Origin of the sequence: Saccharothrix carnea (assembly GCF_003014735.1) — a bacterium.
Taxonomy (GTDB): domain Bacteria; phylum Actinomycetota; class Actinomycetes; order Mycobacteriales; family Pseudonocardiaceae; genus Actinosynnema; species Actinosynnema carneum.
The window spans coordinates 745260-802930 of sequence record NZ_PYAX01000002.1 but is presented as its reverse complement, the minus strand read 5'-3'; the positions used below and the strand labels follow the sequence as shown (position 1 = coordinate 802930).

Here is a 57671-nt window from a genome sequence, read left to right as displayed (position 1 = left end):
CCGAGTGACGCCGGCCTCCGCCGACCTCTACCCAAGGATCGAGATCAATGAAGTTCCTGTTCGTCTCCGAGGGCGGGGCCGGTTCCATCCTGCCGATCGTGCCGTTGGCGCAAGCCGTGCGAAGCGCGGGGCACGAGGTGTTCGCCGCCGCCTACGCAGAGGCGTTACCGCTGCTGCTGGAGGCCGGCTTACCGGCCGTCGCCGCGCCGCGGAAGGCACCGAGGGACTACCGCGTGCTGCGCGACGGCAAGCTCGCTCCGCTGCCCGAGGACCTGGAAGAACGGGCCGCGGTCCTCGGAGCACTCGGTGCGCGCATCGCCGCCGACACCTACCACGACCTCGTCGGGCTGGTGCGCGGGTGGCGCCCGGACGTGATCGTCGGCGGCCCGCTGGCCGTCGCCGCGTCGTTGCTCTCGGCGGAGTTCGGCATCCCGCTCGCCACCGTGGAGTTCGGCATGGCCGAACCGCGCAACCGCCAGGACGCCACGTTCGAGGAGTTGCGCAGGCTCGGTTTCGCCCACCTGCCCACACCGGCGTGCGGCCTGGTCCTGTGCCCGGAGAGCGTCCGACCACCGGGTTCGGCGGTCGGCGAACCGATGCGCTACGTGTCCTACGCGCCGGCGAAGCCGGTCGAACCCTGGATGTACACCAAAGAGGACCTGCCGAGGGTGTGGATCTCGGCGGGCAGCAGGGTCAGCGCGGACCACGCGCTCGACGACCTGACCGCGATGATCCACGCGGCGGCGGACCTGGACGTCGAGCTGCTCATCGCCACCCCCGACCACATCGCCGCGCAGCTCGGCCCGCTGCCGCCCAAGGCCAGGGCGGGCTGGATGCCGTTCGACGTGCTGGCGCCGACCTGCGACCTGGCGATCCACCACGGCGGCGGCAGCACGATGCTGGGGTGCGCCGCCGCGGGCGTGCCACAGGTGATCATCCCGCACACGCCGGAGTTCGCGACCTACTACCAGCCCTTGGCGGACTACGGCGCGGCCAAGCTGGTCCCGGCCGACGAGGACACGCCGACCCGGGTGCGTGCCGTGTGCGCGGAAGTGCTCACCGGGCCGACCTACCGACTCGCCGCTGTCCGGTTGCGCGCGGAGATCGCCGCGCTGCCGGGTCCGCCGGCCGTGGTGAGCAGGCTGGAGAGCATCGCCGCCACCGGCGCGCGGTCAGCTTGATCTCCAGCCAACTAGAGGTAATACGGTTCGTGCCGGCGCGGTCACGGATGGTCGAGTCGTCCGGCCGTCGAACGAGAGGACACCCATGTCGAGTCAACCCATCCGCTTGGCCGTGATCATCGGCAGCACCAGGACGGGGCGCTTCGCGCCGACCGTGGCCCGGTGGTTCGTCGGTCAGGCGGAACAGCGGGAGGACGTGATCGTCGACGTCATCGACCTCGCCGAGATCGGGTTGCCCGAACCGCTCGGCGCCGAACCGGGCCCCGAGGGCGCGGCGGTGCGGTCGAGGCTCGCCGAGGCCGAGGCGTTCGTCGTCGTGACGCCGGAGTACAACCACAGCTACCCGGCCGCCATCAAGGTCGCCATCGACTGGCACTACGACGAGTGGGTGGCCAAGCCGGTCGCGTTCGTGTCCTACGGCGGCCGGGCCGGCGGCCTGCGCGCGGTCGAGCACCTGCGGCAGGTCTTCGCCGAGGTGCACGCCGTGCCGATCCGCGACACGGTGAGCTTCCACGGCGCCCGCGACAGCTTCGACGACCACGGCGAGCCGAAAGAGGCCGCCGAGTACGCGGCGGCGGCCAAGACGCTGCTCGACCAGCTCGTCTGGTGGGCGCTGTGCCTGACCGAGGCCAAGGCGAAGCGTCCGTACCAGCTCTGACGACCCCCTGACGGCCGGGCGCACCGCGGTGTGCCCGGCCGTCGTCGCGGGGCGGGCGCAGGGGCGCCGCCGTCCGGTCCGGGGCTACCGGAGCAGGTGTCGGTGCAGCTCCTGCGTCTCCGGCGCGGGCTCGATGCCCAGCTCGTCGTGCAGCGTGCCGCGCAGGCGCCGGTACACCCGCAGCGCGTCGCTGCGCCGCCCGCTGCGGTCCAGCACGCGCATGTGCTGCTGGTGGAACCACTCGTCGAGCGGGTAGACCGCGGTCAGCGACCACAGCTCGCCGACCAGTTCGCGGTGCAGGCCCAGTTCCATCTCGGACTCGATCGCCAGCTGGAGCGTGGTGCGCCGCTGCTCGTGCAGCTCGACCACGTGCGCGGAGAGCTGGGTGCCCAGCTTGACGTTCGCCAGGGGGTTCTCGGTCCACAGCTTCAGCGCGGCACGCAGGCTGGCCGATGCCTGCGAGTACTCCCGCCGGCCGAAGTGGGAGCGTCCCTCGGCGCGCAGGTCCTGGAAGACCTGCAGGTCGAGTTGCCGCGGCTGGACCCGCAGCGCGTAGCCCGGCGCGCGGGTGACGAGCACGTCGTCACCGCCCGCGGCGATCCGCTCCCGCTCGAACAGCCTGCGCAGCTGGTAGACGTAGGTCTGGATGGTGGTGAGCGCGCTGCGCGGTGGCTTCCTGCCCCAGAGTTCCTCGATCAGCGACTCGGTCCGCACCGTGCGGTTGGCCCGCACCAGCAGCAGGGCCAGTACTTGGAGCACCTTGGGCGCCTTGGGCGCGCAATCGCGGTGGCCGGTCCGGATCTGGAGCGTGCCGAGGGTCGAGAACGTGATCAGTGGCGGCACCGGGGGAGTGGCTGCGACCGACCCGGGGTGACCCGCTATTTCGTCCGGTAACTCGCGGTGCCGCTCGAGCGCTGTCGGGTGGGTGTTCATGACTTGCCGTCCCCCTGTGATACCCGAGTGGCCGGAAAGAGCATCCGCTCGACGTGTTTATTTCCCACTAACTACGTCTGATTATTGTTCGACAGTATCAGGGCGCTACAGGGCGGGCAAGGAAGCACGATTTCGGGCGTAGCGGCTCGCTCGTTCGGGCCAAAGGTGGACACGCACAGTGAGATATTCCACGTAAGGGGTGCTAGTACCACCTGCGTGTCGTGAATGTGACGGATCGCGTCGGGAGCTGGTTTGTCCTGACGGCGGTACAAGGCCGAAATGCCGGACTCCCCGCCGCCGCAGGTGCCGGCCTGGGGCGAACGGGGAGTCCGGGATCGCGGTACTAGATGCGGCAGGTGTCCAGGGAGCTGACCAGGATGGCGCGGGCGCCGACGCGCCACAGCTCGTCCATGATGAACGGCGCGTCGTCGCGCGGCACGAGCGAGCGGACCGCCACCCAGCCCTCACGGGCCAGCGGCGAGACGGTCGGCGACTCGATGCCGGGCACGAGCTTGAAGGCCTCCTCCTGCGCCTCGACCGGGCAGTCGAAGTCGAGGATCACGTAGCGGCGGGCGATCAGCACGCCCTGCAACCTGCGGTGCAGGATCTCGACCGCGCGCACCGCGTCCGGCGCGTCGGCGACGGTGTCGCCCTGGATCAGCACGGCCTCGGACTTGAGGATCGGCGAGCCGAACGTCTCCAGGCCCGAGGTCTTCAGCGTGATGCCGGTTTCCACCACGTCGGCGATCGCGTCGGCCACACCCAGCTCCACGGCGGTCTCCACCGCGCCGTCGAGCCGCACGAGGTGCGCCTTGATGCCCAGGTCGGACAGGTGGTGCTCGACCAGGTTCGGGTAGCTGGTCGCGATCCGCCTGCCCTCCAGGCCCGCGGCGTCGTGGATGCCGCCCGGCTTGGACGCGAAGTAGAACGACGCCCGGCCGAAGCCGAGCGGCAGGATTTCCTTCGCCGACACGGTGGAATCGAGCAGCAGATCACGACCGGTGATGCCGACGTCCAACGACCCCTCGCCCACGTACACCGCGATGTCGCGGGGACGCAGGAAAAAGAACTGCACATCATTTGCCGGGTCCGCCACGATCAGCTCACGGCCGGACCTGTTCACCCGGTAGCCCGCTTCGGCCAGCATTTGGGCCGCGGGAGCACTCAACGAGCCCTTGTTGGGCAGGGCGAAGCGAAGAGGAGCCATGGGGCGGAGTCTCCCACACCGGGCGACCCCTTCCCGTTCCGGGTATGCCCAGGCAGTGGCCATGATTTGCGTGATCGCCGGTGACGGGCTCGCGTCGCGCGCAAGGGGCGGACCGTGTGTCGCCGGCCACGACACCTCCCGCACGCGGAACAGCCGCACCCGGACCAGTGCCGGGTGCGGCTGTTCCGCGTGGGGTCGACTACCCGATTCCGCCTGGTCGCGGCGGATCCGGAGCGGTCCGGGTCAGCAGCGGTTGTTCTCACCCTCCGGGTAGGGGGTGTAGATGTTCTGGACGATCGGGTTGGCGCCGATGAAGTGGGTTCCCGGCCCGAGGCACCACAGTTCACCGCGGTTCTGGAAGATCACCGTGAGCTTCTGGTTGTAGGTGAAGCAGTTCCGGTAGTAGTACCGAATGGTGGCGAAGGGAGGCGGGGTGGCCTGTTTGCTCACGCCACAGGGAGCCTCCGCCAGGATGCCCGGTGCGGGGCTTTGCGGGGCGGCCACCTGATGAGGGGTCGCCGTATCGGCGGCCATGGCCGCCGGGGTCAACGTCAGCATGGCCGCGACGGCGAAAATGCCCGCCGCGAGAGAAGCTAGTCTGCGCATACGGATTGACTCGTTTCTGAAGTTTCGTGCTCGAATCGCACATCGGGGCTCGATGGTGATGGGCCGTGCCCCTCGGAATAGTGACGCTACTGGGCCGCGCGGATTTGCGTCAATCAATTGCCGGGCGCTTCGAACTCGCTGGAAACGCGATCGAGGAATGATCCAGGGCGGCTCGAGCGGCCGTCCAGCGGGAGTGGGATCAGGCGTGGTCGCGGTGGGCCAGGTCGTCCAGCCGGGCGAACGCGGAGTCCACCGCGCCGGGCAGCAAGGCCGGCTCGCCGTTCGCCAGCGCGTTGCCGGCCGCGTAACACGCCAGCGCCAACTGGGGCGCGAGCACGGCCACCTCGGGGGACGCTCCCCGGTCGAGCAGGGTGGTGCGGAAGACGTCGCAGAGCCCGGCGAACTTCCGCCCCGAACGGTCCCGCAGCTCGGGGTTCTCGCGCAGCAACTGCTCGTGCCGGCGGTAGTGCTCGCCGTCCACCGTGAGCTCGCGGCACAGCTCCACCGCGATCGCGCGCAGCTGCGCCACCGCACCCGCCAGGTCCGTGACCGGCGGCGACGCCCGGAACCGCGTGGTCGCCTTCTCGACGATCGCCTGCTCGTCGGAGAACACGACCTCCTGCTTGTCGCCGAAGTAGCGGAAGAACGTCGTCCGGCCCACCTCGGCCCGCTCGGCGATGTCGGTGACCGTTACCGCGGCGAACCCGCGCTCGGCGAACAGCTCGAACGCCGCCGTCACGATCTGTTCCCGCGCACGCTGCTGCTTGCGCTCGCGCAGCGGCAGCGGTTCCGACGTCGGCATGGCCTCAGCATAGCGGCCCGGTACGAAGTCCGGTACGGTACTGAGTACCAGTTAGCACCACGTACCGAACGACCGGCACAACGGACCAGGAGCCACCATGGGCACGACTTCGATGACCGGCGCCAGCCGGGGCCTCGGCCGCGAGGCCGCCGAGCACCTCCTGCGCCACCACCCGGACCAGCACCTGCTCGTGTTCAACCGCAGGCCCGGCCTGGCCGCCGAACTGGCCGCGAGCACCGGCAACGACAACGTCTCGGAAGTGCTCTGCGACCTGGCGTCGTTCGCCGACATCCGCCGTGCCGCGGCCGAGGTCGACCGGCCGCTCGACGGGTTCCTGGGCAACGCGGGCCTGCAGATGGCCACCACGGACAAGCACACCGCCGATGGCGTCGAGATGACCTTCGGCGTGAACGTCCTCGCCTACCACCTGCTGCTGAACCTGCTCCGCCCGCGCTTCACCAACCCGGCGCGCGTCATCATCGTCGGCAGCGACGTGCACGACAGCGCGCACAACAGCATGGGCCTGATCCCGCCGCCCCGCTGGACCGACCCGCGCGAGCTGGCCAGGCCACGCGAGGGCGGCGGCCGGGAGGGCAGGCGGGCGTACGCGACCAGCAAGCTCGGCGTGGTCTACCTCGTCCACGCGCTCCGCCGCCGGCTGCCCGAGGGCGTGGACGTCTACTCCTACAACCCCGGCCTGGTGCCGGACACGGAGCTGTCGCGCGACGCGGGCCGGTTCGGGCGGGCCGCGTTCCGCACGATCGGCAAGGCCCTGGTCACCCTGCCGATCGCGACCACGGCGGACCGGGCGGGCCGACTGCTGGCGGAGACGATGACGGGACCCCGCCCCGGCGAGAGCGGTTCCTACATCAGCCGGGGCGAGGTGATCCCTTCGTCGTCCGAGTCCTATGACGAGCGGCGCGAGGAGGAGCTGTGGGCCGTCGCCGACGAGCTGTGCGGACTCACCGCGGACGGCACTACCCGCACGCCACGCCGTTCAGCGTGAACCCGCCGGCGCGTTCCAGGTGGCGCGCCAGTTCGACACCTGCCCGGAGCCGGTGTCGGTGATGGTCGCCTCCGCGGTGAACCCGCTGTTCGTCCCACCGGACGCGCTGAACCCGAACGAGGCGGGCTGACGGCGACCGCCGGCCCGGCCACCAACCCGGCGACGGCCGGCCCCAGGGCGGCCAGTCGGGGAACTCGTGGATGCATCGACGAACAACTCCTTTGTTGTACGTGTCGCGCGGCCTATGCTTCTGGGAGCGCTCCCAGAACGCACTGGGACGAGGCTGGTGCCCGGGCCAACGACGGTGAAGGGACAAAACGACGTGAGGTTGTTGCTGCTCGTCTCGCTGATAGCCCTGGCGCTCGCGCCACCGGCCGCCGCCTCCGCCCCGCCGACCGCCTCGTCCTCGGCGGAGTGGATCGAGGCCGAGGGCGGCGTGCTGTCCGGCACCGCGGTCGAGGCGACCGTCGAGGGCTTCTCCGGCACCGGCTACGTCACCGGCTTCGACGAGGCCGCCGACAGCGTCACGATCACCATCCCGGACAGCCCCGGCGGCCTGCACGACCTCACCGTCCGCTACGCCACCCCGTACGGCCCCAAGCAGACCGCCGTCGCCCTCAACGGCACCCCCATCGGCGAGGTCGCCCTGGCCGAGAGCGCCACCTTCACCGAGGCCACCGGCGCGAAGCTCGTCCTGGCCGAGGGCGACAACACGCTCACCTTCACCACCGCCTGGGGCTGGTACCTGATCGACGCGATCAAGGTGGCACCCAGCGCGCCTCCCGCGCCCGGCGTGCACGAAGCCGAGGACGGCGTGCTCGACGGCACCGTGGTCGAGTCCAGCGTCGCCGGCTTCTCCGGCCGCGGCTACGTCGGCGGGTTCGACCAGGCCGCCGACAGCGTCACGATCACCATCCCGAACAGCCCCGGCGGCCTGCACGACCTCGCCATCTTCTACGCCACCCCGTACGGCGCGAAGACCGCGTCACTCGCGCTCAACGGCAGCGGACTGGGCGACGTCTCGTTCCCCGAGCACCCGACCTTCACCACCATCCCCGCGGGCAAGGTCCTCCTCCGCCCAGGCGACAACACGGTCACCATCACCAACAACTGGGGCTGGTACCTGATCGACGCCATCAAGGTGACACCCAGCGCGCCGCGCGGCCCGCACCAGGTCACCGGCGCGCTCACCGACCCGGCCGCCACCGCCGAGGCCAAGGGCCTCATGCGCTACCTGGCCGAGAACTACGGCCACACGATCCTCTCCGGCCAGCAGGACCAGGCGAGCATCGACTGGGTCGAGCGGAACATCGGCAAGGCACCCGCCATCGGCGGCTACGACCTCATGGACTACTCGCCCAGCCGGGTCGAACGCGGCACCGTCGGCCGGGACGTCGACCACGCCCTGGCCTACGACACCCGCGGCGGCATCGTCACCCTGGCCTGGCACTGGAACGCGCCGTCCGGCCTGATCGACCAGCCGGGCAAGGAGTGGTGGCGCGGCTTCTACACCGACGCCACCACCTTCGACCTGGCCGCCGCGCTGGCCGACCCGACCTCGACCGACTACAAGCTGCTGATCCGCGACATGGACGCCATCGCGGTCCAGCTCAAGCGGCTCGCCGACGCCAAGGTCCCGGTGCTCTGGCGACCGCTGCACGAGGCCGAGGGCGGCTGGTTCTGGTGGGGCGCCAAGGGCGCGGAGCCCGCCAAGCAGCTCTACCGCCTCCTGCACGACCGCCTGGTCGACCACCACGAGCTGCACAACCTGATCTGGGTGTGGAACTCGATCTCACCCGACTGGTACCCCGGCGACGACGTGGTCGACGTCGTCAGCATGGACTCCTACCCGCCCCAGGGCGACCACGGCCCGGTGATCGGCCCCTACGAGCGCCTGGTCGAGCTGGGCGGCGACCGGAAGCTGGTCGCGCTCGGCGAGGTCGGCTCCATCCCGGACCCCGACCTGGTCCGCGCCTACGAGGCCCGCTGGTCCTGGTTCGTCACCTGGTCCGGCTCGTTCATCCAGGACGGCGTGGTCAACCCGCGCGACTTCGTCCACCGCGTCTACGACCACGCCGACGTCGTCACGCTCGACGAACTGCCCGACTTCAAGAAGACCCCGGGCGACTGCACCGCGACCCTGCGCGTGGTGGCGCAGTGGGGCACCGGGTACCACGTCGAGATCACCCTGCGGCACCAGGAGAACTCGCCGTCCGCGGGCTGGCAGGTGACGTGGCCGTTCACCAACGGGCACGTCCGGCACGCCTGGGGCGCGACCATCACCACCGACGGCACCACCGCGACGGCGAAGAACGTCGCGTGGAACGCGGCCGTCAAGCCGGGGGAGAGCACCACCTTCGGCTACCTCGCCAGCGGCTCCCCGACAGCGCCTGCGTTGACTTGCGCTATCGGGTGATCACGTCCGGTGGACCGGCGGGAGCGTAGAGGGGACCGGACGCGGTGTCCGCACCCACTTCCCGCCACCACCGGGCTTGTTCCGGGGTCGTGACGCCGGCGGCGGTCAAGCCGACGCCGGCGTCACGCACCACCTCCAGCACACCGGCCAACGCCCGCGCCACCGCCGAACCCGGCCGCGCCGCGGGCGACTGGACCACCCGCACCGCCCGCACCGGCACGCCGTCGAGCAGGCGCACCAGGTCGTCCGGCGCGGCGGTGAAGTTTTCCACCTCGATCCCGACCCCGTCCTCGGCCAGGTAGCCGAGGTTGTCGGCGGCCTCGCCGCGCTCGCCGCACAACGCCCGCACCGGCGTGCCCAACCGCAGCGACGACGCGGGCACCCCGCTGTCGGACAACGCCTCGCGCACCACGCCGTGCAGGTCCGGGTCGGCGGCCTGGCCGGCCGTCAACGCCCACCGCACCGGCAGGGCGCGGTCCGACTCCCGCCGCCACGACCCGGCCTGCTCGCACGCCACCCGCAGCGCCCACGTGCCCAGCGGCACGATCAGCCCGGTGTCCTCGGCCAGCGCCAGGCACTGCTCGTGCGGCAGCGCGCCCAACGTCGGGTGATCCCACCGCAGCACCGCCTCGGCGGACTCCACCGTGCCGTCCGCCAGCCGCACCACCGGCCGGTACAGCACCCGCAGCTCGCCGTTCTCCCACGCGCCGGGCATCGTGGCGGCCAGGCTGAACGTGCGCCGGTCCCGGCCGTCCTGCGCGCGGTCGGCCAGCTCCCACTGCCTGCGCCCGTGGCCCTTGGCACGCCGCAACGCCAGGTCCGCCGAGTCGAGCAGCTCCGCGGGCGCCGAGTCGCGCGGCGGCCGGTGCACCACGCCGATCGTCGCCGACACCGCCACCCGCTCGCCGCCGGCGTGGAACGGCGCGGACAGCAGGTCGTTGATCCGCCGGACCATCGTCACCACGTCGGGAGTGGTGCGCGTGTTCTCCACCAGGATCGCGAACTCGTCGTGCCCGAACCGGGCCACCATCGCGTTCTCCTCGGCCACCACCGCCGCCAGCCGTCCGGCGACGATCTTGAGCACGTGGTCGCCGACCTCGCGGCCGAGTCCGCCGGTGATCCGGGAGAAGCCGTCGAGGTCCAGGTGGAACACGCTCACGCCGGTGCCCGGGTCGGCCGTGCGCAGCGCCTGTTCCAGCCTGCTGGTGAAGTACTGGCGGTTGGGCAGCCTGGTCAGCACGTCGTGCAGCGCCTGGTGGTTGAGCTGGCCCTGCAGCAGGTTCACGTCGGTCGCGTCCTCGGCGAGCACGATCACCCGGGCGGCTCCTTCGAGCCGGCGCCGCGGCGACAGCGTGAGCACCACCCAGGCCGGCTCACCGTCACCGCGCAGCAGTTGGCGCGGCTGGGTGGTCGACGCCGTGCCGCCGTCCGCCGACTCGGCGAAGTCGGCCCGCAACGCGGCCCGCTCGTCCGGGTGCACCAGGTCGAACAGCGACATCCCGGCCAGCTCGGCGGGCGTGCGGTCCACGATCCTGGCCAGCGCGCCGTTGGCCCGGACCAGCCTGCCGTCCGGGTCGGCGGTCGCGATGCCGGTGGACAGGTGGTGCTCCAGCAGCTCGAACCGGCTCTCGCTGTACTGGAGCTCGACCTGGGCCTCGCGCATCGCCTTGTACAGCGAGCGGCCGAGCTGCTCCTGCTGGGCCAGGACCGACGCGCGGATCCGGTCGACGTAGCGGGCGGCCAGCGAGGCGATCACGTCGACCACGCGTTCCCGCACCTTGTCCGGCGGTGCCAGGGCGGGCATGCCGAGCAGGCCCTTGCTCACGACCTCCACCGAGACCTGGAGCGCGTCGGCCGTGGTGCAGTTGAGGTCGACCAGTGCGTCACCGACCTCGCGTCCCGCGCGCCGGCCGAGCGACTCGGTCGCCACGCCCGCGCACAGCCGTTCGACCAGCCCGAGCAGCTGCCGCTCCAGCTCGGCGTTGGTGAGCGGGACGAACGTGCGGGAGCTGAGCAGGTAGGCCCACTTCCGGGCCAGCTTCGCGCGGGCTCGCAGCCCGTCCGCGTCCCGAGGCAGTGGAGCGGTCATCATCGGCTCCCGTGCTCACGACCGGTCAGGTGATCGTGCTCGCGCCCCACGCCCGCCCAGACCCGGGTGTCCTCCTCGGCCCGGTCCGCGACGTCGCCCGCGCCACCGAGCAGGTAGTCGCAGGTCCTGGCCACGCTCGGCACGGTGGTGTCGATGGCGTCGGGTACCCAGTCCAGGTCGCTCATGGCGCGCTCCGGGGCTTTCGGGAATCGGTGAGGGCCGCTCGGATCAGGACATCCAACCCCTCGGGTGTCGCCCGCACCAGCAGGTGTGACAACTTGACTCGAATGCGTGATGACGGCGCACCAAGTGCTCACCACCGATCAGCACCGATGGCGATTTCCACCGCGGACAACGGTGGATGATCCAGCCCGCGTTCCACCGCCGTCCGCTCACCGGTACCGGAGACCATGACCGCGCCGGCCGCCGGACTGGCGAGTTCCCGGCGGAATGGACAAGTCCTGGTGGTGGACCGGGTGATGGTGAACGCGCGGGACTACCGCTCGGCGGTCTCCTGGGCGCCGAGGGACGTGCACCACCGCCACGTCACCGGACCGGCACCTCCGCCCACACCGCCTTGCGGTCCTCGTAGTGGTCGAACCCCCAGCGCACGGACAGCCGGTTGACCAGCAGCAGCCCGTTGCCCGCGGCCGGGTCGTCCGGTCTGCCCAGCACGGGCAGCAGGCTCGGGCTGCGGTCCTCCACCTCGACCCGCACGACGTGCCGCTCGTCCACCCTCAGCAACCGCACCCGCCACGGCCCTTCGGCGTGCCGACGCGCGTTGCCCACCAGCTCGGCCGCGATCAGCGCCAGGTCGGCCACGCGTCGTTCGTCCATCTCGTAGGCGACCTGCCGCACCCACCCGGCGACGCCGTCGGGTGTTCGGACATCGCCCAGCGCCAGGTCGAGCCCGTCGTCAGGCAGGTCCACCATGTTCACGGCACGCTCCTTCGGCACCCTGTTGGCTCAAGGCGCACGCACGAGGTAACCGTTCGGGAGACGCGCCAAACCACGAACCCGTCACATTTCCCACGACCCGGCTCGACGTTCGGTAGCGAACCGGCCGCGCGTCGTGAGCGCGGTCGGTAGGCCGGCCCGACGAGTGGCCCAACCGGTCGCGAACACGAGGCGCGATCTTCACCGCTGTTAGGCTCGGTCCGTGGTGAAGGAGATCGACCTCCGGCTGGACGACGGTCGTACGCTGCACGCGTACGACACCGGCACGGGAGACCTGGCCGTCCTCTGGCACCACGGCACGCCGAACATCGGCGCACCGCCCGCGCCGCTCTTCGACGCCGCCCGGCGGCTCGGCCTGCGCTGGGTGTCCTACGACCGCCCCGGCTACGGCGGGTCCACGCCGCTGCCCGACCGGACCGTCGCGTCCGCCGCCGCCTGCGCCGCCGCCGTCGCCGACGAGTTGGGCATCGACCGGTTCGCGGTGTTCGGGCACTCCGGCGGCGGGCCGCACGCCCTGGCTTGTGGCGCGTTGACGCCGCAACGGGTGCTCGGGGTGGTCAGCGTGGCCGGGCTCGCGCCGCGCGACGCGGACGGGCTCGACTGGTTCGCGGGCATGGCGGCGTCCGGGGTGGCGTCGTTGCGCGCGGCCGAGGCCGGGCGGGCGGTGAAGGAGCGGTTCGAGGCGTCGGGCGTGGTGTACGACCCGGAGTTCACCGAGGCGGACCTCGCCGCGCTGCACGGTGACTGGTCGTGGTTCGACGAGGTCGTCGGCCCGGCGGTGCAGGCGGGACCGGCCGCGTTGATCGACGACGACCTCGCCTACGTCACCCCGTGGGGCTTCGACCCCGCCGACGTGACCGCGCCGGTCCTCCTGCTGCACGGCGGGCGTGACCGGGTGGTGCCCAGCTCGCACGCCGAGTGGCTGGCGCGCCGGTGCCCCACCGCGGAGCTGCGGCTGTCGCCGGACGACGGGCACATCTCGATCGTCACGTCCGCTCCGTCGGCGCTGGACTGGCTGCGCGAGCGGGCGTAGCCGCGACCGGCGCGAGTTCGCCCGCCAGCTCCAGCGCGGCCCGTGCCGGGTCGTGGGCGAAGCGGCTCGGGAACGCGTCGCGCACCCGCCAGCCCGCTCCGCGCAGGGCACGCCACCGGGCCAGGTGCGCCGCGGTGCCGTCCGGGTGCGGCCGGGTGTCCAGGGCGACGGCCGACTCGCGTCCACCCACCACCAGGTCGACCCGCCACTGGCCGACCGGGTAGCCGGTGCGCGGCGCCAGGCCGAGCGCGGTCAGCTCCGCCGCGAGCCTCGCGGTCCACTCGTCGGACGGCGCGGCGCCCTCGGTCTCGGTCGGCGGCACCGCCGCGTGCCGCAGGTACTCGCCGATCAGCCCGACCGGTTCCGTGGCGGACGTGATCACGTGCACCAGCCGCCGCGCGCGCGTCGTCAGCACGGCCAGCAGGTTGGGGTCGTTGGCGAACCGCCAGGCGGCGGGCCGGTCGGCGTCGGTCAGCGCCACGCTGATCACGACCTCGTCGAACTCCGAGCCCTGCACGCCGTGCACGGTGCCGACGCGCACCCCACCCGTGGTGATCTCCTCCAGGCTCAGCCGGTCGAGCAGGGCCTTCTCCAACGCGTCGGCCTGCGCCCGGAACGGTGTCACCACGCCGATCGACCGGACACCGGCGGCGATGCGGCGGCGCAGGTGCGCGAGCACCGCGTCCACCTCGACCGCGTTGACGCCCTTGTCGTCACGCACGCCCTCGACGTGCTCGACGTCGATGCAGTCCACGTCCGCGATCGAGGGGTGCGTGGTGAGCAGCGCGATCCGGCCCTCGTAGAACCGGGTCGCGGCGAACCCGATCAGGTGCGGCGCACAGCGGTGGTGCTCGGTCAGCCAGTGCACACCGGACGCCGCCGCGCCCGCGTCGAACAGGCTGACCTTCGGCACGTCCAGCCGGTCGGCCGACGACACCGTGCCCTCCGCGGTCAACGCCTCGCGCACGGCCTGATCGCCGACGAACGACACGTGCCGCAGTTGGCGCGGGTCGCCGCCGATCACCGCCCGCCTCCCGCGCAGCAGCGCGGGCGCCGCCAACGGCTGGTCCACGTGGCTCGCCTCGTCGATCACGACCAGGTCGAAGATGCCCGGCACGGCGGGCAGGATGTCCTCCACGTCGGCCAGCGTGCCCACCCACAGCGGCAGGGCCTGCGCCAAGTGCTCGGCCGAGACGTCAGCCAACGCCCGCCGCCGCGCCGCCCGGCCCGACCGCAGCGCCGTCGCCAGCGCCGCCACCGCCCGTCGCGGCCCGGCGCCACGACGGCTCACCGCCAGGGTGGCCAGCCACGCGGCGGTCGCGGTGTGGCCGCGCGCGTCCTCCTCGGCCAGCAACCCGCGCAACGCGTCCAGCGACGTGCCGCCGTTCGCGGCGACCCGGACCTGCGCGGCCGACTGCTCGGCGGCCCGCACCGCCGCCTCCAGGTCCGCCACGTCCACGTCGTCCGCCGCACCCGCCAACCGCCGCGCCGACCGCAACGCCCACCGCGTCCGCAGACCGCCGAGCAGCCCGTGACGCGGGAGCAGCAGCCCGTGCAGCCGCTCGAAGTCCACGTCCGCGCCGAACGCGCGCGGCGCGACCGAACGGTGGGCAGGCATCAGCGCCTCGAACCGCACCGCCGCTTCGACCAGCTCCTCGTCCCGCAACGCCGCGGCGACGGCGCGTTCGACCCGCGCCACCGCCGCGACCGCGTTCGTCCGGGTGCGGTCGAGGCGCTCCAGCTCGCCCTTCGCGGTGGTGGCGGCGAGCCCGGTGCCCAGTTCCCGCGCCATCTCCTGCCGCAGCTCGGAGTCGCCGAACAGCACGGGGATCGGTCCGCCCGCCCGCCGCAACGCCTCACCGAGCACGTCGGCGGCGTTGCGGGTCCGGCTGGCCAGCAGCACCGAACGGCCCGCCGCCACCGCGTCCAGCGCGATCGCGGCCAACGTGTGCGTCTTGCCGCTGCCCGGCGGTCCGCCGATCACGGTCACCGGCGCGGTGCGGGCCGCCAGTACCGCCGCCCGCTGGCTCGGGCTCAGCGGCAGCGCCCCGTGCGCCACGCCGTCCTGGTCCGGCACCGGGTCGTGCTCGGCCGACGAGTACAGCCCGGCCAGCGCGGTGTCCTCCACACCGGCGCGGCGGGCCCACGCGTACAGGGCGGCGCCGCGTTCGGTGCTGACCACCGGCTCACCGGCGTGCAGCCCGCAGCCCGCCACGACGACCAGCTCGTCACCGCCGATCAACCGGCGAGGGTCGCGGTCGGGCCCGAGCACCGGCACGTCGGCGAACCCGCTCGCCGCCAACGCCGCCGTGATCCACTCGGGGTCCCTGGTCAGCCGCGTCTCCAGCTCCGCCGCCTCGGACCAGTCGGCCAGCAGGGGGAACACGCCCACGTCACCGGCGACCTGGAACACGTACCCGCGCCGACCCGCCGGCTGCAGCCGGACCGGCCGTGACACCAGCGGCAGGCACACCCGCCTGCGCTGGCCGCCGATCGTGGCAGGTCCGCACAGGAACGCCCAGCCGAGCCGCAGCAGCCGGTCTTCCTGGTGCAACGCGTCGAACGACGCCAGCCGGTCGACCGTCGCCCGCTGGTCCGGCCGCGCGGTCCACGGCGTCGGCGGCTCGGCGGGCGGGTCCTGGTCGCGGGTGAGGGCCTGCCACGCGGACTCGTCCGCGCCCAACCACACCAGCCCGGCCGTTCTCGTCAGGTCGAGCTGCACCCGCTGCGGCTGCTCGGACGCGCTGAGCCGGGCCAGCGTGCGCAGCACTGCGGGAACGGTCACGGGGAAATCCTGCCACCCGGGTCCGACAGCGCGGCGCCGGCGCGGTGGAGACCGTTCAGCCCGGGCTGAGCCGCGGCGTGCCGGCGCGTCCGGTGGGGAGGAGCCGGCGACGTCAGGGGCGGCCGTAGAGGGCCGGGTAGCCGGAACCGGTGAAGTGGTCGGCGAACGGGCGGATCGCGGTGGCGAGCCGGATCAGCGCGCCGTCGCGTTCCAGCGCCTGCTGGATCACCGGCTGGTGGCCGGGGTGCGCGCCGAGCACGACGATCACCTCGGCGACGTGCTCGGCTTTCACCGCGTCACCGATCGGCGCGAGGCATTCGCGCACGGCCAACGCGTCGGTGCGGGCGATCCGGCGGCCCAGGCCCGCCATCCGGGCGGGATCGGCGGCCAGCGCCGCGGTGAACCCGGGTACCGCGACCTCGTCCCTGGCCAGGTCGCCGAAATCGGCGAGCATCGACAACGACAACATCTCGTAGGCGGTCCGGATCCGTTCGGCCCCGATCGACTGGCCGTCCACGCGGAACGCCCGGACCAGCCGCTCGGCCACCGCCACCACGTCCCGCCGCCGCACGATGCCATCGGCGTTGGAGTCGAACAACCGCAGTCGGCGCGCGAATCTCCCGACGAGGTCACCGTCCGCCATGACGAACCTCATTGCGATCCATGTCGCCCCCTGCCGCCGATGTTATCGGTCGCGGACCGCCGGATCACTCCCCGAAGGGATGACGCCCGCCGGTCGCGGCACCGGACAGCGCGCAGTCGTACGGCACCCTCACCGAACAGGCTCGACAACCGACCTTCCAGCCCGCAGGGCGGCACGCACCTCCGCGAGCACCGGCGAGTCACCACCGCGTCGGTCGAGTTCGGCCAACGCCTCGTGGTGCGCGCGGTCCAGGGCGTCCGCGGCCGGGACGGTGATGTCGGGTGCCACGCCGACCAGCTCCCAGTTCGTGCCGGACACCGGGTTCACCGCCCGCGCGGTCGGGATGGTCGCCTCCAGGTGCGGGTGCACGGTGAACCCGCGCCGGGGGTGCGCACCGCCGCCGGTCCGCTCGCCGACGACCGTGGCGCGGCCCAGCTGCTGCAGGTCGTACGCCAGCTCCTCGGCGCCGGAGAACGTCGTGCCGCTGGTCAGCACGTACACCGGTTTCGCGCCGCCGAACCGCCTGCCCGGCACGTGGCTCTGGCTCCAGAACTGCCGGGACACCTCGCCCGCCCGGTCGTACATGGTGTTCAGGTGGGTCGGCTCGTCGAGCAGGTGGCTGCACACCAGCGCCACGGTCTCCGGGTCGCCGCCGGTGTTGGCGCGCAGGTCGATGATCAACGCGTCGCCGCGCGAGGCCAGCGTGAACGCGGCGGTGATGCCCTCGGCCGCCCACTCGACCGGGAACAGCGACGGCGCCAGCTCCAAGTGCACCACCCCGCCCGCCAACCTGCGCAGGTGCGGCACACCACCCAGCGACAGCTCGAACGAGCGGGCCACCTGCTGCATCACCGCGGAATCGTCGCCGTCGGGCACCTGGTCGGAGTGGAACTTCAGCCTTAGGTGCCGGTCGCCGTTCACCGACTGGAGGTCCGCGGTGACCAGGGCGCCCAGCTCCTCCGGCGTCGTCACCCCGTACGCGCCGGCGGCCAGCCGTGCGGCGAGCAACGCGTCCAGCTCCCGGGCGACGTCGGGGAAGACGTAGTGCTCGGCCAGCAGCTCACGGGTCCGGTCGATGATCGCGGCGGTGTCCATGCCGCGTAGTAGACCAGCGGCGTTGCGAAAGCGTCAAGAGACATAGACACTTAGCGGGTGGACGAGATCCTGGAGGTCGGGTCGCCGGAGCAGTACAAGGCGTTGGCGCACCCGCTGCGCCAACGCCTGCTGTTCGCGCTCGGCCGCGAGCCCGCGACGACCAGCCAACTGGCCGTGGCCCTCGGCGCGCAGAAGGGCAACGTCGGCCACCACCTGAAGGTGCTGCGCGAGGCCGGCCTGGTCCGCGTCACGCGGACGCGCCGGGTGCGCGGCGGCACGGAGCAGTACTACGAGCGCACGTTCCGCCGCCTCTCGGTGCCCGGCCCCGCGGCCGGGCACACCGGGGCGTTGTTCGGCGCGGTCGCCGAGGAGCTGCGGCGGGCACCCGGTGAACCGGTGCTGGTGTCGCGCCACCTCCGGCTCACCGAAGCGGCCGCGCGGAAGCTGGGGGAGACGTTGCGGCAGCTGGTGGACGAGGCCGAGGACGCGGGCGGTGACGAAGCCGTGCACGGCGTCCTGGTGGCCCTGTACCGGCAGTCCTGACCCCGGCACACTGGAGACCGGCGGCGCTTCCCCCGTTGCCCGACACCAGGGGGGAGAAGCATGACCAGGTACCGGGCGGCACTCGCCGCCGCCGCACGAGGCTGGCCCGTGCTGCCGCTGCGCCCGCACACCAAGCTGCCCGCCGTGCGCGGCTGGGACGACGAGGCGACCCTGGACCGCGACCGGCTCCGGCACTGGTGGTCGCGCCGCGCCTACAACGTCGGCATCTCCTGCGGTCCGGCCGGGTTGCTGGTGGTCGACCTCGACGTGCCGCACGGCCGCGAGGCGTTCGCCCGCCGCGCCTGGCAGCACGGCGAGGAGGACCCGCGCGACACCTACACGGTGGCGACGCCCAGCGGGGGAGAGCACCGCTACTTCCAGGCGCCGGACGTGCCGCTGGGCAACACCGTGGGCAGGATCGCGCCGCACGTCGACACCCGGGGCGTCGGCGGGTACGTGGTCGCCGCCGGTTCCGCGGTCGGCCACCACCGGTACCGGGTGGTGCGGGACGCGCCGGTCGCGCCCGCGCCCGAGTGGCTGGTCGCCGTGCTGACCCCGCCACCACCGGAGCACCCGCCCATCCCGACCCAGCGGCCCTCGCCGCGCCGGGTCGACGCCTACCGCGCCGCCGTGGTCGAAGGCGAGGCGGAACGGGTCCGCGAAGCCCGGCCGGGCGGACGCGCGCACATCGTGTTCACCGCCGCGTGCCGGCTCGGCGAGCTGGTCGGCGCGGGCTGGCTGGACGAGACCACCGCGATGGCGGTGCTGCTGGCCGCCGCCGCGCACCACAACGGCATCGAGGGCTGGACCGAGAAGGAGGCGCTGCACCACGTCGAGAACGGCCTCGCGCTGGGCCGCCGCCGTCCCCGCGTGCTGCGTTAGGCCCTCAGGCGTCCGGCACGTCCACCCCGTCCCGGTCGGCCCACTCCAGCAACGGCTCCAGCGAGAACACCGCGTCGTCGATCCCGGCGTGCAGGTCGCCCAGCTCCGCGAACCGGGCGGGCACCGTGGCGATGGTGAAGTCACGCGGGTCCAGCGAGTCGATCTCGTCCCACCGCACCGGCGTGGACACGGTCGCCTCCGGCACGCCCCGCACCGAGTACGCACTGGCGATCGTGTGGTCGCGCGCGTTCTGGTTGTAGTCGACGAACAGGCTGCGCGGGTCGCGATCCCGCCGCCACCACGCCGTGGTCACGTCGTCGGGCGCGCGCCGCTCCACCTCGCGGGCGAACGCCAGCGCCGCCCGCCGCACGTCGGCGAAACCCCACTCCGGCTCGATCCGAACGTAGATGTGCAGCCCCGACCCGCCCGAGGTCTTCGGCCAGCCCACCGCGCCCAGTTCGTCCAGCACCTCGTGCGCCACGTGCGCGACCCGCCGCACCCGGTCGAACGGGCAGTCGGGCATCGGGTCGAGGTCGATGCGCCACTCGTCGGGCTTCTCCGTGTCGGCGCTGCGCGAGTTCCACGGGTGGAACTCCACCGTCGACATCTGCACCGCCCACACCACGTCCGCCACGTCGGTCACGCACAGCTCGTCGGCGTGCCGGTTGTACCGGGGGAAGTGCACCCGCACGGTCCGCACCCACGGCGGCGCGCCGGCGGGCAGCCGCTTCTGGTGCACCTTCTCCCCGGTCACCCCGGACGGGAAGCGGTGCATCATGCACGGACGCTCCCGCAGCGCCCGCACGATCCCGTCGCCGACCGACAGGTAGTAGTTGGCGAGGTCGAGCTTGGTCTCCCCGCGCGCGGGGAAGTAGACGCGATCCGGGTTCGAGATCCGCACCACGCGGTCCCCGACCTCCAGCTCCACCGAAGGCACCTTTCCGGCCATGCGGGAAACCTAACCCGGATCGCGTCGATCAGCGCGTCACCAGCCTCCTCTCGCGGTTCGTGGCGGCGATCGCGGTGGCCGCGACGGCGACGGCGGCGCCCACGAGGGGGACGGCCGGGGCGTCGACCGCTCCGCCGAGCACACCGGCGGCCGCGATGCCCGTGTAGATCGCGGACGCGTTCAGGGCGAGCAGGAGGTTCGCCCGGTCCGGGTCCAGCGCGACCAGGGCCGCGAACAGGGGCGGGTTGAACGCCCAGAACAACGCGCCCCACGCGGCCATCACGACGAACGCCGTCGCACCGGTGAGCATCGTCGGCAGCACCACGAGCACCGCCGCGCACCCGCCCAGCGCCACCAGCAGCGGTGTGCGCGGCCCGTGGCGGTCCGCGGCCACGCCGCCGATCGCGTTGCCCAGCACACCGCCGACGCCGTAGGCGAGCAGGTGACCGCTGTCGGGCGGGTGGCCGGTGATCGGGCCGAGGTAGCCGTAGACGCTGAACGTGCCCAGGCACGCCAGCAGCGACACGGCCAGCAGCCGTTGCACGGGCGGGTCGGCCAGCGGCGCGAGCCGTTGCCGGACCCCGACCGGCGGTCCCGGTCGCACCGGCGGCACGGCGGACCGCACCACCAGCGCCGCGATCACGCACAGCACCGCCACCAGCACGAACGCCGCCCGGTAGCCGTGCCGGTCGGCGACGAACCGCCCGGCGGGCACGCCCAGCAGGGTGGCCGCGGTCAGGCCCGCCGTGACCACCGCCATCGCCTTGGCCTTGTGCCCCGGGTTGAGCTGGGCGGCGACCGCCGTGGCCGCCGGGGTGGCCAGCGCCGCGCCGAACGCGGTGAGCACGCGGGCGACCAGCAGCAGGTCGAACGTCGGTGCGAGCGCCGCGCCGACGTTGCCCAGCGCGGCGACCAGCAGGGCGACGACCAGCAGGGCCCGTCGTTCGAACCGCGCGGTGAGCATCGCCAGCACGGGCGAGCCGACCGCGTAGGCCAGGGCGAACGCGGTGATCGTCTGCCCCGCCGCCGCGGTGGTGACGCGGTGGTCGGCGGCGACCTCGGTCAGCACCGCCGCGACGACGTACCCGCTGGACCCCGCCGCCACCGTCGTCGCGGCGAGCGCGGCGGTCCGGGCGCGCATCAGGACACCAGTCGGGGCGGCGCCGGGGTCAGGTAGGGCGTCAGGTCGGGTGGGCGGCGGCCGGTGAACGCCACCCGGTAGACGGTCTCGCGGACCAGCGCGACCGGTCTGCCCGCGCTGAGCAGGGTGGCCTGGCACCACAGGGCGGGCACGTCGTCGGGGTCGTCGGGCAGCGGGTCGGCGAAGTCGGGATCGTCCGGCGCGCGGGTGGTGGTGGCGTAGTGGGTGGCCCGGCGGGCGCCGGTGACCAGCATGCCGAGCGGGGTGTAGCCGCGGGAGAGCTCCTCGCGCCCGGGCTCGTCCAGTTCGAGGCCGCGCTGGTGCACCAGCGCGGTGATCGCGGCGAGGCGCGGGCCCTGGTCGCCGAGGTGCGGCACCAGGTAGCCCTCGCGCCGGGTCACCTCCGTGTGCGGCGGTAAGCCGAGCAGGTGCGCCTGCCGGGGCGTGAGGTGGTGCCGGGTGTCGGGTTGCCGGGGGTCGCGGCGCAGGCGGTAGCCCACCCACAGGGACAGCACGCGGGTGAAGGGGACGGGTACGTCGCGCAGGAACCGGGCCATGGTCTCGGCCCGGGCGCCTGCCTCGTCCGCGTGTGCGGCGGGTACGGAGTGGATCATGGGGTGCACCTTCCGGTGAGGCCGCACACGTCGTTGTGCGGGCGTCGGTGCGATGGACACCACGATGAGGCCGCATTGATGCGGAGACATCGGTCGGGTGACGGAGAAGATCGCGCATTCAGTCCACAGTGGACGGATGAGGGTCGCTCGGTTTCACACCTGTGATCCACCGTTGACCGGCCGCCGCCGCGTCGGTACTGGTGGGTGATGGCCTTCAGTCGACGTCGGTTCGGTCTGCTCGTGACGGCTCCCGCGATCGCCGCGGCGGTGGGGAGCCCCGCCGTCGCCGCACCGGCCCGCACCGACGTGGTCGGCGCGCTGCGCCGGGCCGCCGCGTTCCTCGACGAACGGCTGTCCTACCGCGGCGGGTACGTGTGGAGCTACCTGCCCGACCTCTCCCGCACGTGGGGCGAGTTGGAGGCCGCCCGCACGATGTGCTGGGTGCAGCCGCCCGGCACGCCGTCGATCGGCCACAGCCTGCTCGACGCCTACCACGCCACGGGTGACGGCACGTTCCTCCGCGCCGCCGAACGGACCGGGCTCGCGCTCGTGCGGGCACAGCTGCCGGTCGGCGGCTGGGACTACGTCCACGACTTCGCGGGCACGGCGTCGCTGCGCCGCTGGTACGCGACGATCGGCGCGAACGGCTGGCGGCTGGAGGAGTTCCGGCACCACCAGGGCAACGCCACGTTCGACGACGGCGGCACGGCAGCCGCCGCCCAACTGCTCCTCCGGCTGTACCTGGAACGCCGTGATCACCGGTTCCGCACCGCGGTCGAGCGTGCCCTCCGGTTCGTGCTCAAGGCCCAGTTCCGGGGCGGCGCGGCGGACGGCGGCTGGCCCCAGCGCTTCCCGCACCGCCCCGGCGCGGTGGACCGGACCCCGTGGCCCGACGCACGCCCGCCGTGGCTGCCCGACGACGTCGGCCACGGCATGGAGGACGGCGACTACACCGGGCACGTCACCTTCAACGACGACGTGCTCGGCGAGAACATCAAGTTCCTGCTGATGTGCGCCGCCACGCTCGGCCGCCGCGACCTGCTGGAACCCGTCCACCGCGCGATGCGCTGCCTGCACCGCCTCCAGCAACCCGGGCCGCAGGCGGGCTGGGGCCTGCAACACCTGTCCCGGACCGCGGGCGGACGACCGGCGGGCGCGCCCGCGGGCGCCCGCTCCTACGAGCCGAGGGCGTTGACCACCCACACCACCCAGACGAACGTCACCCAGCTGTTCCACTACTTCCGCCTGACCGGCGACCACTCCTACCTGGCCCGCGTGCCGGCGGCCATCGCCTGGCTGGACACCTGCCGCCTCACCGACGAGCAGCTCGGCGAGAACCCCCTGCTGACCGGCCGCACGCACCCGACTTTCGTCGAACTGGGCACCAACCGCGCGAGGTTCGTCCATCGGTTCGGCTCGAACGTCCGCAACGGCGCCTACTACTACGACTACGACCACCGTTCGACGCTCAGCCACTACTCGGCCGGCCGTGCCGTCGACACCGACGCCCTGCGTGCCACCTACGACGAACTGATGTCGCTCACCCCGGCGCAGGTCGCGGACCTCAAAGCGAGGTCACCGCTGAGCGGCCGGCCGATCCCGCTGCCGCGCTACTTCTCGCTGCGCGACCTCGCCCTGACCGACCTGTTCCGGGACGCGCCGCAACCGCTGCCGACCGTGACCGACGCCCAGGTCGAGGCACTGGTGGCGGACCTGGGCCCGAAGGACCACTGGCTCACTCCCGCGGACGCCGTCACCAACCCCTACCGGGGCGCCCCGCCCGCCGACCCGTACGACGGCACGGCCTACATGAGCAAGCACGTCGGCGACCCGCACGACACCTCGCCCTACGACCCGCGCACCCCACCGGCGGAACCCCCGTACGCGCCCACCGAACGCCCTTTGGTGATCAGCACCGCCGCGTACGTGGCGAACGCGGGGAAGCTGCTGGCCTGGCTGTCCCGCTGACCACGAGGGCGTCGAACGTCAGCTCTCCACCGGCCGCGACGCCAGCCACAGCTGGTGCTCCCGGCTGATCGCCTCCTCGGCCTCCGACTTCTCGTCCGCGTCCAGCACAACGCCTTCGGCCGTGCCACGTCAGCCGAGAACGGCGCGCCGACCACCGCGCACCGCCAGGCCGGCGTCTTGACCGACTCGGCGACCGCCCGCCCGGCGTATCCGCGTCGTGGCAGAAGCCGGGTAGGTCGCCGTCGGTCATACCCCTCCGTCCGTGGCGCGGCCCGGGATCACCGCCCGCACCACGGCGTCCACGCCGGTGCCGGCGGAGACGATCCTCCCACCGGACGGGTCCCATACGCCCGAACGACCCGCCGCCGAGTCGTACCCCTCACCCGTCGACCCGGCGAAGCTCGCCATCGCCACCCACACATCGTGCTCCACCGCGACCCGCCGGGCACGCTCGTCCAGCACGTCGGCCTGCCACGCGTGCTCCAACATGCCCGCCACGTACACGTCCACGCCCAACGCCACCGTGTCCGCCGCGTGCCGCGGCACGCCGGTGTCCTTGCAGACCGCCAACCCGAGCCGCACACCGTCCACCTCGACCACCGCGGGCGCGGGACCGGGGCGGAAGCGCGCCGGCTCCCCACCGCCGAGCCACACCTTCCGGTACGCCACCCGCACACCCGCGCCGGAGACCTCCAGCACGCCGATGTGCGGCCCGGCGACCGGCGCGCCCGCGAACGCCACCGACCCGGTCTCGGCGCACGCCGCCATCAGGGGCTCCACCAGATCGAACGGCACCACCGGCGCGTCGAAGTGGTACCCCGTCAACGACAGCTCCGGGAACACCACGACCCGCGCGCCCGCCGCGCGCACCGCCTCCGCGTGCGCCGCCACGTTGGCGGCCACGTCGTAGGGGGTGCAGCGCGGCTGGGCGACGGCGATCGTGATCACCCGCGAACTCTAGTGCGGCTAGTCGGGCACTTTCGACCAGTCGACGTCCGAGGCCAGGTAGAAGCCGGTGTACGCGGGCTGGTTGTAGGCCGTCTGCTGACGGGCCACGTCGACCCGGTACTGCGGGTCGTGCATCAGCGTGTAGAGCTTGTGGCCGGTCACCTCGGTGCTGACGTAGATCCGCAACGCCGAGCTGTCCGCCGTGCGCACCACCAGCTCCTCACGCCAGTCGCCGAGCACGTCGGCGACCAGCGCCGGGTTGCCCTTCGTGCCGTTGTTGGTGCGGGTGCCCTCCGCGGTCAGCAGGGTGCCGCGCCGCCAGTCCTTGATCGTCGGCGTCACCTCCTGCGCGCCGTCCACGATCTGCGTGGTCAGGTCCGCCGCCCAGCGGATGCTCGCGTTCGTGCCGGGGATCGCCGTCGACAGCGGGCGCCCGTCCGCCGACCACAGCCCGGCCGCGTTCGAGCCGCCCGGCAGCGACGCCCACGTCTCCAGCCCCGGCTCGGCGGGCAGCACGTCGCCGACCATGCCGCGCCCGGTGTCCCGGCCGGTGTAGCCGCCGTAGACCACCTCGCCGGTGGCCGCGTCACGCAGCGCGTAGCCGTAGGGCGCGAACGTCGCGCCCTCGTGCACCATGTAGATCTCCAGCCCCGGCCGGGCCGGGTCGATGTCGGTCACGTGCAGCGCGTCGCCGTGCCCGAGCCGCTCCACCGCGCCGGGGTTGGCGCTGCCCGGCGGCATCACGGCCTTCGAGTGGTAGAGCACCGACCCGTCGTGGTCGAGGGTGGACGCCCCGTAGACGATCTCCTGCTTGCCGTCGCCGTCCACGTCCGCCGCGCTCAACGAGTGCGCGCCCTGCGTGGCCAACCCGCCGTGCGTCGGCGAAGTGCCGTCCTTGCCGTGCACCGGGAAGTTGAACGGGTTGCTCATCGGCACCCAGCCGCTGTCCACGAACCAGTCCTTGACCAGCTTGCGGCCGTTCCACCGGTACGCGGCCAACGTCGTGCGCGTGTAGTAGCCGCGGGCGAAGACCGCCGAAGGCCGCTTGCCGTCCAGGTAGGCGACACCGGCGAGGAACCGGTCCACCCGGTTGCCCGGCTCGATCCGGCCCAGCGCGTAGTCGCCCCACATCAGCCCGTCGTCGTGCCGTCCCGGCTCGTACCGCACGGTCTCCAGCTCACGGCCCGACTTGCCGTCGAACACGGTCAGGTACTCCGGCCCGTCCACGACGAACCCGGCGAACGCCCGGAGGTTGTTGCGCGCGCTGCGGCTGGGCGCGTACACGTCGATGAAGTGGTCGGCCAACGCGCGGGCGTCCACCTCGGACAACGGGTAGGCGTAACGCGGCTCGACGCCGAACGCCTGCTCCAGCGTCGCGGGCCACCGCCCCGCCACCACCTCGGGGTGGGCGTGCCAGCCCCGGAACATCTCCACCACGTGGTCGTAGTAGCCGGCGGCGCTGAGCCGGTAGTCGTCGCGGTGCGAGTACCCCGCGCGCACGTCCTCGCGCGGCATCGTCACGTACCGCTCGGAGACCGGGTCGCCGTGCCGGTCGTACGTCGTGACCTTCGACCCCGGCGCGGTCTTCATCATCATCTCCGAACGGCCGTCGCCGTCGAAGTCGTAGACCAGGAACTGCGTGTAGTGCGCGCCCGAGCGGATGTTCACGCCCAGGTCGACGCGGTGCAGCAGGGTGCCGTCGAACCGGTAGGTGTCGACGTAGGTCGGCCCGGTGTAGCCGACCTGGGAGACGTCCTTCGAGTTGGACGGGTCCCACTTGACCACGTACTCGTAGCTGCCGTCGCCGTCCACGTCGCCGACGCTGACGTCGTTGGCCGAGTACGTGTACGCCTCACCGGCGGGCGTCACGCCGTCCGCGGGCTTGCGCAGCGGCAGGTCGTAGGACCCGCCTGCCCACGGCGAGACGGGCTTGCTCGCCGCGCCCTCCCGGCCGCGGACCACCGGCGCGACCCGGTACTGCGAGCCGCCTTCCGGGTCGAGGTAGTTCGTGCTGTCGGTGACCGTGGCGATGCGGCGGCCGTCGCGGTAGACGGCGAACGCCGGACCGGCCAGGCCGGTGGCGGTGTGGCCGGTGGCCTCGTGGCGCAGCAGCCGCCAGCTCAGGAACACCCCGCCCTCGGTGCGCGCGGCGACCAGGCCGCGGTCGAGGCGTTCGAGCCGGGGGCCTTCGGGCGACGCCGAGGCCGGGGACGTGCTCAGGACGAGCGCTAGGGCCGCCAGGACGGCGGACAGGGGTCGGGCGCGGGTCATCGGCTGCCTCCAAGGGGCGCGGCGTTGCGCGAGGTGCGTGACGACGCCACACGATGAACCGTTTCAACCAGAAAGGCAAGAGCGGATGACGGTGGAGTTTCGGCGGCGGAACGCGCGTCTTGACGCCGTGATGGGGCTCACCTAGGTTGATTGAACCGATTCAACCGAGGGGTGAGGGTGATGGGACGAGTGTCTCGCCGCGGCGCGGCAGGCCTGCTGGTCGGGCTGTTGTCGCTGACCGCGGCGCTGTCCGGCTGCGGTAACGAGTCGGCGGACGGCCCGGTGACGCTGCGGTTCGTCTGGTGGGGCAACGAGGACCGCGCCAAGGTCACCAGGGCGGCGGTCGACGCGTTCCAGCAGCGCAACCCCGACATCAAGGTGGAGACGGAGTACAGCGGCTACGACGCGTACTTCCAGAAGCTGTCCACCCAGGTCGCGGGTGGCGCCGGACCGGACCTGCTGCAGTTGGACCGGGCCACGGTCGGCGAGTACGCGGGCCGCAAGGTGCTGGCCGACCTGGGCGAGTACACCGGCAAGGACCTCGGGCTCGACAAGATCCCGGCGAACCTGCTGGAGGGCGGCAAGGTCGACGGCAAGCAGTACGCCGTCGCGGCCGGCGCCACCACCCAGATGCTGATCTTCGACCCCACGCACTTCGAGGCCGCGGGGGTGCGGGTGCCCACCGCGCCGGGGGAGAAGTGGACCTGGGCGCAGTTCGCCGAGGCCATGACCCAGGTCGGCGCGGCGGGCCAGGTCTCCGGCACGACCGACTTCGGCTGGGCCGTCGACTGGTTCGAGGTGTGGCTGCACCAGCGCGGCAAGGCCCTCTACACCCCGGACGGCAAGCTCGGCTTCACCGCCGAGGAACTGGCCGGGTACTGGGAGATGATCGGCGCGATGCGGTCGGACAAGGGCGTCTCGCCCGCCGAGGTGACCACCAAGATGGACGGCTCGGTGCAGAACTCCGGCATCGTGACCAGGCAGGCGGCCTCCGAGATCGGCTACGACTCCGCGGTCACCGGCTACTTCGGCGCGTTCGGGCCGAACCTGGAGCTCGCGCCGCTGCCCAGCGATGTGGCGGAGAGCGGCATGGCCGCCATGCCGCCGGTGTCGTTCGCGGTGTCGCAGCGCTCCAAGCACAAGGCCGCGGCGGTGAAGCTGCTCGACTTCCTGGTCAACGACCCCGAGGCGGGCAAACTGCTCGGCGCGTCGCGCGGCGTGCCGCCGAACGAGGAGATCCGCGCGCAGGTGTGCTCGTCGGCCGAAGGCGGCAGCAAGGCCGTGTGCGACTACGAGGCGGCGCAGCAGGACAAGATCGGTCCCGCGTTCGGCGCGTGGCCGACCGGCTCCTCGGCCATCAAGCGCGACTTCCAGCGCACCTACGACGACGTGATCTTCAACCGGGTCAGCGTCGCGGACGCGGCCGAGCGCGTGGTCCAGGACGCCGAGCAGTCCCTGGGGTCCTGAGCATGACCCAGTCCGTGCTGACCAGGCCCCCGGTCCCGGCCGACCCGCCGCCGACGCCCGCCGCGCGCGGCCGTCGCCGGCGGGGCCAGGGCGTGGCCTACCTGTTCCTGTCGCCGTGGATCATCGGCGCGGCGCTGCTGACCATCGGCCCGATGGTGGCGTCGCTGTACCTGTCGTTCACCGACTACGACCTGTTCGAGGCGCCCACGTGGATCGGCGTCGACAACTACGTGACCATGTTCACCGGCGACGAGCGGTTCTGGCACGCGGCCTGGACCACGACCGAGTACGTGCTGGTCTCGGTGCCGCTCAAGCTCGGCCTGGCGCTCGCCGTGGCGATGCTGCTCAACCGGGCCCGCAAGGGCGTCGGCCTGTACCGGTCGGCGTTCTACGCGCCGTCGCTGCTGGGCGCGAGCGTGAGCGTGGCGCTGGCGTGGCGGGCGATGTTCTCCACCGACGGCACGGTGGACCGGGTGCTGTCCTCGGTCGGCCTGGACCTCGGCGGCTGGGTCGACCAGCCGCAGTACGCGCTGCTCACCCTGGTGGCGTTGGCCGTGTGGCAGTTCGGCGCGCCGATGGTGATCTTCCTGGCGGGGCTGAAGCAGGTGCCGCGCGAGCTGTACGAGGCGGCGGCCATCGACGGCGCCGGGCCGGGGCGCCGGTTCCTCAGCGTCACGCTGCCGATGCTGTCCCCGGTGATCCTGTTCAACCTGGTGCTGGAGACCATCCACGCGTTCCAGGCGTTCACCGGCGCGTTCGTGGTGAGCAGCGGTCGCGGCGGTCCCAGCGACTCGACCCTGCTCTACCCGCTGTACCTCTACCAGCGCGGGTTCACCGACTTCCGGATGGGTTACGCCTCGGCGATGGCCTGGGTGCTGCTCGTCGTGGTCGCGGTCCTGACCGCCCTGGTGTTCCGCAGCGCGCGGCGCTGGGTGTTCTACGCGGGGGAGAACAGGTGACGCTCTCGAAACGCCTCGTCTGGCACGGGCTCGTGGTGGCCGTGCTGCTGGTGCTGCTGTACCCGGTGGTCTGGCTGGTCTCCACGTCGTTCAAGCCCGCGACGGAGGTGATCTCCACGCTCGCCCTGCTGCCCCGCGACCCCACCGGCGACAACTACGCCGAGGTGTTCGACGGCGTCGGCGAGTTCGGCGTGCTGCACTACTTCTGGAACTCGGTGGTGATCTCGGTGGGCGCGGTGGTCGGCAACGTGCTGTCGTGCTCGCTGGCCGCGTACGCGTTCGGGCGATTGCACTTCCGGGGCCGCGGGCCCATGTTCGGGTTCATGATGATCACCATCATGCTGCCGCAGCACGTCGTGCTGATCCCGCAGTACGTGATCTTTCAACAAATGGACATGGTGAACACGTTCTGGCCGCTGGTGCTGCCGAAGTTCCTGGCCACGGACGCGTTCTTCATCTTCCTGATGGTGCAGTTCATCCGCTCGCTGCCGCGCGAGCTGGACGAGGCGGCGACGCTGGACGGCTGCGGCCCGGTCGGCGTGTTCCGGCACGTCATCCTGCCGCTGCTGCGGCCCGCGCTGATCACCACCGCGATCTTCACGTTCATCTGGACGTGGAACGACTTCTTCAGCCAGCTGATCTACCTCAACGACCCGGAGAAGTTCACCCTGCCGCTGGCGCTGCAGCTGTTCATCGACCAGGCGACGCAGTCGGCGTTCGGGCCGATGTTCGCCATGTCGGTGCTCGCGCTGCTGCCGATCGGGCTGTTCTTCCTGGCGTTCCAGCGGTTCCTGGTGGACGGCGTGGCGACCTCCGGGCTCAAGGGATGAGCGCCTGGGCGCGCCCGTTGGCGCTGCTGGCCGAGGTGCTGCTGATCGGGGTGCTGGTGACCGTCGCGGCGCTGCCGGTGCTGACCGCGCTGCCCGCAGCGGCGGCGGGTGCGGTGCTGCTGCGCGAGCTGGTGGACGCCGGCCGCACGCCGACCGCGCGGCGGTTCGTGGTGCTGCTGGGACAGGCCGTGCGCGACCCGGTCGCGGTGGTCGTGCCGCTGGTGCTGCTGGTGGTCGGTGCGCTGGACGTGCTGGCGCTGCTGGGTGGTCTGCCGGGCGCGTCCGTGCTCGGTCCGGTGATCGGGCTGGCACTGGCCGTGGTGCTGCTGGTGCTGCTGCGGGCGGCGGCGCGGTGGAACCCGGGTGACCGGTGGGCCGTGCTGGTGACCGAGCCGTCGCGGGACTGGATCGGGTACGCGTACCTGGTGGTCGCGTTGGTGGTGGCGGGGCTGGTGGTCGCGCAGGCGCCCGCGTTCGCCGTGGTGGTGCCGGGCCTGCTGGTGTTCGCCGCGGTCGCGGTGGAGCGCCGGTGACGCCGCGGGTGGTGCTCGCCGGCGCGGGCGGTTACGGGCGGCTGTACCTGCGGGAGATCGCCGCGCTGGAGGCCGAGGGGGCGGTGCGGCTCACCGGCGTGTGCGAGGTGAACCCGCTCGACGCCGAGGCACGACGGCTCATCGGCGACCGGCCGGTGTCCGCCGACCTGTCGGCGTTGCTGCGTGACGCGGACATCGGCATCGTGTCCACCCCCATGCACACGCACGTGCCGCTGGCGCACCGGGTGCTGGACGCGGGCGCGCACCTCCTGCTGGAGAAACCGCCCACACCCACCCTGGCCGACTGGTACGACCTGGTCGACCGGGCCGAGGGCAGGGTGGTCCAGGTCGGGTTCCAGGCACTCGGCTCGCACGCCGTGCACCGGCTGGCCGAGGTCATGCGCTCCGGGGCGTTGGGCGAGATCCGCGGCATCGGCGTCCGCGGCACGTGGTCGCGTGACGACACCTATTACACCCGCGCGCCGTGGGCGGGCCGACGCACGCTCGACGGCGTGCCGGTGGTGGACGGCGCGTTGACCAACCCGTTCGCGCACGGCATCGCGACCGCGTTGGCGCTGGACGGTGCCACGGGCGTGGACGACGTGCACGACATCGAGCTGGAACTGCTGCGCTCCCGCGACATCGAGGCCGACGACACCTCGTGCCTGCGGCTGCGCACCCGCAACGGCACGGTCGTAGTGGTCGCGGTGACCCTGTGCGCCGAGGTCGCCCGGGAACCCGTGCTCGTGGTGCACGGCAGCCGCAAGCGGGCCGTGCTGCACTACACCGAGCACCGGCTGGTGGTCGACGGCATCGAGGAGCGCCACCGGCGCGACTCGCCGCTGCGCAACCTGCTGGACCACCTGGCGGACCCCGGCGTGCCGCTGCACGCGCCGCTGGCCGGAACCGGGGCGTTCATGCGGGTGCTGGAGGCGGTCCGCACCGCGCCCGACCCGGCACCGATCGACCCGGCCTGGCTGCGCCGCAACGGCAAGCGGGTGGACGTCGACGGCGTCGACCACGTGGTGGCCAAGGCCGCCGAGCACCTGCGCACGTTCGCCGAGCTGGAGGTGCCGTGGTCGCCGCTGGGGGGCGTGGCCCGGTACGGCTGGGACGGCGTCGAGCTGCCGCTGGTCGTGCCGCGACCCGCGCTGCACCCCGTGCGCACGCTCGGCGGGGTCGTGGTCACCGGCGAGCACCCGGACGACCACCCGTGGCACCGGGGGATCGGCCTCGCCTTGCCCGACGTCAACGGGGTCAACCTGTGGGGCGGCCGGAACTACGTGCCCGGCCAGGGGTACGTGCCGGGCGAGCTGGGTCGGGTCGAGGAGACCGGGCCGGGCGAGCTGGCGTGGTGCGACTCGGCGGGCGTGGTCCTGCTGCGGGAACGCCGCTCAATCCGCCGCCGTCCGGTGCCCGACGGCTGGGAGCTGGAGTGGACCAGCGTGCTCACCGCCGAACGTGACGTGGTGCTGCACAGCCCCGGCAGCAAGGGCCGCGAGGGCGCGGGCTACGGCGGCTGGTTCTGGCGGCTGCCCGACCTCGACCCGCTGTCCGTGCGGGTCTTCAGCCCCAACGGCGCGGGCGAGGCGGAGGTCAACGGCCGGACCGCGCCGTGGCTGGCGGTCCAGGTCGCCGACCCGGTGCGGCCGTGGACGGCCGTGGTGTCCGGTCCGACCGACCCGTGGTTCGTGCGGGTGGGCCAGTACCAGGGCATCGGGTCGGCGCCGGCCTGGAGCGCGCCGGTGGTGCTCGGGCCCGGCCAGGAGCGGGAGATCACCGTGCGGGTGGCGTTCTACGACGGCGTGCGCACACCGTGACGGACGACGGCTCGCGCACGGTGACGGGCGCACGTAGTCCAGACCATTGACAAGCGTTGTGGCACAACCATAGCGTCTGTGTGAAACGTTTCATTTTCCGGAGGTCGGCGTGCGACGTGTCTGCTTCCTGCTCCGGGTGCGCCCGGAGCGGCTGGAGGAGTACCGGGAGCGGCACCGCGAGGTGTGGCCGGAGATGCGGGAGGCGCTGCGGGAGACCGGTTGGGGCAACTACAGCCTCTTCCTGGCCGACGACGGGCTGCTCGTCGGCTACCTGGAGACCCCGGACTGGGACGCTGCCCAGCGGGGCATGCGCGACCGCGAGGTGAACGACCGGTGGCAGGCCGAGATGGCCGAGTTCTTCACCGCGCTGGACGGCAGGCAGCCAGACGAGGCCATGAGGCCGCTGACCGAGGTCTTCCACCTCGACTGAGCAGGTAAGGAGTCCGAAGTGGACACCAAGACAGGAGCACCCGGCGCGGGTGCCGTGGCGCGGGCCCTGGCGGGGCAGCGGATCGAGCTGCCGTCCTGGGCGTTCGGCAACTCCGGCACCCGGTTCAAGGTGTTCGCGCAACGCGGTGTGCCGCGCACGCCGCACGAGAAGGTCGCCGACGCGGCCACCGTGCACCGGTTCACCGGCGTGGCGCCGTCGGTGGCGCTGCACATCCCGTGGGACGAGGTGAGCGACTACGCCGAGCTGGGGAAGTTCGCGCAGGACCAGGGCGTGTCGATCGGCACGATCAACGCGAACGTCTTCCAGGACGACGCGTACGTGCTGGGCAGCGTGTGCTCGCCCGACCCGGCGGTGCGCCGCAAGGCGGTCGACCACCTGCTGCGGTGCGTCGACATCATGGACGCCACCGGCTCGCGCGACCTGAAGCTGTGGTTCGCGGACGGCACCAACTACCCCGGCCAGGACAGCATCCGGGCCCGCCAGGACCGGCTCGCCGAGGCGTTGCGGGAGACCTACGCGCGGATCGGGCCGAACCAGCGGATCCTGCTGGAGTACAAGCTGTTCGAGCCCGCGTTCTACACCACCGACGTACCGGACTGGGGCACGGCGTACGCGCACTGCCTGGAGCTGGGCGAGCGGGCGCAGGTCGTGGTCGACACCGGCCACCACGCGCCGGGCACCAACATCGAGTTCATCGTCGCGGTGCTGCTGCGCGCGGGCAGGCTGGGCGGGTTCGACTTCAACTCCCGCTTCTACGCCGACGACGACCTGATGGTCGGCTCGGCGGACCCGTTCCAGCTGTTCCGGATCATGGTCGAGGTCGTGCAGGGGGGCGCGCTGGCGGTCGAGTCGGGCGTGGCGTTCATGCTCGACCAGTGCCACAACATCGAGCCGAAGATCCCCGGCCAGATCCGGTCGGTGATGAACGTGCAGGAGGCCACCGCGAAGGCCCTGCTGGTCGACCGGGACGCGTTGACGGCGGCGCAGCTGGCCGGTGACGTGCTCGGCGCGAACGCCGTGCTGATGGACGCCTACAACACCGACGTGCGGCCGCTCGTGGCGTCCGTGCGCGAGGACATGGGGCTGGACCCGGACCCGATGGCGGCCTACGCCCGGTCGGGGTACGGCGAGCGGATCGTGGCGGAACGAGTCGGTGGCGAGCAGGCGGGGTGGGGCGCGTGAACGACCAGGTACAGGCACTGTTGGCCCGTTCGCACGAGCTGGGCGCGGACCCGGCGACGACGAACTACGCGGGCGGCAACACCTCGGCCAAGGGCGTGGAGACCGATCCGGTCACCGGTGACCCGGTCGAGCTGCTGTGGGTGAAGGGCTCGGGCGGCGACTTGGGCACGTTGACCGAGCGCGGCCTGGCCGTGCTGCGGTTGGACCGGCTGCGCGCCCTGGTCGACGTCTACCCCGGCGTCGACCGCGAGGACGAGATGGTCGCCGCGTTCGACTACTGCCTGCACGGCAAGGGCGGCGCGGCGCCGTCGATCGACACCGCCATGCACGGCCTGGTGGACGCCGCGCACGTCGACCACCTGCATCCCGACGCCGGTATCGCGCTGGCCGCGGCGGCGGACGGCGAGGCGTTGACCAAGGAGGTGTTCGGCGACCGGGTGCTGTGGGTGCCGTGGCGGCGTCCCGGCTTCCAGCTCGGCCTGGACATCGCCGCGATCGCCCGGGAGAACCCGCAGGCGATCGGCGTGATCCTGGGTGGGCACGGCATCACCGCGTGGGGCGCGACCTCGGCGCAGTGCCAGGAGCGGTCCCGGGAGATCATCCGGCGGGCCACCGAGTACCTGGCCGCGCGCGGCAGGCCGGACCCGTTCGGCGCGAAGCTGCACGACCCGCTGCCCGCCGCCGAACGCCGGGCCCGGGCCGCCGCGCTGGCGCCGCTCCTGCGCGGCCTGGCCTCGACCGACCGGCCGCAGGTCGGCCACTTCACCGACTCGGACGTGGTGCTGGACTTCCTGGCCCACGCCGAGCACCCGCGGCTGGCCGCGCTGGGCACGTCCTGCCCGGACCACTTCCTGCGCACGAAGGTCAAGCCGCTCGTGCTCGACCTGCCGCCGACCGCGCCGCCGGCCGAGGTGGCGGCCCGGCTGCGCGAGCTGCACGAGGCGTACCGGGAGGACTACCGCGCCTACTACGAGCGCAACGCGGCACCGGACTCGCCGCCGATGCGCGGTGCGGACCCGGCGATCGTGCTGGTGCCCGGCGTCGGCATGTTCTCCTACGGCAAGGACAAGCAGACCGCGCGGGTGGCGGGCGAGTTCTACGTCAACGCGATCAACGTCATGCGCGGCGCGGAGTCGGTGTCGACGTACGCGCCGATCGACGAGGCGGAGAAGTTCCGGATCGAGTACTGGGCGCTGGAGGAGGCCAAGCTCCAGCGGATGCCCGCACCGAAACCGCTGGCCACCCGGGTCGCCCTGGTGACGGGCGCGGGTTCGGGCATCGGCAAGGCCATCGCGCTGCGGCTGGCCGCCGAGGGCGCGTGCGTGGTCGTCGCGGACGTCAACGCGGACGCGGCCACCGCCGTGGCCGACGAGCTCGGGCCGGACACGGCGGTGGCCGTGGTCGCGGACGTGACCGACGAGGACGCGGTCACCGCGGCGGTCGACGAGGCGTGCCTGGCGTTCGGCGGGGTGGACCTGGTGGTCAACAACGCGGGACTGTCGATCTCCAAGCCGCTGCTGGAGACCACGACCCGCGACTGGGACCTCCAGCACGGCGTGATGGCGCGCGGGTCGTTCCTGGTCGCGAAGGCGGCGGCGAAGGCGATGGTCGAGCAGGGGATGGGCGGCGACATCGTCTACATCGCCTCCAAGAACGCCGTCTTCGCCGGGCCGAACAACGTCGCCTACGGCGCGGCCAAGGCCGACCAGGCGCACCAGGTCCGGCTACTGGCCGCCGAACTGGGCGAGCACGGCATCCGGGTCAACGGCGTCAACCCGGACGGCGTGGTGCGCGGGTCGGGCATCTTCGCCGGTGGCTGGGGCGCGCAGCGCGCCGCCGTGTACGGGGTGCCGGAGCAGGAGCTGGGCGCGTTCTACGCCCAGCGGACGCTGCTCAAGCGGGAGGTCCTGCCCGAGCACGTGGCCAACGCGGTGTTCGCCCTCACGGCCGGCGAGCTGTCCCACACGACCGGGGCGCACATCCCGGTGGACGCGGGCGTGGCCGCCGCGTTCCTGCGGTGATCGGCCATGATCGGCCCGTGGTCGGGGGTGAAACGATTTAACGCAGGCCGGGGCGGACTAGGATGAGAAGTGCGTCGTGCCGGACGGGGAGCGGTACCGGCCGATAGAGTCCAGCTCCTTCACACCTTCAGTCCGCCGAGGAGGCGCGGTGGGGTCACCGGTGAGCATCCGCGACGTGGCGACGCGCGCGAAGGTGTCCGTCGGCACGGTCTCCAACGTCCTGAACCGTCCCGAGGTCGTCGCACCGGCGACCCGGGACCGGGTCATGGGCGCGATCGAGGAGCTGGGCTTCGTCCGCAACGACGCCGCGCGCCAACTGCGCTCGGGCACGCCGCGCGCCATCGGGCTCGTGGTGCTCGACGTGGGCAACCCGTTCTTCACCGACGTCGCGCGCGGTGTCGAGGACACCGCGAGCGAGGCCGGGCACGCGGTGATCCTGTGCAACAGCGACGGGTCCTCGCAGCGCGAGTCGCGGCACGTGGAGCTGCTGGCCGAGCAGCGCGTGCACGGCGTGCTGATCACGCCCGTGGACACCGACCTGGCCGCGGTGCGCAGGCTGCGCGACCGGGGCATGTCCGTCGTGCTGCTCGACCACCCGACCGCCGACCCGGGGCTGTGCGCCGTGGCCGTGGACGACCGGGCGGGTGGCGAGCAGGCGGTCACCCACCTGCTGGCCGAGGGCTACGAGCGGATCGTGATGGTCAACGGGCCGTCGCACGTCCACCAGGCCCGCCAGCGGCACGAGGGCGCGGTGGACGCGGTGCGCAAGTCGGGCCGGGACTCCGGCGTGCTGGAGGAGCTGAAGGTCCCCGCGCTCAACGTGGTGTCCGGGCAGCGCGCGGCCGAGCAGCTGCTGGCCCGGTCGGTCCGGCCGGACGCGGTGTTCTGCGCCAACGACCTGCTCGCGCTCGGCCTGCTGCAGGTGCTCGTGCGCGCCGGCGTGCGCGTGCCGGAGGACATCGCCATCGTCGGCTACGACGACATCGACTTCGCCGCCGCGGCGGCCGTGCCGCTGACCTCCGTGCGCCAGCCGCGCCAGCTGATCGGCCGCACGGCCGCGGAGCTGGTGATCGCGGAGACGATGACACCGGGTGAGCACGAGCACCAGCACGTGCTGTTCGCGCCCGAGCTGGTGGTCCGCGAGTCGAGCCGCCGGGTGCAGCGGAGCAGGCGCCGCCCGAGGTGAGCGGCGCTTCTTGAACCTTTTCAGCCCAATTACCCGCAGCTAGCCGGCTCGGTTGAACCAATCGAGACCCGTCGGTATGAATCGTTTCATCCTTGACACCGGTTCCGTGGTGGTGCTGTCATGTGGCGGACGAGGGCGTTACCCCAGGCACGACTGGGAGCGCTCCCAGAAATCTGCGACGAAGGAGCAATGGTGCTCACCAACTCGTACAGAGTGCGGGCGATCGCCGCCGCCACGGCGATCAGCGCGGTGACCGGAGGCCTGCTGGTCGCCGGGGTGGCCTCGGCGGCCCCGGGCTGCGGGGTCGACTACGTGGTGCAGAACAAGTGGCAGGGCGGGTTCAGCGCCAACGTCACGGTCAAGAACCTGGGTGATCCGGTCGACGGGTGGACGTTGGCCTGGTCCTTCCCCGGCTCCGAGCGGTTCGGCCAGGGGTGGAACGCGACCTTCAACGCCTCCGGCGCGAGCGTGACGGCGGCGAACGTGGACTGGAACAGGTCGATCCCGACCGGCGGCACGGCGTCGTTCGGCTTCAACGGCACGATGACCGGCGACGTGGTGGGGGTGCCCACGTCGTTCACGCTCAACGGCACCACGTGCACGGGCACCGTCGACCCCACGACGACCACGACGACTTCGACGTCCACGTCGACCACCACCACCACCACGACTACGACGACCACCACGCCGGACCCGGGCCCGGGCGACCCGACCGGTCGCAAGCAGGTCGAGCGGCTGGACCGCGGTGTGGTCAGCGTGCGGTCGGGCAGCGGCAACCTGGTCAGCTGGCGGCTGCTGGCCGGTGACCCGCAGAACGTCGGGTTCAACGTGTACCGGGGCGCGACCAAGCTCAACTCCTCGCCGATCACGTCCTCGACGAACTACCTGGACAACGGCGCCGCGGCGGACGCGTCCTACACCGTCCGCGCCGTGGTGAACGGGGCCGAGCAGCCGGCGTCCCCGGCGTCGCTGGCGTTCGGCGCCGGCTACCGGGACGTGCCGATCCAGTCGCCGGGCACGGGCTACAGCGCGAACGACGCCAGCGTCGGCGACCTGGACGGCGACGGCGACTACGAGTTCGTGCTCAAGTGGGACCCGGACAACGCCAAGGACAACTCGCAGTCCGGCGTGACCGGGAACGTGTTCATCGACGCCTACCGGCTCGACGGCACCCGGATGTGGCGGATCGACCTGGGCCGCAACATCCGGGCGGGTGCGCACTACACGCAGTTCCAGGTGTACGACTACGACGGTGACGGCAAGGCCGAGGTCGCGATGAAGACGGCCGACGGCACGCGTGACGGTCGTGGCACGGTGATCGGCAACGCCTCCGCGGACCACCGCAACTCGGGCGGCTACATCCTGTCGGGGCCGGAGTTCCTGACGATGTTCAACGGCCAGACCGGTGCGGCGATGTCGACGGTGAACTACGACCCGCCGCGCGGCACCGTCTCCTCCTGGGGCGACAGCTACGGCAACCGGGTGGACCGGTTCCTGGCGGGCACGGCGTACCTGGACGGCGCCCGGCCGTCGTTGATCATGGCGCGCGGGTACTACACGCGTGCGGTGGTCGCGGCGTGGGACTTCCGGGACGGCGCGCTGGTCAAGCGGTGGACGTTCGACAGCAACAACCAGTCGGGGTACGCGGGGCAGGGCAACCACTCGTTGAGCGTCGCCGACGTGGACGGGGACGGCCGGGACGAGATCGTCTACGGCGCGGCCACGATCGACGACAACGGCCGCGGCCTGTGGACCACCGGTCTCGGGCACGGGGACGCCGGGCACGTGAGCGACCTCGACCCGTCACGGCCGGGCCTGGAGTACTTCAAGGTCTCCGAGGACTCCTCGAAGCCGGGTTCCTGGTTCGCCGACGCCCGCACCGGCCAGCGCCTGTGGACCACCGCGTCGGGCAGCGACAACGGCCGCGGCGTGTCCGGTGACATCTACGCCGGCAGCGCGGGCGCGGAGTCGTGGTCCAACGCGGACGGCGAGCTGCGCAACCCGCGCGGCACCGGCATCGGCCGCAAGCCGTCCTCGGCCAACTTCCTGATCTGGTGGGACGGCGACCCGACCCGCGAGCTGCTCGACCAGACCCGGATCGACAAGTACGGCACGAGCGGCGACACCCGGCTGCTCACCGGTTCCGGTGTGGCGTCGAACAACGGCACCAAGGCCACCCCGGCGCTGTCGGCCGACCTGTTCGGCGACTGGCGGGAGGAGGTCGTGTGGCGCACCACCGACAACCGCGCGCTGCGGATCTACTCCACCCCGAACCCGACCGACCGGCGCATCCCCACGCTGATGCACGACACCATGTACCGCGTCGCCATCGCGTGGCAGAACACGGCCTACAACCAGCCGCCGCACCCGAGCTTCCACATCGGGAACGGCATGGTCACCCCGCCGTGGCCGGACGTGCACTACGCCGGCTGACCTCTCCGCACCGATCACGTTCCGTGGCCGTGGCCTACCTCACTCGGGGTAGGCCACGGCCTGTTCGGGGGTGTGAGCCGGTCGGCGAGCGGGTACCAGTCCGGGGATCGAGGGAGGTCACACCATGGGCAAGCACAGACTGGGCCAGTCCGAGGGTCGTCAGTGGGGCGGTCCGGACCTGGTCAACGGTGCGGAGGAGGCGCTGGGCCGGTCGGACGGCGAGCAGTCCGAGCCCACGTCCGAGCGCGTGGAGGACGACTAGAAGTCCAGGTCCGGGTCCTCGTCGACCGTGCGCAGCGGCGTGACGGTCGGATGACCCCCGGCCAGCAGTGCGGCGTCGGTGCCGGGTACGAGGTCGTCGTCCACCAGGACGGCGGCGAGGCTGATCGTGCCGTCGTCGCTGTCCTTGATCCTGGTCCGCACCGCGCCGAACTCGGCGAGCCCGGCCCGCTTCGGCTCGCCCGCCTCGGCGCGGTTGGGCACGTTCAGGTTCAGCACCGCGCCGACCGGCAGCGCCGCGACCCGGTCGAACAGCCTCGACGCGACCGCGACGGCGGTGTCCCAGTGGTGCGGCACGTCCAGGTCGAGCCCCACGTCCAGCGACACCGCCAGGGCACGCGCGCCGTTGATGGCAGCGGTCAGGGCCGCGCCGACGGTGCCGGAGTGCAGCACCGCGCGGCCGACGTTCGCACCGCGGTTCACGCCGGAGAGCACGATGTCCGGCGGGTCGCCGAACGCGCCCTGTGAGGCGACCAGGGCGATGAAGGCGGGGTGCGCGGCGACCGCGTAACCGGGCACGTCGGGCAGTCCGGGCAGCTCACGCGGCTCGACCTGGACGAGCCGGTCGTCCTCGGCGGCGGTCAGGCCCGCGCTCGTGCCGCTGGACTCGCGCGCGGGCGCGGCCACCACGGTCGTCCACCCGTGCGCGACCGCGCCCCGTGCCAGGGCGGCCAGCCCGGGCGAGTCGATGCCGTCGTCGTTGGTGATGAGGACCCTCATGCGTCCTCCCACGGGCGCAGCCGCACCCGGTCGACCAGCCCGCGCACCACGTCACCGCTGCCGGTGCCGAGCCCGTGCCTGGTCACGTTGACCGTGCCCGCCGCCGCGCCGAGCTTCAGCGACTCCTCCAGCGAGTGGCCCAGCGCGAGCCCGGCGGCCAGCCCGGCGGTCATCGAGTCACCGCCGCCACGCGTGTCGACCGGGCTCAGCTCGGGCGTCTCCACCAGGTAGAACGTGCCCTCGAGGCACGCCAGCGTCTCCTCGGCGGCCCGGGACACGACGACCGCGCTCGCACCGCACTCGGCGACCTTCCGGCAGCCCTCGACCAGGTCGGGCAGCGAGTCGGACGCGGCCAGCCCGTCCGACACCAGCTCCTCGTGGCTGACCTTCACCACCTCGGGCGCACCGGCGAGCGCGGCGGCGAGCCGGTCACCGGACAGGTCCACGATCACGCGGCAGCCGTTGCCGCCGAGGTCCTTGGCGAGCCGTTCGTAGACCGAGTCGGGCACCGGTGTGTCCTGCTCGGCGGGTCCGCTGAGCACGGCGACGCCCGCGCTCAGGGCCTCGATCAGCGTCATCTCGTACAGGTCGTCGAGCTCGTGGCGGGACAACGCGTCGGCGGGCATCCGCACCACCTGGTCGCGCCCGCCGTCGCGCCGGTCGTGCACGTACCCGCCGTTGCGGGCCGCCACCTCGCGCACCTTCAGCTCGACCCCGATCAGGTGCCGCAACACCTGCCCGGTCTCACCGCCCAACGCCGAGCACAGCACCACCTCGGCACCCAGGGACTCGATCATGCGCGACATCCACACGCCCTGCCCTCCGGCGTGGATGTGGATGTCGGGCGTGCCGTCCAACTCCTCCACCGTCACCGTCAACTCCGGGGACGGCGCGAACACCGCTACTCGACCTGCCATACCCGACACCTACCCGTTTCGCCGTGATCGAATCACCCGGCCGGGGGTCGTCATCGGGCGGGCAGGCGCGGTTCGGCCAGCCAGGCGCGGAAGAACGCGGTCAGCGGTTCGGTGGCGCGGCGCTGGGCCAGTGCCACGAAGTCGCTCGTCGTCGCGGTGCCGTGCCGGTGGACGTCGGTCCACTCGCGGAGCACGCCGAAGAACGCCGTGTCACCCAGGCGGGCGCGCAGGCCGTGCAACGTCAGCGCGCCCCGCTGGTAGACGCGGTCGTCGAACAGGTTGGCCACGCCCGGGTCGCCGATCCGGAGGTCCTGCGGCGACCGGGCCAGGCGGGCGTGTGCGCGTTCGGCGTGCACGGCGGCGGTCGGGCCACCGGAGCGCTCCGACCACAGCCACTCCGCGTAGCAGGCGAAACCCTCGTTCAGCCAGATGTCGCGCCAGTCGGCCAGGCCGACGCTGTTGCCGAACCACTGGTGCGCCAACTCGTGCGCGACCAGCCGCTCGTGGCCGCGCCGCCCGTCCACGTGGTTGGCGCCGAACACCGACAGGCCCTGCGCCTCGACCGGCACTTCGAGGTCGTCGTCGGTCACCACGACCTGGTAGGCCCGGAACGGGTAGGGCCCGAACAGCTCCTCGAACACGCCCATCATCCGGGGCTGCCGGGCGAAGTCGTGCCGTGCGGCGCGCAGCAGCCGTGCGGGCGCGGCGACGTCCTGGCCCTCGGCCAGCGGCAGCCGTTCGTACAGCCCGATCTGCACCGACGCCAGGTACGTCGCCATCGGCTCCGCCTGCTCGTAGACCCACGTCGTGCTGCTGCCGCCCGTGCGGCGGTCGACCGGCACGCCGTTGGCCAGCACCGTGTACGGCGACGGCGCGGTGACCGACAGGCGGTACGCGGCCTTGTCGCGCACCAGGTCGTTGCACGGGAACCAGGACGGCGCGCCGATCGGCTGGCTCGCCACCAGCGCCCCGTCGGCGAGCTGGTCCCAGCCCAGCTCGCCCCAGTGCCGGGAGCGGACCGGCCGCGCCACGCCGGAGTACCGCACCTCGACGGTGAACGGCCCGTCCACCGGCCGTGCGGGGCGGATCCGCAGCTTGCCGCCGCCGTGGACGTGCCGTGCGGGCCGGCCGTCGACCAGGACCCGGTTCACGGTCAGGGTGCCGAAGTCCAGCACCACCCGCGCGCACGGGCCCGCGGCCACGGCGGACAGCGTCGCCCGCCCGGCCAGCCGACCGGTGTGCGGTTTGTAGTCCAGCTCCAGGTCGTAGTGCGCGACCCGGTAGCCGCCGTCGCCGTGGTCGGGCAGGTACGGGCCGGTCGCCCGGGTCGAACCGGTCATCGCCAGGCGGAGATCGGGTTGCCCAGCCAGCGCGTGCCCTCCGGCACGTGCTCGCCGCGCATCACCAACGACGCCGGTCCCACCGTCGCGTGCGCGCCGACCGTCGCGCCCGGCAGCACGATCCCGTGCGGGCCGAGCGTGGCGCCGTCCGCCAACTCCACCTGGTCCATGCGCAGGATCCGATCATGGAACAGGTGGGTCTGCACCACGCACCCCCGGTTCACCGTCGCGCCGTCGCCCAGCCGCACCAGGTCCGACTCGGGGAACCAGTACGACTCGACCCACGTGCCGCGCCCGATCCGCGCGCCGAGCGACCGCAGCCACACCGCCATCACCGGCGACCCGCCGGCCCGACCGACCAGCCACGGCACCGCGAGCACCTCGACGAACGTGTCCGCCAGCTCGTTGCGCCACACGAACCCGCTCCACAGCGGGTGCTCCCGCGCCCGGAACCGGCCCACCAGCAGCCACTTCGCCGCCGCCGACACCGCGCACGCCGCCACGCCCGCCGCGAGCAGCACGGGTCCGGCGAGCAGCGGTCCGACCTCGCGGATCGCGAACAGCACGCCGACGACCAGCGCCACGTGGCACATCACCGGCACGACCCGGCACAGCTCGACCAACGCCCGTGCCACGACCAGCCGCCGCGGCGGGTCGAACGTCCGGCTCTGGTGGCCCTCCTCCGCCGCGCGCGGCAGCTTCATCGGCGGCATGCCCAGGTACGAGCTGCCCGCCTTGGCCCGCTTCGGCGTCGCCGACAGCACGCCGACCAGGCCACGGTTGGGCACCGAGCGGCCCGGCGCCGTCATGCCCGAGTTGCCCAGGAACGCGCGCTTGCCGACCCGTGCGGCGGCGATGCGCAGCCAGCCGCCGCCCAGCTCGTAGGAGGCGACCATGGTGTCGTCGGCGAGGAACGCGCCGTCACCGATCGTGGTCATCTTCGGCAGCGCGAGCACGGTCGAGGCCTCCACCCGGCGGCCGACCCGCATCCCGAGCGCGCGCAGCCACACCGGCGTGAACAGGCTCGCGTACAGCGGGAACAACGCGACCCGGGCGATGTTCATGAGCCGTTCCGTGGTCCACGCCTGCCAGGCGATCCGGCTGTGCACCGGGTACGTCCCGGCCCGCAGGCCGAGGCCGAGCAGCCGCACGGACACCAGGACGAGCAGCGCGTACGAGCCGAGCCACGCGACCGTCGCCAACGGCACGGCGAGCAGGGCCGAGCCGAGCGTCACCGGCTCGCGCACGACCAGCAGCACCGGGAGCACGGCCGCCGCGACCGGCAGCAGGCCCAGCGCCGACGTCGTCACCGCGTAGACCAGCTTCCACCACCACGAGCGCGGCGGGCGCGGACCCGGCCGGGCCGCCTTGCCGTGCCGCTGGGCCGGGACGCCCGCCCACCGCTGGCCGGTCGGCACCGAGCCGATCACCCCCGAACCGGGGGCGACCTCCGCCCGCTTGCCGACGCGGGCACCGGGGAACAGGGTGCTGCGGGCACCGACCACCGCGCCCGCGCCGACCCGGATGCGGCCGACGTGCACGCGGTCGCCGTCCACCCAGTAGCCGGACAGGTCCACCTCGGGCTCGATCGCGCAGCCCTTGCCGAGCTTGAGCAGGCCGGTCACCGGCGGCGCGGAGTGCAGGTCGACGTCCGGGCCGACCTTCGCGCCCAACGCGCGGGCGTAGTGCGTGAGCCAGGACCCGGCGAGGTCGGTCGCGCCGCTGAACGCGGCCAGCCGTTCGGCGGTCCACAGCCGCAGGTGCGCGCCACCGCCGCGCGGGTACGTGCCGGGACGCAGGCCGCGCAGCAGCAGCCGGGCGCCGCCCGCGGCGATCGCGACCTTGCCGGGCGGGCTGACGAACGCGAGCCACCCGGCGGCGATCCACCACCACGACACCGGGGTGGTGAAGCCGACGACGTTGCCGACCGCGGCCAGCGCCACCGACCAGCGCAGGCCGACCAGGCTCATCAGCGGGACCAGCAGCAGCGACTGGACCAGGCCGGTGCGGCGTGGCGTCGGCGCGACGCGGCGGGTGGTGCCCTGGTGGCCGCTCAGCTCGTCCAGCCGTGCCGCCAACGCGCGCAGCGTCGGGTGCTGGTAGACGTCGTTGACCGAGCCGCTGGGGTAGCGGGTCCGGATGGTGGAGACCAGTTGGGCCGCGGCGAGGCTGCCGCCGCCGTGGGCGAAGAAGTCCGCGTCCGGGCCGGCGACGCCGGTGCCCAGCAGTTCCGACCACTGCTCGGCGAGCCACCGCTCGGTGTCGGTGAGGTCCGTCGTGGGTGTGGCCACGTCCAGGGACGGCAGCGGCCACGGCAGGGCGGCCCGGTCGACCTTGCCGGACGTGCGGGTGGGCAGGGTGTCGACGGTGGCCAGCAGCGGCACGAGGGCGGCCGGCAGCGCGGTGCGCAGCCGGGCCAGCGCGTCGGCCTGGTCGAAGTCCTCGGCCGCGACCACGTACCCGACCAGCACCTGGTTGCCCGCTTTGGTGGTGCGCACCGCGGCGGCGGCACCGGCGACGGACGGCAGCGCCTGCAGCGCCGCGTCGACCTCGCCGAGCTCGATCCGCCGCCCGCCGAGCTTGACCTGCTCGTCGGCGCGGCCGAGGAACAGCAGGCCCTCGGGTTCGGCGCGGACGAGGTCACCGCTGCGGTAGGCGCGGTCCCAGCCCAATGCGGGCAGCGGCGCGAACTTCTCGGCGTCCTTGGCGGGGTCGAGGTAGCGGGCCAGGCCGACGCCGCCGATCACCAGCTCGCCGGAGCCGCCCATCGGCACGGGTGCGCCGGTGGCGTCGACCACGGCCAGTTCCCAGCCGTCCAGCGGCAGCCCGATCCGCACCGGGCCGGCACCGGTCAGCCGGGCCGCGCACGCCACGACGGTCGCCTCGGTCGGGCCGTAGGTGTTCCACACCTCGCGGCCGTCGACGGCGAGCCGCTCGGCCAGCTCCGGCGGGCACGCCTCGCCGCCGAAGATCAGCAGGCGGACGTCGTCCAGCGCGTCCACCGGCCACAGCGCGGCCAGCGTCGGCACCGTGGACACGACCGTGACCTCGCGCTCGACCAGCCACGGGCCCAGGTCGAACCCCGTGCGGACGAGCGCGCGGGGCGCCGGGACCAGGCACGCGCCGTGACGCCAGGCGAGCCACATCTCCTCGCAGGAGGCGTCGAAAGCGACCGACAGGCCGGCGAGCACGCGGTCGTCCGGTCCGATCGGGTCGTCCGGGAGGAACAGGCGGGCCTCGGCGTCCACGAACGCGGCGGCGGAGCGGTGCGAGACCGCGACGCCCTTCGGCTTGCCCGTGGAACCGGAGGTGAAGATGATCCACGCGTCGTCGTCGGGGGACGGGGAGCCGACGAAGCCCATGGGCGTGGCGCGGTGTTCGAGCTCGCCGGCGATGACGGCGCACACCCCGGCCTCGGTGAACACGAGTTCGGCGCGCTCGTCGGGATCGTCGGCGTCGACGGGCACGTACGCCGCGCCGGCGGCCAGGACCGCCAGCACGGCCACGTACAGGTCCACGGTGCCGGAGGGGACCCTGATGCCGACCCTGTCGCCGACGCCGATACCGGTCGCGGCGAGCGCCCGGGCTCGTTCGGCGACCTCGTCCAGGAGTTCCCGGTAGGTCAGCGACGTCGTGCCGTCGTCCAGCGCGGGGGAGTGGGGGTGCCGACGCGTGGTCTCGGCCAGGATGTCGACCAAGGTGCGTCCGGTCGGGGCGGTACCGGCGCGGAACAGCGCGGGAACCTCGACCAGATCAGGGAAACCGGTGTGGGAAGCGAGGGTCACCGGTGGGTACCGGTACAACGAAGACGCACTGTGAAGTCCTCCAGGAGAAGCCGCCGACGTGCGACTTTACCGGGGATTCACCTGTCCGTCGCGTCGGTGTGACCACGAGTGGGTGGTGTCACACCGCGGGTTCGGCCGGTTCAGTCCATAGTGGATGAACCAAGTTCCTTGTCCACCAAGGGTTTGACTTCGGTACCGAGGAGTTCGATCGCCTCCATCACGAGGTGGTGCGGTACGCCCGACCAGTCCATCTGCAGGGCGTAGCGGTCGGCGTCGACGAGCCTGCCCACCGAGATGAGGCGTTCGGCGATCTCCTGCGGGCTGCCCGCGAAGATCGACTGCGCGTCGTGCGTCCAGGAGTCGTACTCGGCGCGCGACGGCACGGGCCAGCCACGTGCCCGTGAGCCGTACTTCATCGTCTCCAGCCAGTACGGGTAGAACGCGTCCTTGGCGTCCTGGGAGCGTTTCGAGACCAGGCCGATCGCGCTCATCGTCACGTTCAGCCCCGTCGACGGGTGGTCGGCGGCCTCACCCGCGCGCCGGTACAGGTCGACCAGCGGCGCGAACCGCTCCGGCTCGCCGCCGATGATCGCGTACACGACGGGCAGGCCGAGCACCCCGGCCCGGATCGAGGACTCGGGGTTGCCGCCGGTGCCGACCGAGATCCGCAGGTGCTCACCGTGGGGGCGCGGGTAGACGTGCGCGTTCTGCAGTGGTGTGCGGAACCGGCCGGACCAGGTGATCGGGTCCTCGCGGTCCAGTTTCAGCAGCAGCTCGAGCTTCTCCTCGAACAGCTCGTCGTAGTCCTCCAGGCTGGCGCCGAACAGCGGGAACGACTCGGTGAACGAACCGCGCCCGGCCAGCAGCTCGGCCCGGCCCCGGCTGAGCTGGTCGAGCGTCGTGAACTGCTGGTAGGCGCGGACCGGGTCCTCGGTGCTGAGCACGGTGACGGCGCTGCTCAGCGTGATCCGCGAGGTGACGCTCGCGGCGGCGGCCAGCACCGTGCCGGGGTTGGAGATCGAGTAGTCGGACAGGTGGTGCTCACCCAGCCCGTAGAACCCCAGCCCCAGCTCGTCGGCCAGCTTGATCCGTTCCAGCGTCTGCGCCAGCTTGTCCGCGACCGACACCTGTTCGCCGGTGACGGGGTCGCGGTGGCGGTCGCCGAAGCTGTAGACGCCGAGCTGCATTCCTTTTGTGGACACGTCAGCAAAGTAGCGCGAACATTGATGACACGTCAACATATTGCTAGCGTGACGTTCATGGACCGATCGGAGGCCGGGGACGCACCGCGGTGGCTGGACGAGCGGGAGGCTCGGGTGTGGCAGGCGTACCTGGCGGTCAACCGCGAGCTGAACGGCGCGTTGGAGCGGCAGCTGGTGCGCGACTCGGGGCTGTCCAACGCCGACTACGCGCTCCTCGTGCCGCTGTCGGAGGCCGTGGACGGTGTCGTGCGGTCACGGGAGCTCGGCGCGCTGGTCGGGTGGGAGCGCAGCAGGCTGTCCCACCAGATCGGGCGGATGGAGAAGCGCGGGCTGGTCACGCGGGAGGAGTGCGTGGAGGACGCGCGCGGGTCGATGGTGCGGCTCACGGCGGCGGGACGTGCCGCGATCGAGGCCGCGGCGCCCGCGCACGTGGAGACCGTGCGGCGGTACGTGTTCGACGGGTTGTCGGTGGAGGAGGCGGAGGTCCTGGACCGCGTGTTCCACCGGGTGCTGGATCGGATCGCCGCGGAGACGTGACGAGCGGGGCGTGGACGAGCGGGGAAGGTGAGTCCCGAAAAGGGGCCGCGCGGGGTGCGGCCCCTCCCCGTCCCCCCGGGATGCCGAGCGGCGGTCAACCCACCTGACCCGCCCGGGCGCTCGGCAGTCGGGGTGCCGAACACCCCTCAGCGTCGCGCACCCGTGCGGAAGTCCGCATCAGCAAACCTCCGTACGTACCTCCGTATCCACGATGGCGTGGTTACGTCCACCGATCTCCGTACGCTGTGCCCCGGAATACGGAGAGCGGTGGATGCGCGGCGTAGGGCGCTCACACGAAAGTGGACGCCGCAGAACCCGATCGCATCACCACAAGGAGACGACGTGCAGCTGACCGCGGAGTTCGCCCCGGACCGACAGGCCCTCGTCGGCGGCCCGCTGCGCGGCTGGCAACACCACGCCCACGAGGACGCGCTGGCCCGCCTCGGCCCCGTGCATTCCGCCGAGTTGCCCAACGGCCTCGAGGTGCTGGTGACCACCATGGGCCTGGAGGCGACCCGCTCACTGCTGGGCGACGACCGGCTGGCGAAAGACGCGGCCGGGCTGCGTGCGGCGATGCAGGACCAGTTGGCCCGCAAGGGCAGGCCGACCGACCTGTCGCGGATCATCGGCCCGTCGATGCTCAACACCGACCCGCCGGACCACCGCAGGCTGCGCGCGCTGGTGTCGCAGGCGTTCACGGTGCGCCGCATCAACGCCCTGCAGCCGGCGGTGGAGAAGACCGCGCGGGAACTGGTCGCCGCGCTGCCGAACGACGCCGACCTGATCGAGGGCCTGGCGTTCCCGCTGCCGCTGGCGGTCATCTGCGACCTGCTCGGCGTGCCGGTGGAGGACCGCGACCAGCTGCACCACTGGACCGCGGCGATGATGACCGAACGGCCCGAGCTCGTCGTGCCGGCCTCCGACGCCATGTTCGGCTACCTGGCCGGGCTCATCGAGTACAAGCGTGATCAGCCGGACGACGCGCTGCTCAGCGGCCTGGTGCAGGCGCAGGTCGACGGCGAGCGGTTGACCCCCGAGGAGCTGCTGACCACGGCGATCCTGCTGGTGGTGGCCGGGCACGAGACGACGACGGGGCTGATCGGCAACGCCGCGGTCGCGCTGCTGTCCACGCCGGGTGCCTGGGAGGCGCTGAACGCCGACACGGTGGGGTTGGCGATCGAGGAGGTCGCCCGTTGGGATCCGCCGGTCCGGGTCACCCCGCACTACCGAGCGAAGACCGACATCGAGCTGCCCGGTGGGGTGATCCCCGAAGGCGGGGTGGTGATGATCGGGCTGGGGACGGCGGGGCGTGACCCTTCGGTGCACGGGCCGACCGCGGACCGGTTCGACCCGACGCGGGTGCCCGTGGGTGGCAACGCGGCGCTGGGGCACGCGGCGTTCGGGCACGGGGTGCACTACTGCCTCGGCCATCACCTGGGGCGGATCGAGGCGCGGGCCGCGTTGGTGGCGTTGCGGGAACGCGCGCCGGGGGCGCGGTTGGCGGTGGAGGTGGGCGAGTTGGAGCGCGGGGACAAGGTCGTGCCCAACACGTTCGCGTCGGTGAGCGCCGTGCTGGAGCCGTGACCTCACCTTCTCGCGTGTCCTACGTTCAGAACGCGAGAGTCGTACGTTCAGGGCGCGAGAGTCCAACGCTCGGAGCGTGTGAGTTCAACGCTCAGGCTGCTTGAGTCCGGCTCGATTTGACATGGGGCCCCTTACGGGCACTCCAGGCAGGCCAAAGCCGGGCAGGCCCGGCGGATGAAGCGCCCGCCAAGCCTGCCCGGCTTCGAGACGGTGGCGGGGCGCGGCACTGCGGGGGCGTGGTGGGTCAGTCGGCCATGCTGGCCAGCAGGGTGATCAGTTGGTGGCGGCTGGTGATGTCGAGTTTGCGGTAGATGCGGGTCAGGTGGGTGTGGACGGTGGCGGGGGAGATGACCAGTCTGGTGGCGACTTCAGGGTTGGAGAGGCCGTCGCCGACGAGTTTGGCGACGTTCCACTCGGCCGGGGTCAGGCCGCCGGGGCGGCGGTCCGGTTCGGGGGTCGGTACTTCGTCGAGGACGATGGCCAGGGCTTGCTCGACGGATTCCGCCGGGCCGGCGTAGGCGCGGGCGTATTCGTCGTCGCCGAGGACTGCTTTGGCGCGGGCGACGGCTTGGGCGGTGACCCAGGCGAACGGGACCAGGCCGTCGACTCGGACGCCGGTCACGCGGTGCAGGCCGTGGGCGAGGCCGAGCATGCGGGCGGCGGCGGAGCCGTCGCCGGCGCGGGAGTGGGCCCAGCCGAGGGCTTCGATGGACCAGAGGGGGCCCCACTTGTCGCGGATCTCGCGTTGGACCCGCAGGCCTTCCATCAGGACGTCGAGGGCGCCTACCGGGTCGCCCCAGCGGGTCTGCACGACGCCGCGGCACCAGTGGGCCCAGCTGATGCCCCAGAGGGCGCCGAGTCGTTGGCACTCGGCGTAGAACTCCTCGGCGGCGGGCTCGGCTTGTTCGCGGGAGCCGAGCAGGACCAGTGACACGGTGAGCAGGATGTGGGACAGGTGGTGGTCGACGGCGAAAGCCGGGCCGAGCGCGCCGAATTCCTCGTGGGCCTGGCGGAGCAGTTCCACGCCGTCGATGGCACCCAGGGCGAGGACGGCGTAGGCGCCGCGGACGAAGGTGACGGCGGGTACCGGGCCGCCGACCTCGCGGGCCATGGCGTCGGCTTCGTCGACGCGGCGGGCGACGAGTTCGCGTTCCACGCCGAGGCACAGGGCGATCCAGGCGTCGAGGGCGATGGCGCTGGCGCGCAACGGGTCGGCGGTCGGTGGGGTGGCGGCGAGCGCGCGTCCCAGCCAGAGCCGTTCTTCCGGTAATCGACCGGCGTAGGTGTACCAGCGGGTGCGGGCCAGGTCGACGCTCATCAGGAGACCGGCGTGCGCGGTGTCGGGGTTGCGGATCAGGTCGTTGAGGACGACCCGGTGGTTGGCCATGTCCGCGTCGACGGCCGCGAGCAGCGCGGCTTCGTTGTGCCCGGCGAAGGCCTCGGCGAGGCGGGCGGCCTCGCGGCGGAAGTAGTCCTGGTGACGTTGCCGCACGGCGTCCACTTCGCCGGCCGCGCGCAGGCGAGCGGCGCCGTGTTGGCGCAACGGCTCCAGCAGGTGGTAACGGCTGCGGTCGGCGGAGGGCAGGGCGATGGACTTGTCCAGCAGACCTGCCAGAGCGTCCGCGACGTCGTCGGTGGGCAGGCCGTCGCCCGCGCAGACGTCCTCGGCGGCGGTGAGGCTGAAGCCACCCTCGAACACCGACAGCCGTGCCCACAGCAGGCGCTCGGCGGGCGTGCAGTGGGCGTGGCTCCAGTCGATGAGCGCGGCCATGGTCTGGTGGTGCTCGACGGCGGTGGTGTCGTTGGCGGTGAGCACGCGCATCACGTCGTCGAGCCGGTCGGCCAGCAGCGACACCGGCATGGAGCGCATCCGCACCACGGCCTGCTCGATGGCCAGCGGGATGCCCGCGACGCGACGCAGCACGCGCACCACGTCCGGCCAGTTCTCCGGCGTCACCCGCCAGCCCGGCACGCTCGCCTCGGCCCGGTCCACGAGCAGCGCCACGGACTCGTGGTCGAGGTCCATCGGCGCGTCCTCGGCGGGTACGTCCAGCGGCGGCACCATGACCAGCACCTCGCCGGGCACCCGCAGCCTGGCCCGGCTGGTGGCCAGCACCCGCACGCCCGGGGCGGCGGCGAGCACCGCGCGCACCAGGTGCGCTACCGGCTCGACCAGGTGCTCGCAGTTGTCCAGCACCAGCAGCACCTGCCGCGGCCGCAGGTAGTCGACCAACGTCTCCAACGGCGTCGTGGTGGCCTGGTCGGGCACGCCGACTGCGCTCAACACGACCTGTGCCAACAACTCCGGGTCGCCGCCGCGCGCGGACGCGAGCTCCACCACCCGGACGCCGTCGTCGTACGCGCGGTGCACCTGCGCCGCCAGTTCCAGCGCCAGCCGCGTCTTGCCGCCACCGCCCACGCCGGTCAGCGTGATGAGCGGCGCGACACCCATCCGCCGGCGCAGTTCGGCCAGCAGATCCTTGCGGCCGACGAACGAACTCAGCGCACGCGGCACCACACCGCCTCCCGCTGCCCGCTCGGTCATCCGGACACCGTACGACATCGGCCGGTGCGCGTGCCGCGAGATCGACCAAGCGACGCACGGGTGGAGCAGTGTGCAAATCCTTGCAAAGATCGTTCCGCATCGACGCTAGTCAGACCGTTTACGCCTGCGGGACACCGGGTCTAGCCTGCAAGGAATTGCACCACCTTGCGCAATGGAGCGTGACGGGAGCAGTGATGCGAGCGAGATCGCGACGACTGACCGCCTTACTCGTAGCCCTCGGGCTGGTCGGGGGAACGGGGGTCGCGCCGGGCAGTTCCGCCGAGCACCGGACGACCGCGCCCACCGCCGCCGACACCACTACGGTCTTCTACCGCCTGCCTTCGGGGTGGCCGGTCGCCAACGTGCACTACCAACCGCGCAACGGACCGTGGACGGCGGTGCCGGGGGAGCGCATGGAACCGGCGGCGTGCGCGGGCTGGGTGCGCAAGACCGTGTCGCTGGGCGAGGCCACCGGCCTGGTCGCGGTGTTCAACAACGGCTCGGGCACCTGGGACAACAACAACGGCCGGAACTACAGCCTGGGCACGGGTGACGTCACCGTCGCCGCCGGCGTGACGGGTGTCGGCGACCCGTGCGGATCAGGGCCCGACCCGGACCCCGGTCCGACGAACAACGCCGAGGTCTACTACTCCACCAAGACGCGGAACTGGACGGCGGTGCGGATCCACTACCAGCCGACCGGCGGCACGTGGACGGCCGTGCCGGGTGTGGTGATGGAGCAGGTGTGCCCGGACTGGGCCCGTGCCTCGATCGACCTCGGCCAGGCCACCAGCCTCAAGGCCGCGTTCAACAACGGCTCCGGCCAGTGGGACAACAACAACGGCGCCGACTACGCGGTCGGCCTCGGGCGCAGCACCGTGAAGGACGGTGTGGTCACGGCCGCTGCGGCCGATCCCTGCGGACCCCCTGCCCCGCAGGACACGGTCGCGCCGAGCGTGCCCGCCGGGCTGCGGGCCGAGGCGTCCGGCCTGACCGTCTCGCTGACCTGGACGGCGTCCACCGACAACGTCGCGGTCGCGGGCTACGAGATCACCCGTGCCGGCGGCGCGTTGGGCACGGTCGTGCGCAACACCGGCACGGTGGGTTTCGCCGACGGACCGCTCACCGCGAACACGACCTACACGTACTCGCTGAAGGCCTACGACGCGGCCGGCAACAAGTCCGGGCCGGGCGCGTCGGTGGCCGTCACGACCGGCGACGCCCCGCCGGCACCACCGGGCGGCACGCCGTTGGGCGGTGACCCGCGCGAGGACTCGATCTACTTCGTGATGACCGCCCGCTTCAACGACGGTGTCACGGCCAACAACCGCGGCGGCAGCCAGCACGTCCGCTCGGGCAACGCGGCCAACAACGACCCGATGTTCCGCGGCGACTTCCAAGGCCTGATCGACAAGCTCGACTACATCAAGGGCCTCGGCTTCTCCGCGGTCTGGATCACCCCCGTCGTGCTCAACCGCTCGGACTACGACTTCCACGGCTACCACGGCTGGGACTTCTACCGCGTCGACCCGCGCCTGGAGACACCCGGCGCGACCTACCAGGACCTGATCGACACAGCGCACGCCAAGGGCCTGAAGATCTACCAGGACGTGGTCTACAACCACAGCTCGCGGTGGGGCGCGAAGGGTCTGTTCCAGGCCAAGGTGTTCGGCGTCCGCGACGACCAGTGGTCGTGGTACTACGACCAGCCGGTGCGGGGCTTCGAGTACGACGGCCTGACCATCGACCCGAACACCGGCAAGTCGTACTACAACGGCGACCTGTGGTCGACCACCGAGCCGACCGGCAACACGTGCGTCGACTGGGGCAAGCCGACCCGGCACACAAGTCCCGAGGGCTATCGGATCTACAGCTGCCAGTGGCCCAGTCCGACGTCGGGGATGTTCCCGGCGCAGCTCTACCACCGCTGCTGGATCGGCAACTGGGAGGGCGAGGACTCCCGGTCGTGCTGGCTGCACGAGGACCTGGCCGATTTCGACACCGAGAACCCGATCGTGCAGAAGTACCTGATCGACGCCTACAACCGGTTCATCGACATGGGCGTGGACGGGTTCCGCGTCGACACCGCCGTGCACATCCCGCGCGTGACGTGGAACCGCCGGTTCCTGCCCGCGATCCAGCAGCACGCCACCGCGAAGTTCGGCGGGAAGGGACGGGACTTCTTCGTCTTCGGCGAGGTCGCCGCGTTCGTCAACGACAAGTGGAACCGGGGCTCGGTCAACCACTCGGCGCAGTTCTTCACCTGGGAGGAGCGCCGCGAGTACAGCGCCGACGACGCCACCGCGTCGCTGGAGCAGTACACCTACGAGCAGGGGATGGGCACGGGCGGGCAGCCGACGAGCCGCAACGCGTTCCTCGACGGCAACGCCTACCACGCGCCGGACCACTCGAAGTCCTCCGGCATGAACATCATCGACATGCGGATGCACATGAACTTCGGCGACGCGAACAACGCGTTCTGGAACGCGAAGGACTCCGACGACTCCACCAACGACGCCACCTACAACGTGACGTACGTGGACTCGCACGACTTCGGGCCGAACAAGTCCAGCGTGCGGTACGCGGGCGGCACGGACGCGTGGGCGGAGAACATGAGCCTGATGTGGACGTTCCGGGGCATCCCGACGCTCTACTACGGCTCGGAGGTCGAGTTCCAGGCGGGCAAGCCGATCGACTGCGGTCCGACGTGCCCGTTGGCGACGACCGGGCGGGCGTACTACGGCGACCACCTGGCGGGGTCGGTGACGGCGTCGGACTACGGGGTGGTGTCGTCCGCGTCCGGCGCGGTCGCGACCACGTTGCAGAAACCGCTGGTCAAGCACGTGCAGCGGCTCAACCAGATCCGCCGTGCGGTGCCCGCGCTGCAGAAGGGCCAGTACTCGACCGAAGGCGTGTCCGGCGGGATGGCGTTCAAGCGCCGTTACACGTCCGGCTCGGTGGACAGCTTCGCGCTCGTGGCGGTCTCGGGCTCGGCCACGTTCTCCGGCGTCCCGAACGGCACCTACCGCGACGCGGTCACCGGTGACACGAGGGTGGTCACCGGCGGCACGCTCACGGCGAGCCCCGGCGGCCGGGGCAACGCGCGGGTCTACGTCCTGGACCTGCCGGGCAACCCGGCGCCGGGCAAGGTCGGCGTCGACGGCCCGTACCTGAGGTGACTTCCGGCGGGCGGGTGTGCACTCTCCCACCGCCCGCCCGCCGGATCCCACACGTTCGGGTGACGTGGTGACACGTGCGCCGCTGTCGGGGCGATCTCCAGGGTGGAAGGACGATGTCGTCGCGTGGTCCGCGGTGCTGGTCCTGACCGCCGGATCCGGGGTGCTCGCGCTCGTCCACCGCGGTCCCGCCGACAACCGGGGGGAGAGGTCTGTGGTCGTGCGCAAGCGGAGTCACGTCGTGCACCGCCGCCCCGGCGGTCGGTCACCCTCAGGGCGCGGAGGGTCCCGCCGACCCGGTCAGGCCCAGGCCAGGACCGACTCCACCTCGACGTCGAGCTCGGACACCGGGATGTGGCCGAACTGCTCCACCACGACCCGGCCGTCACGGCGCCGCCACGTGCCGCGCACCTGGCCGTCCACGACGACGTGCGGACCGGCGGGCCGCACGCGGACAGCGTCCGAGGGGGCCAGGAGCAAGGTGCGGTCGGCGTAGCCGAGCAGGAACGTGTCGAACGGGCCGAGCAGGCGGACCGTGCCGTCCAGGTCGGCGGCGTCGGTGGCGGGCAGTTGCCAGCCGTGCTTGCCCTCCACCAGGTCGTCGAACGGGAACGCGGCACGCACCTCGACCTCGGGCAGGCCGCTCCACGCGGTGAAGTCCTCGACCGTCGCGGGGCCGTAGGCGCGCAGGTAACGGCGGATCAGCTCGGCGACACCGCGTGGTTCGTCGTCGGTGCGGGGAAGCAGCCGGTAGGTCGACTCGCCCGCGCAGACCACGCCCAGGTTGGCGGCGTGGGCCAGCAGGTAGGCGGGCGCGGGGGTGGCCGGGTCGAGCGCCACGCCCGCGTCGGCGAGCCGGGCCACGACCTGCGGCTTGGTCAGCGGTTCGGTCAGCACCTCCCGCAGCACGTCCAACGCCCGCGCGCACACCTCGTCGGTGAGGCCGAGTTCCAGTCGGCGACGCCGGGACCGGGCCACGTTCACCGGGCCGAGCAGCGCCACCAGCCAGCCGACGTCCTCCCGGCGCAGCAGGTGCACCGCGCCGCGCATCGCGCAGGTCCGCACGACGTCACCGGCGTCGAGCGCGGCGCGCAGGTCGGTCGGCGTGACGCCGGTGGTGCGGGCGCGCACGGCGAGTCCGGCGGCGGTGACGTCCTGCGCCTGCACGGCCACCACGTCGTGCAGCAACTCCGACAGCGAACGGGCGGGGGTCGTCAGGCGTTGCGCCCGCATGCGCAGCGCCCTCGCCCGACCGGCGGTCACCTCGGCCCCGCGCCCGTCGAGCCGCGCACCACGAGCTCGGGCAGGAACACGAACTCGGCGTGCGGAGCGGGCGTGCCGCCGATCTCCTCCAGCAGCGCGTTGACCGCCGCCTGTCCCATCGCCTCGACGGGCTGGCGCAACGTGGTCAGCGGCGGGTCGGCGAACACGATCAGCGGCGAGTCGTCGAACCCGACCACGGACACGTCCTGCGGCACGCCCAGCCCGCGCTGCCGTGCCGCCCGGATCGCGCCGAACGCCATCAGGTCGCTGCCGCAGATGATCGCCGTGCACCCCTTGTCCAGCAACGCCGTGGCGGCGGACTGCCCGCCCTCGACGGTGAACAGCGAGTGCTGCACGAGTGCCTCGGCCTGCTCGGCGGTGTAGGGCAGGGCGGTGCGCATGTGCTGCACGAACCCCTCGATCTTGCGCAGCACCGGCACGAACCGCCGTGGACCGACCGCCAGGCCGATGCGCTCGTGCCCCAGCTCCACCAGGTGCGACACGGCCAGCCGCATGGCCGCGCGGTCGTCGGTCGACATGAACGGCGCCGAGACCTTCTCCGTGTAGCCGTTGATCATGACGAACGGGATGCCGCGCCCGGCGAGCTTGGTGTAGCGGCCCATGTCGGCGGTGGAGTCGGCGTGCAGGCCGGAGACGAACACGATCCCGGCCACGCCCCGGTCCACCAGCATTTCGGTCAGCTGGTCCTCGGTC

At 72.5% G+C, this 57671-nt stretch carries 46 protein-coding genes (2 of these 46 cut by a window edge); 23 read left to right on the top strand and 23 right to left on the bottom strand.

All coding sequences use genetic code 11. The annotated features are described in order from the left end of the window. The 3 genes from B0I31_RS07860 to B0I31_RS07850 all read left to right on the top strand — a co-directional run. Positions 1-8, top strand: the end of a protein-coding gene (locus B0I31_RS07860) for a TetR/AcrR family transcriptional regulator (protein ID WP_106614744.1). The gene continues 634 nt to the left of window position 1, outside the view; 8 of the gene's 642 nt are visible here — the last part of the coding sequence; its start codon lies off the left edge, out of view; it ends in the stop codon at positions 6-8. Between the two features lie 39 nt (positions 9-47). After that, positions 48-1181, top strand: a complete 1134-nt coding sequence (locus B0I31_RS07855; RefSeq protein ID WP_106614602.1) for a glycosyltransferase — start codon at positions 48-50, stop codon at positions 1179-1181. 85 nt (positions 1182-1266) lie between these two features. Continuing rightward, the gene (locus B0I31_RS07850) at positions 1267-1839 is read left to right on the top strand and encodes an NADPH-dependent FMN reductase (protein ID WP_106614601.1); all 573 of its coding nucleotides are present in this window, start codon (positions 1267-1269) and stop codon (positions 1837-1839) included. An 84-nt stretch (positions 1840-1923) separates the two neighbouring features. On the opposite strand, the gene B0I31_RS07845 is transcribed toward B0I31_RS07850, so the two are convergent. From B0I31_RS07845 to B0I31_RS07830, 4 genes are all read right to left on the bottom strand, one after another. Next, positions 1924-2682 (bottom strand): AfsR/SARP family transcriptional regulator, encoded by a 759-nt coding sequence (locus B0I31_RS07845; RefSeq protein ID WP_245949741.1) that lies wholly within the window; start codon positions 2680-2682, stop codon positions 1924-1926. Between the two features lie 433 nt (positions 2683-3115). Then, positions 3116-3979 carry an ATP phosphoribosyltransferase gene (gene hisG, locus B0I31_RS07840; RefSeq protein WP_073887428.1) on the bottom strand — a complete coding sequence of 288 codons (864 nt, stop codon included), beginning with the start codon at positions 3977-3979 and terminating at the stop codon, positions 3116-3118. A gap of 243 nt (positions 3980-4222) precedes the next feature. Further along, entirely contained in the window at positions 4223-4537 is a 315-nt protein-coding gene (locus B0I31_RS07835; RefSeq protein ID WP_146173778.1) for a hypothetical protein, read from the bottom strand. 247 nt (positions 4538-4784) lie between these two features. Continuing rightward, positions 4785-5387: a TetR/AcrR family transcriptional regulator gene (locus B0I31_RS07830; protein WP_106614598.1), complete on the bottom strand. Its 603-nt coding sequence runs from the start codon at positions 5385-5387 to the stop codon at positions 4785-4787. 97 nt (positions 5388-5484) lie between these two features. On the opposite strand from B0I31_RS07830, the gene B0I31_RS07825 reads away from it, so the two are divergent. Together B0I31_RS07825 and B0I31_RS07820 are read left to right on the top strand one after the other, a co-directional pair. Further along, complete coding sequence (locus B0I31_RS07825) at positions 5485-6393, top strand: SDR family NAD(P)-dependent oxidoreductase (RefSeq protein WP_106614597.1); 909 nt, start codon at positions 5485-5487, stop codon at positions 6391-6393. A 322-nt stretch (positions 6394-6715) separates the two neighbouring features. After that, positions 6716-8809: a glycosyl hydrolase gene (locus tag B0I31_RS07820; protein ID WP_181320044.1), complete on the top strand. Its 2094-nt coding sequence runs from the start codon at positions 6716-6718 to the stop codon at positions 8807-8809. Here B0I31_RS07820 and B0I31_RS07815 read toward each other — a convergent pair. The 3 genes from B0I31_RS07815 to B0I31_RS07805 all read right to left on the bottom strand — a co-directional run bounded on the left by B0I31_RS07815 (position 8799) and on the right by B0I31_RS07805 (position 11831). Then, complete coding sequence (locus B0I31_RS07815) at positions 8799-10898, bottom strand: putative bifunctional diguanylate cyclase/phosphodiesterase (RefSeq protein ID WP_181320043.1); 2100 nt, start codon at positions 10896-10898, stop codon at positions 8799-8801. The genes B0I31_RS07820 and B0I31_RS07815 overlap by 11 nt on opposite strands. Next, positions 10898-11083 (bottom strand): hypothetical protein, encoded by a 186-nt coding sequence (locus tag B0I31_RS41165; RefSeq protein WP_106614594.1) that lies wholly within the window; start codon positions 11081-11083, stop codon positions 10898-10900. The genes B0I31_RS07815 and B0I31_RS41165 overlap by 1 nt, the downstream gene beginning before the upstream one ends. Before the next feature lie 361 nt (positions 11084-11444). Next, positions 11445-11831: an ATP-binding protein gene (locus B0I31_RS07805; protein ID WP_342751461.1), complete on the bottom strand. Its 387-nt coding sequence runs from the start codon at positions 11829-11831 to the stop codon at positions 11445-11447. 226 nt (positions 11832-12057) lie between these two features. Here B0I31_RS07805 and B0I31_RS07800 point away from each other — a divergent pair, with 226 nt between their 5' ends. Continuing rightward, entirely contained in the window at positions 12058-12888 is an 831-nt protein-coding gene (locus tag B0I31_RS07800) for an alpha/beta fold hydrolase (RefSeq protein WP_219910627.1), read from the top strand. Here the strand turns inward: B0I31_RS07800 and B0I31_RS07795 are convergent. From B0I31_RS07795 to B0I31_RS07785, 3 genes are all read right to left on the bottom strand, one after another. Next, a complete protein-coding gene (locus B0I31_RS07795; protein ID WP_106614592.1) occupies positions 12842-15673 on the bottom strand; it encodes an AAA domain-containing protein in 2832 nt (943 codons plus the stop codon). The two genes, B0I31_RS07800 and B0I31_RS07795, sit on opposite strands and share 47 nt — an antisense overlap. Positions 15674-15785: 112 nt before the next feature. Further along, positions 15786-16328 carry a hypothetical protein gene (locus B0I31_RS07790; RefSeq protein WP_106614591.1) on the bottom strand — a complete coding sequence of 181 codons (543 nt, stop codon included), beginning with the start codon at positions 16326-16328 and terminating at the stop codon, positions 15786-15788. Positions 16329-16445: 117 nt separating this feature from the next. After that, the gene (locus tag B0I31_RS07785) at positions 16446-17411 is read right to left on the bottom strand and encodes a S41 family peptidase (RefSeq protein WP_106614590.1); all 966 of its coding nucleotides are present in this window, start codon (positions 17409-17411) and stop codon (positions 16446-16448) included. Positions 17412-17468: 57 nt separating this feature from the next. Between B0I31_RS07785 and B0I31_RS07780 the strand changes: the two genes are divergently transcribed. Both B0I31_RS07780 and B0I31_RS07775 read left to right on the top strand, forming a co-directional pair. Next, on the top strand, positions 17469-17954 hold the full coding sequence (locus B0I31_RS07780; RefSeq protein WP_219910626.1) for an ArsR family transcriptional regulator: 486 nt from the start codon (positions 17469-17471) through the stop codon (positions 17952-17954). Between the two features lie 60 nt (positions 17955-18014). Next, complete coding sequence (locus tag B0I31_RS07775; RefSeq protein ID WP_106614589.1) at positions 18015-18836, top strand: bifunctional DNA primase/polymerase; 822 nt, start codon at positions 18015-18017, stop codon at positions 18834-18836. A 4-nt stretch (positions 18837-18840) separates the two neighbouring features. Here the strand turns inward: B0I31_RS07775 and ligD are convergent, their stop codons facing one another. From ligD to B0I31_RS40445, 3 genes are read right to left on the bottom strand one after another with little or no spacing between them, the layout of a single operon-like run. After that, the gene (ligD, locus tag B0I31_RS07770; protein ID WP_106614588.1) at positions 18841-19785 is read right to left on the bottom strand and encodes a non-homologous end-joining DNA ligase; all 945 of its coding nucleotides are present in this window, start codon (positions 19783-19785) and stop codon (positions 18841-18843) included. 28 nt (positions 19786-19813) lie between these two features. Beyond that, positions 19814-20926: an MFS transporter gene (locus B0I31_RS40450; RefSeq protein ID WP_181320042.1), complete on the bottom strand. Its 1113-nt coding sequence runs from the start codon at positions 20924-20926 to the stop codon at positions 19814-19816. Further along, on the bottom strand, positions 20926-21540 hold the full coding sequence (locus B0I31_RS40445) for a hypothetical protein (RefSeq protein WP_181320041.1): 615 nt from the start codon (positions 21538-21540) through the stop codon (positions 20926-20928). Before B0I31_RS40445 ends, B0I31_RS40450 begins: the two co-directional genes overlap by 1 nt. Positions 21541-21780: 240 nt before the next feature. On the opposite strand from B0I31_RS40445, the gene B0I31_RS07760 reads away from it, so the two are divergent. Continuing rightward, positions 21781-23508, top strand: a complete 1728-nt coding sequence (locus B0I31_RS07760; protein WP_219910625.1) for a pectate lyase — start codon at positions 21781-21783, stop codon at positions 23506-23508. Positions 23509-23754: 246 nt separating this feature from the next. On the opposite strand, the gene B0I31_RS07755 is transcribed toward B0I31_RS07760, so the two are convergent. Both B0I31_RS07755 and B0I31_RS07750 read right to left on the bottom strand, forming a co-directional pair. Next, a complete protein-coding gene (locus tag B0I31_RS07755; protein WP_219910624.1) occupies positions 23755-24456 on the bottom strand; it encodes a carbon-nitrogen hydrolase family protein in 702 nt (233 codons plus the stop codon). An 18-nt stretch (positions 24457-24474) separates the two neighbouring features. Beyond that, positions 24475-26727, bottom strand: coding sequence for a rhamnogalacturonan lyase (locus B0I31_RS07750; RefSeq protein ID WP_106614585.1), 2253 nt, complete (start codon positions 26725-26727; stop codon positions 24475-24477). A gap of 180 nt (positions 26728-26907) precedes the next feature. On the opposite strand from B0I31_RS07750, the gene B0I31_RS07745 reads away from it, so the two are divergent. From B0I31_RS07745 to B0I31_RS40440, 11 genes are all read left to right on the top strand, one after another. Then, positions 26908-28194 carry an ABC transporter substrate-binding protein gene (locus B0I31_RS07745; protein ID WP_106614584.1) on the top strand — a complete coding sequence of 429 codons (1287 nt, stop codon included), beginning with the start codon at positions 26908-26910 and terminating at the stop codon, positions 28192-28194. Between the two features lie 2 nt (positions 28195-28196). Continuing rightward, entirely contained in the window at positions 28197-29153 is a 957-nt protein-coding gene (locus tag B0I31_RS07740; protein WP_106614583.1) for a carbohydrate ABC transporter permease, read from the top strand. Then, the gene (locus B0I31_RS07735) at positions 29150-29983 is read left to right on the top strand and encodes a carbohydrate ABC transporter permease (RefSeq protein ID WP_106614582.1); all 834 of its coding nucleotides are present in this window, start codon (positions 29150-29152) and stop codon (positions 29981-29983) included. Before B0I31_RS07740 ends, B0I31_RS07735 begins: the two co-directional genes overlap by 4 nt. Further along, entirely contained in the window at positions 29980-30516 is a 537-nt protein-coding gene (locus B0I31_RS07730; protein ID WP_106614581.1) for a hypothetical protein, read from the top strand. Before B0I31_RS07735 ends, B0I31_RS07730 begins: the two co-directional genes overlap by 4 nt. Continuing rightward, on the top strand, positions 30513-32336 hold the full coding sequence (locus B0I31_RS07725) for a DUF6807 family protein (protein WP_106614580.1): 1824 nt from the start codon (positions 30513-30515) through the stop codon (positions 32334-32336). Before B0I31_RS07730 ends, B0I31_RS07725 begins: the two co-directional genes overlap by 4 nt. 109 nt (positions 32337-32445) lie before the next feature. Further along, on the top strand, positions 32446-32766 hold the full coding sequence (locus B0I31_RS07720; RefSeq protein WP_053722290.1) for an L-rhamnose mutarotase: 321 nt from the start codon (positions 32446-32448) through the stop codon (positions 32764-32766). A gap of 18 nt (positions 32767-32784) precedes the next feature. Further along, the gene (gene rhaI, locus B0I31_RS07715; RefSeq protein WP_245949740.1) at positions 32785-33969 is read left to right on the top strand and encodes an L-rhamnose isomerase; all 1185 of its coding nucleotides are present in this window, start codon (positions 32785-32787) and stop codon (positions 33967-33969) included. Continuing rightward, complete coding sequence (locus B0I31_RS07710; protein ID WP_106614739.1) at positions 33966-35990, top strand: bifunctional aldolase/short-chain dehydrogenase; 2025 nt, start codon at positions 33966-33968, stop codon at positions 35988-35990. The genes rhaI and B0I31_RS07710 overlap by 4 nt, the downstream gene beginning before the upstream one ends. A gap of 148 nt (positions 35991-36138) precedes the next feature. Beyond that, positions 36139-37176 carry a LacI family DNA-binding transcriptional regulator gene (locus B0I31_RS07705; protein ID WP_106614579.1) on the top strand — a complete coding sequence of 346 codons (1038 nt, stop codon included), beginning with the start codon at positions 36139-36141 and terminating at the stop codon, positions 37174-37176. 192 nt (positions 37177-37368) lie between these two features. Then, positions 37369-39609, top strand: a complete 2241-nt coding sequence (locus tag B0I31_RS07700) for a rhamnogalacturonan lyase family protein (RefSeq protein WP_281262278.1) — start codon at positions 37369-37371, stop codon at positions 39607-39609. 124 nt (positions 39610-39733) lie between these two features. After that, on the top strand, positions 39734-39871 hold the full coding sequence (locus tag B0I31_RS40440) for a hypothetical protein (protein ID WP_181320039.1): 138 nt from the start codon (positions 39734-39736) through the stop codon (positions 39869-39871). Here B0I31_RS40440 and surE read toward each other — a convergent pair. The 5 genes from surE to B0I31_RS07675 form a co-directional block, all read right to left on the bottom strand. Beyond that, entirely contained in the window at positions 39868-40608 is a 741-nt protein-coding gene (surE, locus tag B0I31_RS07695; RefSeq protein ID WP_106614577.1) for a 5'/3'-nucleotidase SurE, read from the bottom strand. The two genes, B0I31_RS40440 and surE, sit on opposite strands and share 4 nt — an antisense overlap. Continuing rightward, positions 40605-41525: a PfkB family carbohydrate kinase gene (locus B0I31_RS07690; protein WP_106614576.1), complete on the bottom strand. Its 921-nt coding sequence runs from the start codon at positions 41523-41525 to the stop codon at positions 40605-40607. Before B0I31_RS07690 ends, surE begins: the two co-directional genes overlap by 4 nt. 50 nt (positions 41526-41575) lie before the next feature. Then, a complete protein-coding gene (locus tag B0I31_RS07685) occupies positions 41576-42865 on the bottom strand; it encodes a M1 family metallopeptidase (protein ID WP_106614575.1) in 1290 nt (429 codons plus the stop codon). Continuing rightward, positions 42862-46650, bottom strand: coding sequence for a Pls/PosA family non-ribosomal peptide synthetase (locus B0I31_RS07680; protein WP_425444351.1), 3789 nt, complete (start codon positions 46648-46650; stop codon positions 42862-42864). The genes B0I31_RS07685 and B0I31_RS07680 overlap by 4 nt, the downstream gene beginning before the upstream one ends. 140 nt (positions 46651-46790) lie before the next feature. Then, positions 46791-47837, bottom strand: coding sequence for an LLM class flavin-dependent oxidoreductase (locus B0I31_RS07675; RefSeq protein WP_106614573.1), 1047 nt, complete (start codon positions 47835-47837; stop codon positions 46791-46793). 72 nt (positions 47838-47909) lie between these two features. On the opposite strand from B0I31_RS07675, the gene B0I31_RS07670 reads away from it, so the two are divergent. Beyond that, entirely contained in the window at positions 47910-48389 is a 480-nt protein-coding gene (locus B0I31_RS07670; protein WP_245949739.1) for a MarR family winged helix-turn-helix transcriptional regulator, read from the top strand. A gap of 342 nt (positions 48390-48731) precedes the next feature. Further along, positions 48732-49973 carry a cytochrome P450 family protein gene (locus B0I31_RS07665; protein ID WP_106614571.1) on the top strand — a complete coding sequence of 414 codons (1242 nt, stop codon included), beginning with the start codon at positions 48732-48734 and terminating at the stop codon, positions 49971-49973. Between the two features lie 244 nt (positions 49974-50217). Here B0I31_RS07665 and B0I31_RS07660 read toward each other — a convergent pair whose 3' ends face one another. Then, positions 50218-52518, bottom strand: a complete 2301-nt coding sequence (locus B0I31_RS07660) for a helix-turn-helix transcriptional regulator (protein WP_181320038.1) — start codon at positions 52516-52518, stop codon at positions 50218-50220. Between the two features lie 194 nt (positions 52519-52712). On the opposite strand from B0I31_RS07660, the gene B0I31_RS07655 reads away from it, so the two are divergent. Next, the gene (locus tag B0I31_RS07655) at positions 52713-55697 is read left to right on the top strand and encodes a carbohydrate binding domain-containing protein (protein ID WP_106614569.1); all 2985 of its coding nucleotides are present in this window, start codon (positions 52713-52715) and stop codon (positions 55695-55697) included. 297 nt (positions 55698-55994) lie between these two features. On the opposite strand, the gene B0I31_RS07650 is transcribed toward B0I31_RS07655, so the two are convergent. Together B0I31_RS07650 and B0I31_RS07645 are read right to left on the bottom strand one after the other, a co-directional pair. Then, a complete protein-coding gene (locus B0I31_RS07650; protein ID WP_106614568.1) occupies positions 55995-56957 on the bottom strand; it encodes a winged helix DNA-binding domain-containing protein in 963 nt (320 codons plus the stop codon). Next, positions 56954-57671, bottom strand: the 3' portion of a protein-coding gene (locus B0I31_RS07645) for a LacI family DNA-binding transcriptional regulator (protein WP_106614567.1). The gene runs 308 nt beyond the window's last position; only the last 718 of its 1026 coding nucleotides appear in the window; its start codon lies beyond the right edge, outside the window; it ends in the stop codon at positions 56954-56956. Before B0I31_RS07645 ends, B0I31_RS07650 begins: the two co-directional genes overlap by 4 nt.

Coding starts and splice junctions, on each gene's coding strand:
- B0I31_RS07750 (WP_106614585.1), bottom strand. CDS start 26,727: ATGACCCGCGCCCGACCCCTGTCCGCCGTCCTGGCGGCCCTAGCGCTC.
- B0I31_RS40440 (WP_181320039.1), top strand. CDS start 39,734: ATGGGCAAGCACAGACTGGGCCAGTCCGAGGGTCGTCAGTGGGGCGGT.
- B0I31_RS07740 (WP_106614583.1), top strand. CDS start 28,197: ATGACCCAGTCCGTGCTGACCAGGCCCCCGGTCCCGGCCGACCCGCCG.
- B0I31_RS07830 (WP_106614598.1), bottom strand. CDS start 5,387: ATGCCGACGTCGGAACCGCTGCCGCTGCGCGAGCGCAAGCAGCAGCGT.
- hisG (WP_073887428.1), bottom strand. CDS start 3,979: ATGGCTCCTCTTCGCTTCGCCCTGCCCAACAAGGGCTCGTTGAGTGCT.
- B0I31_RS07685 (WP_106614575.1), bottom strand. CDS start 42,865: ATGACCGGTTCGACCCGGGCGACCGGCCCGTACCTGCCCGACCACGGC.
- B0I31_RS07835 (WP_146173778.1), bottom strand. CDS start 4,537: ATGCTGACGTTGACCCCGGCGGCCATGGCCGCCGATACGGCGACCCCT.
- surE (WP_106614577.1), bottom strand. CDS start 40,608: ATGAGGGTCCTCATCACCAACGACGACGGCATCGACTCGCCCGGGCTG.
- B0I31_RS07790 (WP_106614591.1), bottom strand. CDS start 16,328: ATGAGGTTCGTCATGGCGGACGGTGACCTCGTCGGGAGATTCGCGCGC.
- B0I31_RS07670 (WP_245949739.1), top strand. CDS start 47,910: ATGGACCGATCGGAGGCCGGGGACGCACCGCGGTGGCTGGACGAGCGG.
- B0I31_RS40450 (WP_181320042.1), bottom strand. CDS start 20,926: ATGCGCGCCCGGACCGCCGCGCTCGCCGCGACGACGGTGGCGGCGGGG.
- B0I31_RS07690 (WP_106614576.1), bottom strand. CDS start 41,525: ATGGCAGGTCGAGTAGCGGTGTTCGCGCCGTCCCCGGAGTTGACGGTG.
- ligD (WP_106614588.1), bottom strand. CDS start 19,785: ATGGCCGGAAAGGTGCCTTCGGTGGAGCTGGAGGTCGGGGACCGCGTG.
- B0I31_RS41165 (WP_106614594.1), bottom strand. CDS start 11,083: ATGAGCGACCTGGACTGGGTACCCGACGCCATCGACACCACCGTGCCG.
- B0I31_RS40445 (WP_181320041.1), bottom strand. CDS start 21,540: ATGATCCACTCCGTACCCGCCGCACACGCGGACGAGGCAGGCGCCCGG.
- B0I31_RS07850 (WP_106614601.1), top strand. CDS start 1,267: ATGTCGAGTCAACCCATCCGCTTGGCCGTGATCATCGGCAGCACCAGG.
- B0I31_RS07815 (WP_181320043.1), bottom strand. CDS start 10,898: ATGACCGCTCCACTGCCTCGGGACGCGGACGGGCTGCGAGCCCGCGCG.
- B0I31_RS07660 (WP_181320038.1), bottom strand. CDS start 52,518: ATGACCGAGCGGGCAGCGGGAGGCGGTGTGGTGCCGCGTGCGCTGAGT.
- B0I31_RS07655 (WP_106614569.1), top strand. CDS start 52,713: ATGCGAGCGAGATCGCGACGACTGACCGCCTTACTCGTAGCCCTCGGG.
- B0I31_RS07775 (WP_106614589.1), top strand. CDS start 18,015: ATGACCAGGTACCGGGCGGCACTCGCCGCCGCCGCACGAGGCTGGCCC.
- B0I31_RS07825 (WP_106614597.1), top strand. CDS start 5,485: ATGGGCACGACTTCGATGACCGGCGCCAGCCGGGGCCTCGGCCGCGAG.
- B0I31_RS07745 (WP_106614584.1), top strand. CDS start 26,908: ATGGGACGAGTGTCTCGCCGCGGCGCGGCAGGCCTGCTGGTCGGGCTG.
- B0I31_RS07730 (WP_106614581.1), top strand. CDS start 29,980: ATGAGCGCCTGGGCGCGCCCGTTGGCGCTGCTGGCCGAGGTGCTGCTG.
- B0I31_RS07785 (WP_106614590.1), bottom strand. CDS start 17,411: ATGGACACCGCCGCGATCATCGACCGGACCCGTGAGCTGCTGGCCGAG.
- B0I31_RS07855 (WP_106614602.1), top strand. CDS start 48: ATGAAGTTCCTGTTCGTCTCCGAGGGCGGGGCCGGTTCCATCCTGCCG.
- B0I31_RS07805 (WP_342751461.1), bottom strand. CDS start 11,831: ATGGTGGACCTGCCTGACGACGGGCTCGACCTGGCGCTGGGCGATGTC.
- B0I31_RS07675 (WP_106614573.1), bottom strand. CDS start 47,837: ATGCAGCTCGGCGTCTACAGCTTCGGCGACCGCCACCGCGACCCCGTC.